The sequence below is a fragment of the Brevibacterium sp. VCM10 genome, from assembly GCF_000583215.1.
Lineage (GTDB): Bacteria > Actinomycetota > Actinomycetes > Actinomycetales > Brevibacteriaceae > Brevibacterium > Brevibacterium linens.
In genome coordinates this window covers 57,672-115,342 of record NZ_JAJB01000009.1, presented here as the reverse complement: position 1 = coordinate 115,342, position 57,671 = coordinate 57,672, and the positions used below count along the sequence as shown (strand labels likewise).

Sequence of the window (57,671 nt, the reverse complement as noted above, 5' to 3'; positions counted from 1 at the left end):
TGATTTTAGCCATAGTTAAGGACCACTCCGCATCTTCTTGGGGTTTATCGCCCTCCATCCTACCTTCTGGGCCATTTCGGTAGGCGGGCCAGTCCGATGACGGTGCTCACATCTGACGGTGGCACCCGGTAGTCTTCTGTGTCGGCACGGACAACAGAAAGAGGACGACAGTGGCCAAACTCTACTTCCGGTACGGGGCGATGAATTCCGGCAAGTCGACCGCTCTTCTGCAGGCGGCCTTCAACTACGAGGAACGCGGCCAGCGCGTGCTGCTGGCCAAGCCGCTGATCGACACCAAGGGCGCATCGCAGATCGTGTCCCGATTGGGCGTGACCCGTGAGGTCGACTTCGTCATCCCCGCCGACGGTGACGTCGAGCGGATCTACGCCGAACATGCCGACTATGTCGACCACGATGCCCTCATCGAGTCCATCGATGCCCCGAAGATCCCGGTCGCGTGTCTGCTCATCGACGAAGCGCAGTTCCTCAGCCCCGTCCAAGTGGATTCGCTCATGCGCATCGCGACCGCCTCCTCGGTGCCGGTGATGTGCTACGGAATCCGCACGGACTTCCAGACGAAGGCGTTCCCCGGTTCGGCCCGACTGCTCGAGATCGCGCACACCCTCGAAGAACTCAAGACGATCTGCCGCTGCGGTCGCAAGGCGATGTTCAACGGCCGCCTCGTCGACGGAGCGTTCATCTTCGATGGCGATCAGGTCGCCATCGACGGCAATTCCGTGACCTATGAGTCGCTGTGCCCGAGCTGTTATCTCGAGTACTCCGGCGGTAGGCTGTCAACGACAGACTCCTGACCGATCCCGACTCAGCTTTCCCGTCGAATCCAGCGCGTCGCCCCCGTCGTCACCAGTCGAAATCCTCTCGCACCTGAAGTTCACAAGGAGCCTCCATGCGCATCGCCGTCCGTGCCTTCAACGACAATCCCGGTTCTCCCGTCATCGTCTTCGGCAACGCTCTGGGCACCAGGATGCCCTTGTGGACGCCCGTGGCCGCACGTCTGGCCGACGATTTCCAGATCTACCTCACCGACCTGCCCGGACACACCGTGACCGCCGGTGATTCCCTCGCCGAGGCGGCCGCCCCGCTGACGGTCGAAGCGCTGGCCTCCGGTGTCGTCGAGTCCCTCGCCGAACTCGGGGTGGAGTCCTTCGCCTACTGCGGGGTCTCGATCTCCGGCGGCGTCGGACTGACCCTGGCGCTCAACCATCCCGATTCACTCACCGGTCTCGTCGCCTGTGCGACGGCCGAGAAGTTCGGCACCCCGGAAACCTGGGACGAACGCATCGCGGAGGTCCGCTCCGACGGCACACGCGGACTTGTCGATGACACCGCCGATCGGTGGTTCGCCGCCGGATTCCTTGGCGAGGACATCGCCACCGGGCACCTCATCCTCTCCGACCTCGCCCTGGTCGATGACGAGGCTTATATCGCTGCCGCCTCGGCGCTGAAGACCTATGACGTGAGCGGGAAGCTCGGCTCGATCACCACCCCGACACTGGTCATGGCCGGCGCCCAGGATCCCGGCTGCACCCCGGAGGCGATGTCGGCGATGGCCGAGCAGATCGAGGGTGCGCACTTCGTCACGATCCCGGACGCCGCACACCTGCCGATGGTCGAACACCCCGACATCGTCGTCGATCACATCCAGGAATTCTGCGGCGGACTGGGCGAGGACACCGGACTCGACTGAGCCTCGAACGCATCACCTGGGGGACCGTCCTCGCTGGTCCGGTATTCGGGATCGCTGTCTGAGCTCGCACGGAACTGGCAGACTGATGGCATGACTGAGCTGTTCGAACCGCTGACGCTGCGCGGCACAGAGATTCCCAATCGCATCTGGCTGGCCCCGATGTGCCAGTACTCCTGCGAAGCCGAAGACGGAATGCCCGGCCCCTGGCATCTCGTCCACCTCGGCGCCCGGGCGCAAGGCGGATTCGGGCTCATCCTCACCGAAGCCTCCGCCGTCGTCCCCGAAGGCCGCATCTCCCCGCAGGATGCCGGGATCTGGAACGACGACCAAGCCGAATCATGGTCGGCCGTCGTCGATTTCGTCCATTCGCAGGGTTCTGTCATCGGCATCCAGCTCGCCCACGCGGGCCGCAAAGCCAGCACCTATCGACCCTTCTCGGGAGAGCCGAAAGGCAGCGTCCCCGAATCCGCGGGCGGATGGCCCACCCTCGGTGCCAGTCCCATCGCCTATCCGCAGCTGGCCGAGCCCGCGGAGATGACGAAGGACGACATCGCCGAGGTGGTCGCCGCCTTCGCAGCTGCCGCCCGCCGTTCGATCGACGCCGGATTCGACCTCGTCGAACTCCACGCGGCCCACGGCTACCTGCTCCATTCCTTCCTGTCGCCGCTGTCGAACCAGCGCAGCGACGAATACGGCGGCGACCTTGCAGGCCGGTCCCGTCTGCTCCACGAGATCTATGCGGCCGTGCGCTCCGAGGTCGGCGAAAACGTGCCGGTGTTCGTGCGCATCTCGGCCAGCGAATGGACCGAGGGCGGTTTCGACGTCGCCGAAGCCGCCGAGGTCAGTCGTGCCCTGTCGGTCGCCGGAGTCGACCTCATCGACGTCTCCTCGGGCGGGAACTATCCGGTGCGGATCCCCATCGGCCCCGGCTACCAGGTGTCCCTGGCCGCGGCGATCCGCGCCGAAGGTGTGCCGACCGGCGCCGTCGGACTCATCACCGATCCGAAGCAGGCCGAGACCATTCTCAGCACGGGACAGGCCGATGCGATCTTCATGGCCCGAGCCGCTCTGCGCGAACCCTCGTGGCCGCAGCGTGCCGCCCACGTCCTCGGAGTCGAACCCGGACCCTACCCTCCGCAGTACACCCGCGGAGTCTGGTGACCAGTTCCTGAACAGTTCGCAGCATCAGCACAGAATGAGGAGTGTGGAAATGAATACGATCGACACCGAACACGTCGTCATCCGCTCTATCGCGGTATCCGACATGGCCAACAACGTCTACCTGCTCACCGCCAAGGAGACCGGCTCCCAGGTGCTCATCGACGCCGCCGACGACGCCGAGGCGATCACCGAGCTCATCGGCTCGAGCGCACAGGACACGGAAGCCGAACCCACGCTGCGGGCGATCATCACCACCCATCGGCATTGGGATCATATTCGGGCACTGCCGGCCACCTCGGCGAATCATCCGGAAGCGATGACCATCGCCGGAGCCGCGGATGCGGCCGCCATCACCGAGGCCGAAGGAGTGGAGATCGCGCATTCCGTCGACCACCTCGACGTCGGGGACTTCGGCGGCTTCGTCCTCCAGGCGATCGCACTGCGCGGGCACACTCCCGGTTCGATCGCACTGCTTCTGCGCGACGGGGGCCAGACGATCCTGTTCTCCGGTGACTCGCTGTTCCCCGGCGGGCCGGGCAAGACCTGGTCGGCCGAGGACTTCACCTCTCTCATGGACGACCTCGAGGCCCGGGTCTTCGATGAGCTTCCGGACGAGACTCTTGTGCTGCCCGGGCATGGGGACTCGACGACCCTGGGCGACGAGCGTCCGAAACTGGGGGAGTGGCGCGAACGCGGCTGGTGACCCCAGCTCGGTCCTCAGCTCGGCAGCGCCGCGAAGCCGATGAGCGCCCAGGCGATGGCTGACAGACCGACGGCGATGATGCCGATGTTCCAGCGCGTCTCGATGACACGCCGCCCGCCGGGGTTGGCCAGTTCTGCGTCGCTGAGCGACGAATAGCGTTCGAATACGGAATCGACGGCCGGGCTCGGATTCTCGACGAGCCTGCGCATACCGTGCTCATCCTTCTCCCACTTCTTGCCCTTGCCGGACAGCGACCATGAGGCGTACGTCTTCTCGTGGGTGCGCACGCTCAGCCCGAAATGGGTTTCGAAGCCGTCGACGAGGTTCCACGGGATCGTCACGGTCTGCAGCGGATTTACGAGCACGAGCTGCTGTCGGTGCAGCTCGACACGGGGATACCGGTAGAAGACGCAGACCATAGTGCCGACGGCCAGCGGGATGCCCGCAGCGGCGAGGCCGCGCAGAGTGAAGTCGCCGAGGACGATCGACGCCACGCCGAGGGCGCAGAGGCCGGCGACGACGACGAACAGGACGGTCGAACTCGTCGTCCGCACGATCGTCGGCTGAATGTTCCCTGAATGGGGGTCGATCTCACTGTTGGCCACCTGTACATCCTATCCATTGAGACTCGAAGTTTCGTGCATATTTCCCTGGTCTCGAAACGGTAACAATTGTCGAATATGCTCAGTATGCGGACTCGGTCACAGTGCTGATTAGATTAGCTTTGATGCATTCCATGTGAGAAACATGAAAGCGGTCACACTTCCGGCCTGGAAGTGGAATGACCGGAGTGCGCCCCGGACTTGGGGCGCAGGCAAGAGGGTTACTCGCCCTATGACAACAAGGAGAGAACGTGAACAAGCGCTTCCTCGCGGCCGGAGCATCCGTCGCCGCAGCAGCAATGGTGCTCACTGCCTGCACGCCCCCCGGCGGCAACGACGAAGAGGGCGGCTCGGACGACTCGATCATCAACGTCGGATGGAACGAGTCCTTCCGCTCGATGAACACCATGACCGCGAACGGCAATGCGGTGTCCAACGCCATCCTGACCTACATGATGAACGACAACTTCGGGTATTACGACGGAGACCTCGAAGTCCAGGACGGCGCACTCGGATCGGTTGAGCAGGTGTCCGAAGACCCGCTCAAGGTCAAGTACACCTTCAACGACGATGCCAAATGGTCGGACGGCACCCCTGTCGACGCTGCTGACCTCGCCTTGACGTGGGCCGGCACCTCGGCGAACTTCAACACCGTGGAGTCGAACAACGCCGATGACGGCAGCGTCAAGGAGAACGACGCCAAGACCGTCTACTTCGACTCGTCGACCGCCGGTTCGGCACTGATCAAAGACTTCCCCGAGATCTCCGACGACGGCAAGGAGATCACCTTCGAATACTCGAAGCCCTACGCCGACTGGCAGACCGAGTTCGGCATCGGTGCCGACGGCGTCGGTGTGCCCGCCCACATCGTCGCGAAGAAGGCGCTGGGCGTCGACGATGCAGCTGAAGGCAAGCAGGCCATCCTCGACGCGATCAAGGACAAGGACACCGAGGCGCTGTCGAAGATCTCGAACACCTGGAACACCGGATTCGACTTCACCTCGATGCCCGATGACGAGGACCTCCTCGTCCACTCGGGCCCGTACAAGATGACGGACTTCGTCGAAGGCCAGTACGTCACCCTCGAACTCGACGACAACTACTCCGGCCCGCTCAAGCCGAAGGTGAACACGGTGACCGTCCGTTACAACGGCGACCCGATGGCCATGGTCCAGGCGATCGAGAACGGCGAGGTCGACGTCACGCAGCCGCAGGCCACAGCGGACGTGCTCTCGGCTGCCGAAGGCCTTGACGGGGTGACCGTCGACGCCGCTGACGGTGCGACCTACGAACACGTCGACTTCACCTTCGACAACAAAGGATCCTTCGACCCGGCCTCCTACGGGGGCGATGAGGACACGGCGAAGAAGGTCCGTCAGGCCTTCCTCAAGACGGTGCCTCGTCAGGACATCGTCGACAAGATCATCAAGCCGCTCAATGAGAACGCTCAGGTCCGCGATTCCTTCACCCAGGCGCCGGGCTCGCCGATGTACGACGGGATCGTCGAAGGCAACGGTATGAAGGATCTCGAGAGCGTCGACATCGACGGGGCGAAGAAGCTGCTCGAAGACGCCGGAGTCGACAGCCCGAGCGTCCGCGTGATGTACGACAACACGAACTCCCGTCGTCAGCAGGAGTTCCAGCTGATCAAGGAATCGGCCGAGAAGGCCGGCTTCAAGATGAAGGACGTCGGAGACGTCAACTGGGGCACCCGCCTCGGCGACGGCACCTACGACGTCTCGCTGTTCGGGTGGCAGTCGGAGGGCACCGGAGTCACGGAGTCCGATGCGAACTACCGCACCGGTGCTCAGAACAACTACGGTGGCTACTCGAACGAGAAGACCGACAAGATCCTCGACAAGCTGCTGGTGTCGTCTGAGGACGAGCAGGAGGATCTGTCGACCCAGCTCGAGAAGCAGCTGACCGAGGATGCCTTCGGTGCGCCGATCTTCCAGTTCCCCGAACTGACGATCTACCGCGACAGCATCAGCAATGTGAAGTCGACCTCGGTGTCGCCGACGATGTTCTGGAACTACTGGGAGTGGGAAGTCAACTGATCCGCACCTCGTTGCGGTCGGTTCTTCTCCACCCCAGCTGCTGTGGGGATCACTGTGTGATCCCCACAGCAGCGTTTTCGGAAGATTGAAACGGAAGCCCCCACTATGATCAGATTCATCCTCAGACGACTCCTGTCGACCGCACTCGTGCTGCTCGTCGTCACCTTCGTCCTCTACCTCCTCCTCAACGTCGCCCTGGACTTCTTCTGGGATCTGCGGTCGAGCACCTCACCGAACATCGAAGCGCTCTATGAGTCCCGTCGTCGGCTCCTCGACCTCGACACCCCTGCGGTCGTGCGGTACTTCAAATGGCTCGCGGGTGCGGGTGGCTGCCTCGTCGGGCAATGCGATCTCGGCATCGCGTGGAAGTCCGGTCAGGAAGTCACCGATCAGCTGCAGGGCGCGATCGTCAACACGGTCAAGCTCATCACCGCTGCGACCCTGGTCGCCATCATCCTCGGCGTCGCCGTCGGCATGATCTCGGCGATCCGTCAGTATTCGGGTTTCGACTACTTCATCACCTTCGTCTCGTTCCTCCTCTACTCGCTGCCCGTGTTCTGGGTCGCGGTTCTGCTCAAGCAGTACGGAGCGATCGACATCAACAACTTCATCAACGATCCGACGCTGAGCTCGTGGTGGCCGATCATCATCGCCTGTCTGGGCATGGGGCTGTTCTGGATGGGGGCATTCGGCGGCAGCGGGAGACGTCGCGTCATCACCTTCGCCACCGCCGCCGTCGTCACCTTCGCCACGGTCTACTACATCCTCGCCAGCGGATGGCTGCAGGAGCCGAGCATCGGCATCGTCGGCATCATCGTCATCGGCTTCGGTGCGGCCGTGGTCATGACCTTCCTGTCGACCGGTCTGCGCAATCGGCGGGTCCTCTATGCGACCCTGACCACCGCGGCCATCGGCGCACTGCTCTACATGCCGCTGCAGTACCTCTTCTACTACGTGGAGATGAACTGGCTGTGGATGTTCGGCCTGTTCGTCGTCGCGATCGGCGTCGCCCTCGCAGTCGGACTCGCGTTCCGCGGACCAGATCCCTGGGACACCGTGCGCACGACCAGTTTCACCGCCGCCATCATCGCTGTCCTCATCTTCGCCGACAGGGTGCTGCAAGGATGGCGGGAGTACTCCGATCATCCCGCTATCAACAATCGACCGATCGCGACGATCGGCGCGGCCACACCCAATGTCGACGGCGACTTCTGGATCAGCAACCTCGACAACTTCACCCACTTGCTGCTGCCGTCGATCGCGCTGATCCTCATCTCGTTCGCCTCCTACACCCGCTACACCCGCGGATCCATGCTCGAAGTGATGGGTCAGGACTACATCCGCACGGCGCGCGCAAAGGGTCTCAACGAGCGCACGGTGATCATGCGACATGCCCTGCGCAATGCGCTGCTGCCGCTGGCGTCCATCGTTCCCGTCGACATCATCACGATGATCGGCGGCGCCGTCATCACGGAGACGATCTTCGGCTGGAACGGTATGGGCAAGCTCTTCATCGATTCGATGCGGCAGTCCGAACTCGATCCGATCATGGCGTACATCGTCATCACGGGTCTGCTCGCCATCATCGCCAACCTGGTCGCGGACTTCCTCTATGCCGTCCTCGACCCGAGAATCCGAGTGAACGCATGAGTACCAACAACGACAAGCAACAGGCAGACGTCCTCGATGAGGTCGGCGACAACGCCATCGAAGCCAAGGAGACCGAAGGTCTGTCCCAGGGGCGGATAGTTCTGCGCAAGTTCTTCCGGCACAAGGGCGCCATCATCGGGCTTGTGGTCTTCGCCGCGGTCGCAGTCTTCTCCTACAGCGCCCTCGGCGTCGGCCCCATCCCCGGATGGTGGGTCCACAGCCACACCGCATCGGGGACCGTCGTCAACCCCGGGGGCGCACCGACCTGGACGACGTCGAACATCTTCAGCCCCGGATCGCATCCGTTCGGACAGGACGAGATCGGCCGCGACAACTTCGCGCGGGTGATGAAGGGCACGCAGATCTCCATCATGGTGATGCTCATCATCGGAGCCGTCTCACTGGTGATCGGGACGCTCGTCGGCGCGCTGGCCGGCTACTACCGCGGATGGGTCGACTCCATCCTCATGCGCGTCACCGACGGTGTGATCATTCTGCCGACGATCGTCGTCGGCGCCATCCTCGGCAAGCTCGTCTCGGGCACCGGCGGTGCGATGCTCGGTGTCGTCCTCGGCGGTGTGCTGTGGACCGGGCTGGCACGTCTCGTCCGCGGTGACTTCATGTCGCTGCGCGAACGCGAGTTCGTCGATTCGGCACGTGTGGCCGGAGCAAGCGACTTCCGGATCATGTTCAAGCACATGCTGCCGAACGCGATGGGTGTCATCATCGTCAATACGACTCTGCTGATGAGCCAGGCCATCGTCCTCGAAGCGGCGCTGAGCTTCCTCGGCTTCGGAATTCAGCCGCCGGACATCTCGCTGGGCCGACTCATCAGCGATTACCAGACCGCCTTCGCCACTCGTCCGTGGCTGTTCTGGTGGCCGGGCCTGTTCATCATCGTCATCGCTCTGTGTGTGAACTTCATCGGTGACGGTCTGCGCGATGCGTTCGACCCGCGGATGAAGACCATCCCGAGCTGGAGGAAGATGAAGAAGGCCGAGCGCATGGCGCAGAAAGGGGCGAAGTGATGGCTGAGAAGACAGCAGATGCCCGATCGCAGTCGGAGAACGGGTCCCCGATCCTCGAGGTCGACGACCTCGGAGTGAATTTCTGGGTCGGCGACGAATGGTGGATGGCCGCCGAGCACCTCACCTATACCGTGAATGCGGGCGAGGTCCTTGCGATCGTCGGGGAATCCGGATCGGGCAAGTCGCAGTCGAGCATGTCGCTGCTCGGTCTGCTGCCGAGCAACGGCCGCGCCACCGGTTCGGCCAAGTTGGGCGGCACCCAGCTCATCGGTATGCCACCGGAGCACATGCAGAAGGTCAGGGGCAACGAGATCTCCGTGATCTTCCAGGAGCCGATGACCGCGCTCAACCCGGTCTACACCGCTGGCTTCCAGATCATGGAGACGCTGCGCGTCCACCTCGAGATCGGGCCCAACGAGGCGAAGGAACGGGCACTCGAGCTCATGCGCCTCGTCGAGATCCCGGACCCCGAGGACCGGTTCCACTCGTTCCCGCACCAGCTCTCAGGAGGTCAGCGCCAGCGCATCATGATCGCGCAGGCTCTGGCCTGTCAGCCCAAGCTGCTCATCGCCGACGAGCCGACCACCGCGCTCGACGTGACGGTGCAGGCCGAGATCCTCAAGCTCATGCGGGACCTGAAGTCGAAGCTCGACGCCGGAATCATCCTGATCACGCATGACATGGGAGTGGTGGCCGATATGGCCGACCGGATCATCGTCATGCGAGCGGGAAAGGTCGTCGAAACCGGGACGGCGGAGGAGATCTTCTACGACCCGCAGCACGCTTACACCAAGCAGCTCCTCGACGCGGTGCCGCACCTCGGTGCCGGAGAAGACGGTGCGGTGTTCGGCTCGAGTCTCGACGATGTCGGGGCCACCGCCTTCGGACGCCGCGGTGCTGACGAGACCGATCCCCACCACGACGGTTCCCGCGATTCGCTGGATGCCACGCATGCGGGTTCGGCGACCGTGGCAGAAGGGGGTGCGAACCGCACGAACGATCTGGACTCCGAATCCCGGGAGCTCGCCGAGGCGGGTCGGGACGATCACCGCATCGAAATGGACTCGACAGAGACCTACTACCATCCCGGTTCGCAGGCGGACTTCTCGAAGCCGTCGGCGCTGCAGCTGCGCGACGCCGCGATCGAGTATCCGGCATCGGGGCGGAAGAAGGCCTTCCGCGCCGCGCACCACATCAATCTGATGATCGCCCCGGGAGAGGTCGTGGGACTGGTGGGGGAGTCGGGGTCGGGCAAGACCACGATCGGGCGAGCTGCTCTCGGGCTGCTGCCCACGGTCGAAGGCGACTTGGTCGTCAACGGCACGAGCATCAAGGGGCTGAGCAACAGGCAGATGCGTCCCCTGCGCAAAGAGGTCGGGATCGTCTTCCAGGATCCCGGCTCCTCGCTCAACCCGCGTCTGCCCGTCGGCGAGTCGATCGGCGAACCTCTGTATCTCCACGAGGGGATGAAAGGTCCGGAGCTGAGCAAACGGGTCGAGGGGCTGCTGACCGCAGTCGAACTGCCGACCTCGATGCGCAACCGCTATCCGCATGAGCTCTCCGGCGGTCAGCGTCAGCGCATCGGCATTGCCCGCGCCCTGACACTGCGTCCGAAGCTGCTCATCGCCGATGAGCCCACCTCGGCGCTCGACGTGTCCGTGCAGGCGAAGGTCCTCGACCTGTTCGAAGGTCTGCAGAAGGAATACGGCTTCGCGTGTCTGTTCATCAGCCACGACCTGGCCGTGGTCGAACGCATCGCCGAGCGCATCGCGGTGATGCGCCACGGCTACCTCGTCGAGATCGGCAAGTCCTCACAGGTCGTGTCCAATCCGGTCCACCCGTATACACAGCGTCTGCTGTCTGCGGTCCCGGTGCCGGACCCGAAGGAGCAGCGCAAGCGCCGCGAGGCCCGCGATGCGGTCCTGGCGGCCACGATGAACGCCTGAGTCCGACCGAACTGACGGCCACCTGCACGCGAGAGCGTGCAGGTGGCCGTATAATTGTCTGTTGGGTCCGGGCTGGACCGATCTCTCTATCTCAAAAAGGTTCTTGATGACTGAAGCCATCACACGACGGGACAACCGCCGAAACGTAGCAATCGTCGCACACGTCGACCACGGCAAGACCACGCTGGTCGATGCCATGCTCCGGCAGACCGGTGTGTTCAGCGAACACGGCGACTTCGCCGAACGCGTCATGGATTCAGGCGACCTCGAACGCGAGAAGGGCATCACCATTCTCGCGAAGAACACCTCCGTCCTCTACAACGGCCCCTCGGCCGGCGATGACCCCATCGTCATCAACGTCATCGACACTCCGGGCCACGCCGACTTCGGCGGAGAGGTCGAACGCGGACTGTCCATGGTCGACGGCGTCGTCCTCCTCGTCGACGCATCGGAAGGTCCGCTGCCGCAGACCCGCTTCGTCCTGCGCAAGACGCTGGCCGCGAAGCTGCCCGTCATCCTCGTGATCAACAAGACCGACCGGGCCGACGCCCGCATCGACGGAGTCGTCGAGGAAGCCCAGGACCTGCTCCTGGGACTGGCCTCCGACCTCGCCGACGAAGTGCCCGACCTCGATGTCGACTCCGTTCTCGACGTGCCCGTCGTCTTCGCCGCCGCGAAGGCAGGTGCCGCCTCCCTCGAACAGCCCGCCGATGGAGCGGTCCCGGACAACCCCGACCTCGAGCCGCTGTTCAAGACGATCCTCGAGACGATCCCGGCACCGGAGATCAACTCGGACGGCATCCTCCAGGCGCATGTCACGAACCTCGACGCCTCACCGTTCCTCGGCCGTCTGGCGCTGCTGCGCATCTTCGGCGGCACCCTGAAGAAGGGGCAGCAGGTCGCCTGGGCCCGCGGTGACGAGATCAGCTCGGTGAAGATCACCGAACTGCTCGAAACTCAGGGCCTCGACCGCGTGCCCGCCACCGAGGCTTCGGCAGGTGACATCGTCGCCGTCGCCGGCATTCCCGACATCATGATCGGTGACACGCTCACCGACATCGACAACCCGAAGCCGATGCCGGCGATCGTCATCGACGATCCGGCGATCTCGATGACCGTGGGCATCAACACCTCCCCGCTGGCCGGCCGTGAGAAGAACACGAAGGTCACCGCCCGCATGGTCAAGGACCGCCTCGACCAGGAGCTCGTCGGCAACGTCTCGCTCAAGGTGGTTCCGACCGAACGCCCTGACGCCTGGGAGGTCCAGGGGCGCGGTGAGCTGGCTCTGGCCATCCTCGTCGAGCAGATGCGCCGTGAAGGATTCGAGCTCACGGTCGGCAAACCTCAGGTCGTGACGAAGCAGGTCGACGGCAAGGTCCACGAACCCTTCGAAGAGCTCACGGTCGACGTGCCGGAGGACTACCTCGGCGCCGTGACCCAGCTGCTGGCTGCCCGCAAGGGCGTCATGTCGACGATGACGAACCACGGCACCGGCTGGGTGCGGATGGAGTTCAAGGTTCCCGCCCGCGGCCTCATCGGCTTCCGCACTCGGTTCCTCACCGAGACCCGCGGCACCGGAATCGCGAACACGATCTCGGCCGGATACGGACCGTGGGCCGGCAACATCGAGTTCCGCATCAACGGCTCTCTCGTGGCCGACCGTGCCGGATCCGTGACCCCGTATGCGATGATCAACCTGCAGGACCGCGGCACCTTCTTCGTCGAACCGACCTCCGAGGTCTATGAGGGCCAGATCGTGGGCGAGAACTCCCGCGCCGACGACATGGACGTCAACATCACGAAGGAGAAGAAGCTGACGAACATGCGTTCGGCATCGGCGGACAGCTTCGAGAACCTCACCCCGCCGCGCAAGCTGACCCTCGAGGAGAGCCTCGAATTCGCCCGTGAGGACGAATGCGTCGAGGTCACCCCGGGTGCCATCCGCATCCGCAAGGTCGAACTCGATCAGAAGGAACGCGCCAAGCTCTACGCGAAGCTGCGTCGCCAGAACGCCTGAGCCGGAATCCTTGATCCGGCAACACCGAATGACCTCGAGCACCCAGGAACCAATGACTGTTACGCCACGCGTCCTCCTCGTGCACGCTCATCCCGACGATGAGACGATCACGACGGGCGGCACGATCGCCGCGTTGGTCTCCGAAGGTGCCGAGGTCATGGTGCTCACCGCCACTCGCGGCGAGGGCGGCGAGGTCATCCCGGCAGAGCTGAAGCAGCTCGAGGGTGACCGTGCCGGTCTCGCCCGGGTCCGCGAGCAGGAGATCGCCGAGGCGATGCGCGCCCTCGGGGTGCGCATGCACACCTTCCTCGGCGGGACCACGCGCACCTTCGAAGATTCGGGCATGGAATGGGGACCGGACGGGCACGCCCGACCAGCGGCATCGATGACCGACAACGCACTGTGCGCAGCTGATATCACGACCGTGGCCCGACACATCGCCGCCGTCATCGATGCCTTCGAACCGCATGCGGTCATCACCTACGCCGCCAACGGGGGCTACGGCCACCCCGATCATGTGCGCGTGCACGAGGCCACGAGTCTGGCCGTCGACCTCGCCGAGTGGCGGGCCGGTCGGCTCCTATGCGTCGATACCCCCACCGAGGTGGCCCGCCGTTCGTTCGACCCCGACCAGGACGGGTTCGCCGCCACAGGTTTCGTCGCCGCCGAGACGATCCCCGCCAAACCTCCGGTCGGGCAGATCGTCGTCGACCAGGACGTCGCCTCGGTGCTGCCGTCCAAACGGGCGGCACTCGCGGCCCATCGCACCCAGGTGAGCGTGTCCGGCGGCTTCTTCGCCCTGTCGAACGGTGTCGGCCAGAAGATCGGCGATCGCGAATACTTCTCGATCGGTGCAGGGACTCCGATCCCGTCCGAGATGCTGACCGCCGGACCGGCCCCGCACGTGCTCACCGGACTCGACATCGCCGCGGTCGACGCCCAGGAGAGCGCGGCAGCGGCCGCGCCTGCCCGACGTCGTCGCGAGCCGCGGAAGCCCGGAATCGTCGCCTACCTCCACGCTGCCGTCCTCGGACTGCTCATCGCCTTCCTCGGCACCATGCAGCACCTCAACGTCACTGTCGTCGATGTCGGTGCGACCCCGATCATCGTGCCGTGGGGACTCGCGCTGGCGCTGGCCCTGGCCGCGGCGGGCCTGTGGCACCTGAAGACGATGTACCGCAGCAGCGCCCCGATGCTTCTGGCTGCCGTCATCATCGCCGTGCTGTCCTTCGTCTTCGGCCAGCCGAAATGGCTGCCCGGCGCCGATATGATCGTCACCGGTCTGCTGCGTTCCGTTGTGTGGCTGCTCGGACCGATGGTCCTGGCCGCTGTCTTCTCCTTCATCAACGTGCGCCGGCGCGATCGCACTCGCTAGACTCGTCCGAACCGCAGCGAATCAGTCGATATCGACACCCTCGGGAGAATGATGCCGACCAACACCTTGTCCGATGGACCTTCGAACCCCGGCGGGCCCGACCCGTCCCGCAGGGATGCCCGGACGAAGAAGATCTGGCCCTTCATTCTCCTGGCCGTTCTCGTGCTTGCCGCCATCTATGTGGTGATCGGCTTCTTCAGCGGACGTGTGCTGGCACCGGGGACGACCGTGGCCGGAGTCGACATCGGGGGAAAGTCCGCGACGGAAGCCGAGAACACCCTGCGCAATGATCTGGGCGATGACGCAGAGAAGAGCATCGTCTTCAAGGCGGGCGAGCCGACCGCGGAGCTCGACCCGGAGGAGGCCGGAATCACCGTCGACACAGAAGCCACCGTCGATCGCGTCACCGGCTTCAGCCTCGATCCCACCGTCATCTGGCACCGGCTCTTCGGTGATGACGACGTCGACCCCGTCATCAAGGTCGATGAGGAGAAGTTCGACAAGGCAGCGGCGAAGGTCGCCGAATCACTGGCCGTCGAACCGACAGACGCCGAACTCGAGTTCGACAAGACCACACCGAAGGTCACGGACGGCACGAAGGGCCAGACCGTCGACTCCGCCGCCGTGCGCACCGCCGTCGAAGAACACTGGCTGCGCACCGAGGATGCTCTGCCGGTCAGCCCGACGCGCGTCGATCCCGAGATCACCACGGCCGAAGCCGAAGACATGGCCGACGGATTCGCGAAAGACGCCGTGAGCAAGGACCTCACGATCACGGCGAAGCCTGGGAAGGATGCGGACTCCGAGGTCAAGGGGGGTGACCTCACCGTATCCCCGAAGACCATTGCGAAGACTCTGACATTCGAAGCCGCGGACTCGAAGCTCGAACCCGTCTTCGATCAGGAGGCTCTGCAGAAGTCCGTGCTGGCCGCGAACAAGGACATCGGGCGACCGGCCGAAGATGCGAGTTTCGAGATCAAGGACGGCAGACCCGAGGTCGTGCCCTCTCGTGACGGAATCGGCATCAAGGCCAAGGAGCTCACCGGCGCAGTCACCGACGCCATCAACGGCGAAGAGGACAAGCCGAGCGTCACCCTGGCCTCCGTCGAGCCCGAGTTCACGACGAAAGATGCGAAGAAGGCAGATGTCTCCGACACCGTGTCTCACTTCTCCACCGGGTACAGTTCCGAGCCCAACCGCGATACCAACCTGCGGGTAGCCTCGAAGAAGGTCTCCGGCACCGTGCTCCAACCCGGCGAGCAGTTCTCCCTCAACGAAGCACTGGGCCAGCGCACAGCGGCCAACGGCTACAAACCTGCCGGCGTGATCTCGAATGGGCAGATGAAGGAGGACTACGGCGGCGGCGTCTCACAGGTGTCGACGACACTGTTCAACGCCGCGTTCTTCGCCGGATTCGACCTCGACGAGCATCAGGCGCATTCGCGCTATATCTCCCGATACCCGGAAGGCCGGGAGTCGACCCTCGACTGGTCCTCGATCGATATGAAGTTCACGAACAACTCGAAGACTCCGGTCGTTCTCGACATGTATCTCAAGGACGGAGAGGTGCATGCGAAGGTCTTCGGCGTCAAGAAATACGATGTGTCCGCCGACGCCTCGGACCGGTTCAACCACACCTCACCGGGGTCGATCACCGAAAGCGGACCGTCGTGCACTCCGCAGTCGCCCAAGGGCGGCTGGTCGATCCGGATCACCCGGACCATGAAGGACATCAGTTCGGGGCAGACCACACAGGACGGATTCACCACGGTCTACCGGCCGGTGAAGAAGGTCGAATGCAAGGGGTGAGCCCTCGCTTCAGAATTCCGGCCGGCTGACCGGTCAGCGGGCTGCGGCGTACCAGGACCGATGTCGGACAGTCGCGCCGAGAGAGGCGAAGAGGTTCAACGACGCCTCATTGCTCGACTCGATGTCGACGAGGTAGGACCGAACCCCGCGCTGAGACAGCAGCGCCGCCGCAGCAGCGGCCACTGAACGCCCGGCACCGCGTCGTCGCAGATCGGGACGGGTGATGAGGTTGGTGATGACTCCCCATTTGCTGCGCTCGACCACTCTGCAGGCCGCAACCATGGTCCGGGAGCCATCGGGATGCTCGGCATAGGCGGTGACGAACTCACACGGCTGATCGGCTTCGATGAGTGTCGTGAACGCCTCAGCCGAACCCGGTGCTTCACCGGGGCTGCGCTGCGACGTCCACGCGGCGAAGTGTTCGGAGGTCGGCGCATCGTTCACGTCGATGAGCAGACCGGCAGCGGCCGCCTCGGCGGGGGAAGACACGCCGCCGGCGGCCTCGCTCGTGGCGCCGGTGAGCAGCAGGGTCGCCTCTGAAGGGGTGTAGCCGCGGGCCGAGAGCAGGGGAGCGAGCCCTTCGCACTCGGGAGCCAGCGCGGCGGAATCGTCGGCCGAATAGATCTGAATACGACTGGGCTCGCCTCGGGTCCGATACCACTCCTCGACGGCGTCGAGCCCCTGTTCCCACGCGAGACCGGTGTCGGAGATGGGCAGGCACGAATTGGCTCGGCGGGTCGCGGACTCCGAATGGCGCAGCAGCCAGCCCTTCTGCAGCAGGCTGACCTCGGCGGCCGCCTCGGGGCCTTCGTTGCGCAGGTTCTCCACGTGCAGCCAGGACACATCGCGGGGCAGCCAGGCCGCCGCGGAGATGCGCCGCAGATCCACGGCGGAGACGATCTCGTGGGTGCGTCCGGCTTTGGTGGGAGCCGGGGGCACCTCGTGGACGAGGAGGATCTGGGCACGGGCGATGCGCAGGGGGCCGCGCTTGGTATCGATCTCGAGTCCCGACTCGTCGACGGCTGTGACGACGCCGAGGGCATCGGACGTCGAATGGGTGTGACCGGGGTCGAGCGAATACCGCACGACCACTCGTCTGCCGGGCTGCAGATCGTCCACGTCTGGCCTTCCTCCGCGAAATTGATGCCCTCCCACCCTATGACACGCTCGCCCCGGTCGGGCGCAGGCGGCAGCGGCGATGTCAGATGCAATGCGAATCACCTGAGACCGGTGAGCACAGGAATCCCCCGGAGGCGTATTGTGGGAGGCATATGCGCACCATCTGTGAGTCTTTCGAGGAGTCAGCCCAGTGACGTACATCATTGCCCAGCCCTGTGTCGACCTCAAGGACAAGGCCTGCATCGACGAATGTCCCGTCGACTGCATCTACGAGGGCGAACGCAGCCTGTACATCCACCCCGACGAATGCGTCGACTGCGGTGCCTGCGAACCCGTGTGCCCCGTCGAAGCCATCTTCTACGAAGACGATGTGCCCGATGAATGGGAAGAGTACTACAAGGCCAATGTCGAATTCTTCGACGACCTCGGTTCGCCCGGCGGCGCCGCGAAGCTCGGCAACACCGGCAAGGACCACCCGATCATCTCCGCTCTGCCGCCGCAGAACCACGACGACTGACCGATGACGAACACCTTCGGACTCAACCTCCCGGACTATCCCTGGGACCGACTCACGGAATACCGCAACCGGGCCGCCGAGCACCCCGACGGAGTGTGCGACCTGTCCATCGGCACGCCCGTCGACCCCACCCCCGAAGTGATCCGTCGTGCCCTGTCGGAGGCCGGAGATGCGCACGGCTACCCGACGACCGCCGGAACGGGGCAGCTGCGTGAAGCCATCGCCTGGTGGTATGAGAACTGGCATTCGGTCGACCTCGACCCCGCTGCCGAAATCCTGCCGACCGTCGGCTCGAAGGAGCTCGTCGCCTGGTTGCCCACTCTGTTGGGACTGCGCGAACGCGGGCTCGCCGTCGCCTGTCCCTCCGCCGCGTACCCGACCTATGAGATGGGGGCGACCATCGCGGGTGTCGAATGCCGCCGCATCGACGCCGCTCAGGTCGTCGACGGAGTCTCGTTGGACGGTATCGGTCTGCTGTGGATCAACACCCCGAGCAATCCGACGGGTGAGGTCCTCGACGTCGGCACCCTCGCCGAGGTGGTTCGCCGTGCTCGCGCCGCCGGAGTCGTCGTGGCGTCGGACGAATGCTACGGACTGCTCAACTGGGAATCCGATGAGCCGGCACCGAGTGTGCTTGCAGCCGCGGGGGAGTCGAACGCCGGCGTGCTGAGTGTGTACTCGATGTCGAAGCAGTCGAATCTCGCCGGCTATCGAGCGGCGTTCGTCGCCGGTGATGCCGAGCTCATCTCGGATCTCACCCGCTCGCGCAAACACGCAGGCATGATCGTGCCCTTCCCGATCCAGGAGGCCATGGTCGCCGGACTGCGCGACACGGAACACGTGCTGGCGCAGAGGGAGACCTACCGGGCGCGGCGCGAGGAGCTGCGAACTGGGCTCGAGGAGTTCGGATTCCGCATCGATCATTCGACCGCGGGTCTCTACCTGTGGTCGACAGCAGACAAGAACTGCTGGCAGTCCCTGGCTGACCTCGCCGAACTCGGCATCGTCGCAGGTCCCGGTGAGTTCTACGGATCGGCGGCTGCCGACCATGTGCGAATTGCGCTGACCGCCACCGACGAACGGATCCGGGCCGCGGCCGAGCGTCTTCGGGCCGCCGCGAAATGATGGCGGGGGTGGGGTACGGCGCTTGTGAACCACTGGGTTCCGAGCGTCCGCTAAGGCACCGCTAAGACTTCATGCAAGCCAAAAAACTGTTATTTTCCCTGGTCAGACGTATTACCGACCAGTATATGAAGCGTGCAGTGATTTTCTGATTCCCGCAGTTGTCGGTAGTCTTTGAAAGAACTGTGCAAAACACCTCAGGAAGTTCTTGGGGTCGGTCAACGGTGAGGAGATCGAATGACTTCGGAGGCGAACCTCAGGATCGCTGATACGGAGCTGACACTGCCCGAGGTGTCAGCAACAGCGGGCAACAACGGATACCGTATCGGTTCTCTGCTCAAAGAGACTGGCGCGGTCACATACGATCCAGGGTTTGCCAACACTGCAACCACCTCGTCGTCCATCACCTACATCGATGGTGACAACGGTGAGCTGCAGTACCGCGGGTACCCGATCGAACAGCTCGCGGAACAGTCGAACTTCGTCGAAGTCTGCTACCTCCTCATCTATGGTGAGCTGCCGACTCAGGAACAGTACGACGCCTTCGACGCTCGTCTGCGCGGACACACCATCGTCCACGAGGACCTGCGACGCTTCTTCCGTGCGTTCCCGTACGACGCTCATCCGATGCCTATGGTTGCAGCTGCCGTCGCGGCTTTGTCGACGTTCTACCAAGATGACCTCGATGTCTTTGACGAAGATCAGATCGACACGTCGTCATTCCGTCTGCTCGCGAAGATGCCGACCATCGCAGCTCTTGCGCATCGGAAGAACATGGGGCTGCCGGTCATCCACCCGGACAACTCGCTGAGCCTGGTGGAGAACTTCCTGCGCGTGAACTTCGGCGTTCCCGCTGAGGAATACGAACCGGATCCGCTGGCGGTCAAGGCCATGGATCAGCTGTTCATCCTCCATGCCGATCACGAGCAGAACTGCTCGACTTCGACGGTTCGTCTCGTCGGCTCCTCGCAGGCCAACGTGTTCCAGTCGATCTCTGCCGGAGTCAACGCCTTGGCCGGACCGCTGCACGGCGGCGCGAACTCCGCTGTGCTCGAGATGCTCGAGCAGATCGCGGCCTCCGATGACGGACCGAAGAAGTTCATGGAGCGCGTGAAGAACAAGGAAGACGGCGTTCGTCTCATGGGCTTCGGTCACCGCGTGTACAAGAACTACGATCCGCGCGCGAAGATCATCAAGAAGACGGCCGACGAGGTTCTCGCCCGCTCCGGCGGCGACCCGCTGCTCGAGCTCGCTCAGCAGCTCGAGGAGATCGCGCTGGCCGACGACTACTTCGTCGAGCGCAAGCTCTACCCGAACGTCGACTTCTACACGGGTCTCATCTACAAGGCCCTCGGCTTCCCGACGAATATGTTCACGGTGCTCTTCTCGGTCGGTCGTCTGCCCGGCTGGATCGCTCAGTGGCGCGAGATGATCAAGGACCCCGAGACGAAGATCGGCCGTCCTCGCCAGATCTACACAGGCGAATACAACCGGAACTACACGGACATCAGCGAACGCTGAGTCCTTCAGCTCAGCCGGCCACACGTCAGCGACGTGACAACGGACGGTCGAGCCCCACCTCGGCGCATGTGTCGTCGAGCCCACGCAACGGCGTCGGAGCAGAATCTTCTGTCCGACGCCGTTGCGCATTCTCGGCTCGGTCTCGTGCAGGCGCTCTTTGCCCATTAGGAACGGGGCGTTATGGCACTCGCACGGTGTTTCGCCGGCAGCAGGGTGACTCGTCGCGGAGCATGTGGGATGCCTGGCGTCGGCGAGGAGTGAATGCGCTGAGGGCGCGTCCACATGATGTGAACGCGCCCTCAGCCGCAGTGCCGCGGCGCGGTGTCGCTGCGAACGACCAGCCTGCCGATCAGTGCAGGTCGGGGTTGAGCTCGATGCCCTTGGAGTCGCGGGCGATCGCCTCGACGGTGCCGGTGACGGAGTTGCGGCGGAAGAGGATGTTGTTCTTCCCGCTGAGCTCGGCGGCCTTGACCACGGCATCGCCTTCGCCGGGGACAGTCACGCGGGTGCCGGCAGTGATGTAGAGGCCGGCTTCGACGATGCAGTCATCTCCGATGGAGATGCCGACACCGGCATTCGCACCCAGCAGGCTGCCCGAGCCGATGGAGATGCGGTGAGTGCCGCCGCCGGAGAGCGTGCCCATGATCGAAGCTCCGCCGCCGATGTCCGATCCGTCGCCGACGACGACGCCCTGCGAGATGCGGCCCTCGACCATGGCCGAACCGAGGGTGCCGGCGTTGAAGTTCACGAAGCCTTCGTGCATGACAGTGGTGCCGGGAGCCAGGTGAGCGCCGAGACGGACACGGTCGGCATCGGCGATGCGCACACCGGAGGGGATGACGAAGTCCGTCATCCGCGGGAACTTGTCGAGCCCGTAGACGGCGACGGGACCGCGGGCGAGCAGTCTGGCGCGAGTGGCCTCGAAGTCCTCGGGCGAGCAGGCGCCGAAGGAGGTCCACACGACATTGGCGATATGACCGAAGATACCGTCGAGGTTGACGTCGTTGGGGGTCACGACGCGGTGGGACAGCGCGTGCAGACGCAGGTAGGCATCGGCCGCCGAGGCGGGACCGGCGTCGAGATCGATCGTGGTCGTGACGACCTCGGAACGGGTGCCGCGGGCCTCATCAGTGCCCACCAGCGCGTCAAGTCCGTCATCGGCGGCGCGGGCGGTGGCGGCCGCCTCGGCCGTGTGATGGGTATCACCGCTGCTCAAGGCGGGGTACCAGACGGAGAGGACGGTATCGGAATGGATCGTGGCGAGTCCACGTGCGGAAACAATGCGTTCTGTCATGCCTCAAGCCTAGACGGTGGCGCCGTACTAGGCTAAGAGACATGACTGTCGATCCATCTGCTGAGACTGATGCCATATTCGCGCCCGCCGGAGACCTCGGTGAATATCTGTTCGTCGCACTGGGCGACCCGGCCGAACTCACCGGTCGTCTGTGCGCCGTCGAATCCGTGTCCGGGAACGAAACCGTCCTCGCCGATGCCGTCGTCGACGTGCTGGAGAGGATCAGCGCAGGGCCGGGCCCGGACCTGGAGATCCTCCGCGACGGAGACACCATCGTCGCGCGCACGAACCTCGGCCTGGCCGAACGCATCGTCGTCGCCGGCCACCTCGACACCGTTCCCGTCGAAGACAATCTTCCACCTGTGCGCACCCATATGACCGGAGAGAACTACCCCGCTGATGAGGTCATCTGGGGTCGGGGCGCCTGCGACATGAAGGCCGGAGTGGCGATGCAGCTGGCCACGGCGGCCGCGCTGACTGCACCGAATCGCGACGTCAGCTGGGTCTTCTACGACCACGAAGAGGTCGATGCCTCACTCAATGGGCTCGGCCGAGTCTCCCGCAATCACCCCGATTGGCTCACCGGTGACTTCGCGATCCTCGGCGAACCCTCCAACGCCTCAGTCGAAGGCGGCTGCAACGGAACCATCCGCGTCGACGTCACCACCACTGGAGTCCGCGCCCACTCGGCACGTGCATTCATGGGCGTCAACGCCATCCACTCCGCCGCCGAGGTGCTCACCAGGCTCGCCGAATTCGAGACCGACACCGTCACGGTCGAAGGCCTCGACTACCGCGAATCCCTGTCCGCCGTGAACATCCGCGGGGGAGTCGCCGGCAACGTCGTGCCCGACCAATGCGTCGTGTCCGTGAACTACCGCTTCGCTCCGAGCAAATCCGCCGCCGAGGCGGAGTCCTTCCTGCGCGAGTTCTTCACCGGATTCGACGTCGTCGTCACCGATGCCGCAGAAGGTGCGCGCCCCGGACTCGACAGGGCCATCGCCCAGGACTTCATCGATACGCTCGGACTGTCCCCGGCCCCGAAGCTCGGCTGGACCGATGTGTCCCGATTCAGCGCACTGGGAATTCCGGCAGTGAATTTCGGTCCCGGCAACCCGCTGTATGCTCACAAGTCGGATGAGCATGTGAGAGTCGCCGAGGTGGACCAGGCCACCGCAACTCTGCGCAGCTACCTTCAGGGCCGGTGAATGAGATGACCAGATCGACAGACGATTCGACCGGCGACCCGGCAGGCGATTCGACGGACGACCCTACCGGCGACCCTGGCTACTACAGCAAGGGCCCGCTGCGTCTCAGCGGTGACCAGGTGCCGAAGACGACGACGGACCAGCGTCTCCTCGAATCGAAGTCCGGCACCGACTGGGTGCATGAGGACCCGTGGCGGGTCATGCGCATCCAAGCCGAGTTCGTCGAAGGATTCGGCTCGCTGGCCGAGATCGGCCCGGCCGTGTCGATCTTCGGGTCCGCCCGTCTGAAAGCCGGCACCCGGGCGTATGCGGACACCCGAGAGATCGCCCGCCGCCTTGCGGAGAACGGCAACGCGATCATCACCGGCGGGGGGCCCGGAATCATGGAGGCCGGCAACCGCGGAGCCTGTGAGGGCGGGGGAGTGTCCATCGGGCTGGGCATCGAGCTGCCCTTCGAGACCGGACTCAACGAGCACGTCGAACTCGGCGTGAACTTCCGCTACTTCTTCGTCCGCAAGACCATGTTCCTCAAATACTCGCGCGGATTCGTCGTCATGCCCGGCGGCCTGGGCACACTCGACGAGCTGTTCGAGGCCTTCACCATGGTCCAGACCGGCAAGATCACGTCATTCCCGATCGTGCTCGTCGGCACTGACTACTGGAGCGGGCTCGTCGATTGGATGCAGAACACCCTTCTGGCCGCGGGGACGATCAGCGAAGCGGACCTGAACATGTTCACGCTCACCGACGACATCGACGAAGTCGTTGCCGCGATCGGACCGGGACACGGCACGGACTACGCGGTGTTTTCACCTGCGAACGGCCGACCGTGAGGGGCGACGCCGCCGGCCAGCCGGAGTCCGAACGGTTCGAACTGGCCCGCGCCCGGCCCGGCACCCCGGCGATCATGGCCGTGATCAACCGCACCACCGATTCCTTCTACGAATCTGCCGCCACCCTCGACGAGGCGATCGCCGCGGTGGGGACCGCCGCCTCCGCCGGTGCCCAGATCGTCGATATCGGAGGGGTGCGCGCCGGCCGCGGTCGGGAGATCTCCGTGGCCGAGGAGATCGACCGCGTGTGCCCGACCATCGACGCCGTGGCTCGGTCCCATCCGCACGTGCTCATCAGCGTCGACACCTGGCGCCATGAGGTGGCCGAGGCGGCCTGCAAGGCCGGCGCGGGACTGCTCAATGACACCTGGGCAGGGGTCGACCCGAAGCTCGCCGAGGTGGCCGCCCGGAATGATGTCGGCATCGTCTGCTCCCACACAGGCGGATTGGATCCGCGCACCGACGCCCACCGCAACCGCTATGGTCTGCAGGCCGGTGACGTCGTCGACTCCACCGTCTCCGGCGTCATCGAGCTCGCCGAGGCGGCCCGTGCAGCAGGGGTCCGCGAGGACAGGATCATCATCGACCCCACCCCGGACTTCGGGAAGAACACCTACCATTCGCTGCGGCTGCTGCGCGAACTCGAACGGTTCACCGCCACGGGCTACCCGGTTCTGCTGGCGATCTCACGGAAGGATTTCGTGGGAGAGGCCATCGGCGAGGTCGGTCCACAGGATCGACTGTACGGGACGATCGCCGCCACCGCGCTGGCCATCGAGAAGGGAGCGGCACTGATCCGCACCCACGACGTGAGAGCCACTGCCGACGCGATCGAGGTGACCGCGGCGATCACCGGTCAAGGCGCACCGAAACACACCGTGCGCGGCCTGCGCTGAACATTCCGCGCAGGCGCCTATGCGAAAATGAGGGTATGCCTCTGTGGATTGTCATCGGTGTCGCGGCCGCGGTCTTCGTCCTCGTTTTCGTCGTCGCGGCGACCTTCAACGCTTTCTCTTCCGAAACCGTCGACGAGGCCGAAGAGCGCTGGACCGGACTGCCTGCGGAGTTCACCGTCGAGGACCTGGAGTCGGTGCGATTTCGGCCCGCACTGCGCGGCTACCGCATGGAAGACGTCGACGAGGCCATGGCGATGCTGCGCGCACGCCTGAGCGAACTCGAATCCGCAGCTGCTTCTGACGGACCGGAAACGGCTGCCGGACCACGATGAGTCGCCCTGCAGACCTGCCCGGAATCACCCTCGCCCCCGAAGTCTTCGACTCCTCCCGCTTCAGCCGCTTCAGCGCTCTGTTCATGAGCCTGCCCGTGTGGCTGCAGGCGGTTTCCGTGTACTTCGTCTCCCGCGTCGTGAGCATGTCGATCTTCGCCGCGGTCCTCAAACGTCAGGACCCGGCGAACTGGTCATCGTCGCCGGTGACGACGACGCTCAATGACTTCCTCAACTTCTGGGACGGCGGCTGGTACGGTCGCGTCGCCGACGAAGGGTATCCTCGCGTGCTGCCGGTCGACGAAACCGGAGCTGTCGCGGAGAACCAATGGGCGTTCTATCCGCTGCATCCCTCGATCGTGGCCACTGTCTCCGACCTCACCGGGCTGAGCTACGAGGTCATCTCGCCGATCGTGTCCACGATCGCCGCGGGTCTGGCCTCGATCGTCATCCTCCACCTCTTCCGCAAATACGTCGATGCCGGTCAGGCGCTGATGGGACTGGCTCTTGTCATGTTCTTCCCGCCGGCCGCGATCTTCTCCACCGGATATGCCGAATCTCTGACTCTTCTGCTGCAGGTGATGGCGCTCTTCCTCGTCGTGGAGAGACGCTATCTCACCGCGATCCCGGTCGTGACCTTCATGGATCTGTCGCGGCCGATCGGCGTCGCGTTCTCGTTCTTCATGCTCTTCCACCTCATCGACCGCTTGCTTCGCCGCCGCAGCGATCCGTATCCGACCGGCGAGGTGGTCCGGTCCTGGACGCTGGGCGTGGCCTCGTGCGCGGCGGCACTCATCCACCCGATCCACGCGTGGTGGGCGACCGGATCGCTGACGGCCTATACCGACACCGAGGCGGCCTGGCACACCGGCGAGACCACGTTCGTCGTCCAGTGGGTGGCAAGGTCGATCAGCCTCATCGGTCCGCTCGGGCCGGTGCTGCTCGTCATCGTCATCGGCGGAATGCTCGCCCTGATCTTCTCACCGGCGGGAGCGCATATGGGGCGGACGCTGCAGCTGTTCTGCCTCGGCTACGGGCTGTATCTGCTCATCTTCTTCAATCCCCAGACCTCCACCCTGCGTCTGCTGCTGCCGCTGTTTCCGATGGCGCTGACGCTGGCGCTGGTGCGCTCACGAGGGTATCGGGCCGCGATGCTGGTGGCCTATATCCTGCTTCAGATCGTGTGGGTCGCTTATCTGTGGCACTTCACTCCGCCCGCCGACCTGCCTCCGTGATCTCCAGCTGACCTGCCTCCGTGACCGTCAGCCGATCCGCGCCGCGACTGCCCACAGGGTCGAAGAGTTGCGAAGAGTTACCGGGAACGCGCGGATCATGGAATAATCGTACGTACATCATTCGGTCCACCTGGTGTGAACCGTCTTTGCATGACAACGGAAGGAAGAGCCCATATGGCAGCCCAGAAACCCCGCACCGGCGACGGACCTCTGGAAGTGACCGAAGAAGGCCGAAGCATGGTGATGCGGCTTCCAGTCGAAGGCGGCGGTCGCCTGGTGATCGAACTCAGCAGAGACGAAGCCACCGGACTCCACGACACTCTCGCCCAGACACTGGGGCTCTGAGCCGACGGCCGCAGCACACGGCCGAGCGGACACTCACGAACAGCAGAGACTTACCTGTAAGTCTCTGCTGTGCTCGTTTCACCGGGCCTTCTGCAGAAGCAGCAGCCCTTCGCCGATGGGCAGCAGCACCCGTTCGAGGTTCTCCTGTTCTGCGATGCGGTTGAGCATGCTGCGCGCAGCCTGGGTGCGAGGACTGCGATCGACGGGATCTGCGACAGCGCCTTTGAGGAGGGTCTTGTGGATGACCAACAGGCCCTGAGCGTCGAGCAGACGCAGGGAGGGCTCGATCATCCTCTCCAAACTGCCCGGCTCCACGTCGATGAAGACCATGTCATAGGCCGACGGGGCGAGTCGTTTGAGCACCTCTTCGGCACGGCCGCTCATCAGACGCAGCCGACCAGGTCTGATCCCGGCCATGTCGACGAGATCCCGCGCGGCGCTCTGGGTCGTGGAATTCGTGTCGATCGACGTCAGTATCCCGGCGTTGGGCATGCCGCGCAGCAGCGACAGGGTCGAGGTTCCGACGCCGGTGCCGACTTCGACAGCCGCGACCGGCGTGAGGAGGCGGGCCAGGAGAGTCAGGGTCTTCGCCGTGGTCTGGGAGACCGGGCCGATCCCGAACTCATGTGAATGGGTGCGAGCGGCGTCGAGCAGCGGATCGGGACCGTTGAACTGTTCCGAGAAGGTGAGATCACCTGCATTTTCGCGTGCCAACCGGCCCCTCCCTTCTGGTGCTGAGTCTTCCCAAGTCTAACCGCATCCGGGTTCGATTCCGTGGGTGCGCCACAGCTGATCGAGTTCGTCGACGTCGAGGAACGCCGAGCGTTCGACGCGCTCATGCGTATGGGCGGTGCCTTCGTCGTCCCAGTGGGTGCGGGCCCGAGCGAAGATCTCGGGCGGCAGGAGACCGGTCGCATCGACGACTCGCCACCACGTGACGTTCGACCCGAATTCCCGCATCACCCGACCGACGTAGCGGGGTGAGCAGTCGGCGACTGCGCCGACCGTGCCGTAGGCGACGACACGAGCGGCGGGGACGAGCTCGACGATGCGCAGCACCCGTTCGACGGCTATCTCGTCCACTGCACCTCCCGGCGGGATCGGATTGTCGAACCTGTGCTGACCATGAGTCGATGCTACCGCCGTCCACGGTAGACTTGAGACCATGTTCGGTATCAACGGCACCGAAATGGTGATTCTGGTCGTTGTGGCCTTGGTCGTCATCGGACCCAAACGCCTGCCCGAATACGCTCAGAAGCTGCGGGACCTCGTGCGACAGATGCGTCGCATGGCCGAAGGCGCGAAGGACAGCGTCCGACGCGATTTCGGCGACGACTTCAAGGACGTGGACTGGCAGAAGCTCGACCCGCGTCAGTACGATCCGCGCCGGATCGTGCGTGAGGCCCTCGTCGAAGAGGACGCGGCCATCCGCGAGTCCAAGCGTCAGGAACGTTCCACTCAGGAAACGTCGCCCGCTGAGTCCGCAGGCGCTGTGACGTCGACTCAGACCGACACCGAGGCGACCCCTGCCCGGGAGAAGTCACCCATCGAACGGTTCCAGGCCCAGGTCACCCTGCGCGACCGTGCCGACGCGGCGCCGTTCGACCCCGAAGCCACCTGAACCCGGGGCCATCGAACAGCACCGCAGCGACGCCGACTCACACCGGGCTCAGGCCCAGAGATCTGCCGGACAGGCCCCGAGTGCGTCGCTTGAGCGACTCAGCGAGAGAGTCGAAAGCCTGCGCCGCAGGCGAATCGGGGCTGCCGAGCACGACCGGGGTGCCCGCGTCCGATCCTTCCCGCAGACGAGTGTCCAAGGGAATCTGAGCGAGCAGCGGAACCTCGTGTTCGAGGGTGGCGGTGAGGTTCTCGGCCACGCTGGCACCTCCGCCGGAGCCGAACACCTCCATTCGGGTGCCGTCGGGCATCTCCATCCACGACATGTTCTCGATGACTCCCGCCAGCGTCTGCTTCGTCTGCGTGGCGATGGATCCGGCGCGTTCGGCGACCTGTGCGGCCGCTGACTGCGGTGTGGTGACGACGAGGAGTTCGGATGCGGGCAGCAGCTGTGCCACGGAGATGGCAATGTCACCTGTGCCGGGAGGCAGATCGAGCAGCAGCACGTCGAGGTCGCCCCAGAACACATCCGTGAGGAACTGCTGCAGGGCGCGATGGAGCATCGGACCGCGCCAGACGACAGCCTGGCTCGCAGGGACGAACATGCCGATGCTCATCACCTTCACGTCATGGGCGACCTGCGGCAGGATCATCTCATCGACTCGGGTCGGCTTACCGGAGAGACCGAGCATGCCGGGGATGGAGAAGCCGTAGATGTCGGCATCGACGACGCCGAGGCGCAGACCCTTCTCCGCCAGGGACACGGCGAGGTTCGCCGTCACCGAGGATTTGCCGACTCCGCCCTTTCCGGACGCAACGGCATAGACCTTGGTCAGAGACTCAGGACGGTTGAACGGAATATCGCGGGTGCCGGAGCCCTGCAGCTTCTCCTTCATCGCCTTGCGCTGTTCGGGGCTCATCGTCCCCAGCACGACAGCCACCTCGGTGACTCCGTCGACCCGGGCCACCGCGGCCTCCGTGTCCTTGGTGATCGTGTCCTTCAGCGGGCACCCGGCGATCGTGAGGAGAACCGTGACGGTGACCTTGCCGCCGTCGATGCCGATCGATTCGACCATGTCGAGTTCGACGATGCTGCGGCGGATCTCCGGGTCGATGACCCCGGTCAGCGCCTGTCTCACAGCGTCCACAGAGGGACCAGTCATACCCACGTCCTTTCGTTCCCGGGTCCGTGCTCCCGGGCCTTCAACACTACCTATCGGCGGTCGTCTCGTCATCCGCCGCGAGGGCCGCCTCGCCGCTGTTCGGAGGGTCGGGAATCGACGTCGCCGTCCTGCTTCTCCTCTTCCAGCTCCTTGAGCAGATCTTTGAGCTCCGAGCGGATGAAGTCGCGGGTGGCGACCTCACGCATGGCGATGCGCAGCGCCGCGACCTCCCGTGCCAGGTACTCGGTGTCGGCGAGGTTGCGTTCGGCACGCTGCCGATCGTGTTCGAACTCGACGCGGTCCCGGTCGGTGCTGCGGTTCTCCGCGAGCAGGATCAGCGGGGCTGCGTAGGAGGCCTGCAGGGAGAGGATGAGGGTCAGCAGAGTGAAGTTCAGCGACCTCGGGTCGAACTGCCACGACTCGGGCAGCAGGGTGTTCCACAGCAGCCACACGGCACAGAAGACCGTCATCCCGACGAGGAACGCCGGAGTGCCCATGAACCGGGCAAAGGCTTCGGCCCCGCGGCCGAAGGTCTCGGGGGAGACGGTGAAGCTCGGCAGTCGGCGTTTGCTCGACCTCGGGATCTCGAAATCATCGACGGCCATCTCTACCCCCTGCTGCGATCGTCACGACCGGTGGTTCGCCAGTCCTCGGGCAGAAGCTCGTCGAGGACGTCATCGACGGTGACCACACCGACGAGGCGATCGTTGTCATCGGTGATCGGCACCGACACCAGATTGTACGCGGCCAACAGCTTCGCCACCTCACCGAGGGGAGTCTCCGGCGACAGAGGTTCGACCTCGGTGTCGAGCATGATGCCGACCGCCTCGTGCGGCGGATGGCGCAGCATCTCCTGGATGTGGACGAGACCCAGATACTTGCCCGTCGGAGTCTCCACGGGCTGACGGCAGACGAAGACCGCTGCGGCCAGGGCCGCCGGCAGGTCTTCCCGACGCACATGGGCGAGCGCCTCGGCGACCGTGGCCTCCGGGGTCAGGATCACCGGTTCGGTCGTCATCAGACCGCCCGCAGTGTCGTCATCGTAGGCCAGAAGCGTCCGCACATCTTCGGCCTCATCGGGCTCCATCAGCGTCAGGAACCGTTCGGCCTGATCATCACTGAGCTCGCCGAGGAGGTCAGCCGCGTCATCGGGCGCCATCTCCTCGAGCACGGTCACGGCTCGTTCGGTCTCGAGTCCCGCGAGGATCTCGATCTGGGTCTCGGCCGGCAGCTCCTCGACGACATCGGCGAGGCGTTCGTCATCGAGGGCACGGGCGACCTGCAGGCGGCGGGACGAGTTCATCTCGAAGAGCACATCGGCGAGGTCGGCGGGCTTCGTGTCCTGATAGGCGGCGATGAGCTGGGTGGCTTCCTGGTCGACCTCGGAATCCACCGGATGGTCGGCGTCCGTCCAGTCGATCTGCTTGGTCTCACCACGGCGGCGGAACGCGGCGAATGCGCTGCGTTCGGGCACGCGCCGCACGAACAGGCGGGTGACCTCCCAGTCCTTGTTCACCTGCTGTTCGATACCGACATCTTCGATGAGCACCGGTGAGTTGTCCTCCCGCAGGCGCAGGCGCCGGTCAAGCAGGTCATTCATTACCAAGGTCTCGGACTCGCGCTGCTCGAAGCGCCGCATATTCACCAGACCGGTGGTGATGACCTGCCCGGAGTCGATTGCGGTGACCCGGCCCATCGGCACGAAGACACGACGCCGTCCCGGCACCTCGACGACGAGGCCGATGACTCGAGGGGACTGACGCATCGTCGCACGGTAGACGAGAACGGCGTCGCGGACACGGCCGACCTGATCTCCGAGAGGGTCGAACACGGGGGCGGAGACGAGTCGGGCGACGAAGACTCTTTTCGGTGGACCACTCATGGTCTCAGACTACGTGGTGCGTAGAGATTTCAGTGGTCGCTTCCAGGAATTGAATCCAGATCACATCCGCTGCAGGTGGACGCAGCGGGCGTCGGGTTCCATCCGGACTCTTCTCCTATTCATCAAGCTGTCCTAACTGCTTCATCTCGTTGTCGCCCCGTCTCCCTAGGGTCAACTCTCGGCAGAACCCGCCACAGTCGAATACAGGAGAAATCCATGCAGACACGACGAATCCGCCCGCGCACCGCCGCCGCCGGTTTGGGGGCCTGCGCCGCGCTCTCGCTCTTCGCCCCGCTTCTCTCACCGACGGAGGCGGTGGCAGCGGACGCTCCGGCCGAACTCTACGAGGGCCACGTCCAGGTCGACCGCGGCAAGGCCGCCGACCCGCAGAAGTTCACCGGTCAGGTCTTCGACGACGTCAATGAGAACTCGAAGCTCGACGGTGATGAGGAGGGCGTCTCCGGCGTCGCGGTGAGCAACGGAGCCGACGTCGTCCTCACGGACGGAGACGGACGCTACGCGCTGCCCGTGCGAGAGAACATGACCGTCTCGATCACTCAGCCCGCCGGATGGCAGGTGCCCGTCGATGAGGACATGATCGCACAGTTCAGCTACAACCATCTGCCGGAAGGCTCCGGAGACCTCGAGTTCGGAGGCATCGAACCGACCGGTGAGACACCGAAGGCCGTGAACTTCCCGATGATCGAGTCGCAGGCTTCGGCGCAGGACGACCAGAACTGCCCGATCGCCGCCGATACCCAGGCGTATGACACGACCGAGATGGGCTATGCCCGCGACGGTGCCGTCGGCGACCTCGCCGACCGCAGCGACTACGGGGCCTGCGGTGTGCTTCTGCTCGGCGACAACGTCGGTGACGACCTCAGCCTCAATGACGAACTGCGAGACATCTACTCGCAGATGAATGGCCCCGTGCGAGTGGCACCGGGCAACCACGATCAGGACTACGACGCGGTCGATGACTCGCACGCCCTCGACACCTTCCGCGACCAGTTCGGGCCCTCGTACTTCTCCTACGAGGTCGGCAAGACCCACTTCGTCGTCCTCGACAGCATCGAGTACGAGGGCAAGGCGAACCGGAAGAAGTACAAGGAGAAGATCAGTCAGGAGCAGCTGACCTGGCTGGAGAACGATCTGCAGAACGTTCCGCGGAACGCTCAGGTCGTCATCGCCACCCATGCGCCCATCCTCACGCACAAAGACGTCGTCGTCGACAATGCGAAGGACTTCTACGACGTCATCGCCGACTACCCGAACGCCGTGACCGTGGGCGGACACACGCACACTCAGGAGAACCTCGTGGCAGGTCAGACGCGGAAGGAATGGGCCGCGGCCGGGATCGAGAAGCTGCCGAATACACAGATCGTGGCCGGCGCCGTCTCCGGAGACTGGTACTCCGGCGGGCTCAATGCCGACGGACTGCCGTACGCATTCACCCAGGACGCGTCGGAGCCGGGCGTGCTCACCCTCGAATACGACGGTAGCTCGCGCAGCGAACGCTACACCGTGCGAGGCGAGTCCGAAGATCACCAGCTGCTGCTCGGAGTGAATTCGCCTGAGTGGCGCGATTGGGCGCAGAAGGCGCAGGAGTGGCAGGACGCGGACAGGGAAGGCGATGCCCCGGAGGCGGTGTCCGAACGCGTCGTCACCCGCGATGACCTCACGCAGGGCGAGACCTGGCTGACCTCGAGCTTCCTCGCCGGCACCGCAGACGCCCGCGTGGAGGTCAGCTTCGACGGCAAGGCGCCGAAGCGGTCCGAGCACACTCAGCCGGGCAAGGGCGAAGCCTTGGCCAAGGGCTGGGAATACACCGATCCGTACACGGCCTCGCAGAACCTGCGGACGTCTGGCAATGTGGGCCGGTCGAGCTCGCATCTGTGGCGGACCGCGATCCCGTCGGATCTCGATCTGGGCACGCACACCGCCGAGGTGACCGGAACCGATCGCTACGGTCGTGACTTCACGCAGACGGTCCGGTTCACCGTGGTCGAGGACGAGGCTGCGGCGAAGGCCGAATCGCAGAAGCTGCTGCGTCAGGACGGCTTCGACGCCCAGCAGAAGAAGGAAGTCCGGGATCCGTCGGGTCTCGACTCCGACGAGGCTCAGTCGGCTCGCAACGACTGAGCGCTGAAGAAGGAGCTGAAGCTCAGCGCGGCAGACGGATGACGATGTCCGCGAGCTGCGGAGAACTGAGAAGAGCGGGGCCCGCCGAACGGCGGGCCCCGTCTCCGTGATCAGAGTGCGGTGAACTCCGAGCTGAAATCCGGTGCGATCTCGCTCAGCGTCGGCGGCTGTCCCCAAGCGCCGTCGACGGGGGTCGCCGAAGCATGGGCGTCGAGGATCGCCAAGCTCAGCGCATCGGCCGCCGCAGCGGAGATCATCACGAGCTCTCGGGTAGCGGCGTCACGGTTGGTGGGCAGATCCTGGGCTCCGGTGGCGATGCCGAAGACCGTATCGCCGTCGAAGAGAGTGTGCGAAGGCTGCACGGCTCGCGAGATGCCGGCATGTGCTCCCGAGGCCATCCGTGTGGTCTGGGCCGGATCGAGTCGCGCGTCGGTGGCGATGATCGCGATCGTCGTGTTCTTCGCCGAGGATCTCGAACCCGGTGACGGTGCGGCGGGAAGCCCGTGGACCGTGGGCAGATCGAGACCGACTGAGCGCAGCAGCGGGTCCAACCACAGACCGCCCGACGGTGTGCCGATCGTCCCCAGCGAATTCGCCGCGACAAGAGCCGCGACAGTGGTCCCGCTGGGCAGACGGACGGCGAAGGAACCGAGTCCACCCCGCAGGGTCTGAAACCCGGACCGAGCTCCTGTACCTGCTCCGATGCTGCCTCGGACTTCGCCCGTTCGGCCGGAGAGCGCCGCGCGTGTCGCCTGTGTGCCCTCGTCCGGCTGCGGCGGGGCAAGGGAACCGTCCCCGCGGCCGAGATCGTAGATCGCGGCCGCGGGAACGAGCGGAATGACCGTATCGGCCAGTCCGGGAGCGGGGAACCCGAGTCCCGCCTCGGCGAGAGTGTCGACGACACCGGATACGGCGCCCAAGCCGAACGCGGAGCCGCCGGTGAGTACGATGGCATCGGCACCGTAGGAGTGTGTTCCCGGCGCGATGACATCGGTCTCACGGGTGGCGGGACCGCCGCCGCGGACATCGACGCCGATGGTCGACCCGGGTGGGGGCAGCACAGTGGTGATCCCGGTCAGGCGGGTGTCGGTGAGCTCACCGGCATGACCGAGGCGCAGGCCGGGGATCTCGAGGATTCCGCGCCCGCGGACCGGGCCGGAGCATGCGTCCCAACCCGGCCTGCTGGCGGCACCCGGGGTCATCAGCGGTCCCGGTCCCGTCCCTGCACCCAGGCTTCGACCTCGGTTCGGGTGCGGGGGAAGTCGGCGGAGAGATTCTCCACTCCGTCGGCGGTGACGAGCACGTCGTCCTCGATGCGGACACCATTGCCGCGGAACTCCTCGGGCAGCAGCAGGTCATCGGACTTGAAGTACAGTCCGGGTTCGATGGTGAAAATCATTCCCGGCTCGATGGTGGCGTCCAGGTACATCTCCGCTCTCGCCTGCGCGCAGTCATGGACGTCGAGGCCGAGGTGGTGGCTGGTGCCGTGGACCATCCACCGGCGGTGCTGCTGTCCTTCCGGCGACAGCGAAACGGCGGCGGAGACCGGCAGCACGCCGAACTCTTCGAGACGCGTCGCGATGACCTCCATGGCCGCCTCGTGGACCTCTCGGAACTTCACGGGACGGTCGGTGTGTTCGGCGGCCACGGCGAAAGCGGCGTCGGAGGCTTCGAGTACGGCATCGTAGATCTTCGCCTGCACCTGACTGAATGTCCCTGAGACGGGCAGGGTGCGTGTGATGTCCGCTGTGTAGAGCGAATCCGCTTCGGCTCCGGCGTCGACGAGGATGAGGTCACCGTCCCGAACCTGGCCGTTGTTGCGGATCCAGTGCAGTGTGCAGGCATTGTTGCCCGAGGCGGCGATCGTGTCATAGCCGACCCCATTGCCGTCGGAGCGGGCAGCGGTTTCGAACGCGGTTTCGACGATTCGTTCTCCCCGGCGGTGTTCGAGTGCGGTCGGCAGCGATGCCACCACATTGTCGAATCCGGCTCGGGTGATGGCGACGGCTTCGCGCAGCTGGGCGATCTCGTGGTCGTCCTTGATCAGGCGCAGCTCGGAGAGCATCTGGGCCAGTTCCGCATCTCCGGCCTCGGACGTCTCGAGATCGGCCTGGACCTGGGTGCGAGCGAGCTCGATGACTCCGTCGATGCGAGTGTCGGCCTGACGGACGAGGCGGACGGAGATGGCACCGAGGTCTTTCGTGATGGCGTCATCGACGGTGGCGGAGTTCGCCGTGGCGATGCCGGTCATGAGGGACATGGCCTCGAGGTCGGCGCGGGGTCCGACCCAATATTCGCCGTAGCGGGAATCGGAGAAGAACTCTTCGGTGTCGGCGCCGGCTCGAGGACGGAAGTACAATGTCACGTCGTGGCCGTCGCCCTCGGGCTCGAAGACGAGAACGGCGTCGGGCTCGGAATCGGCCTCCAGGCCGGTGAGATGGATGAACGCGGAATGGGCACGGAAACGGTAGTCGGTGTCGTTCGAGCGGACCTTGAGTCCGCCGGCGGGAACGACGAGCCGCTCACCGGGGAAGGCTGCCGAGACGGCGTCGCGGCGTGCCGGGGTGAAACCGGCGGCGGCGAGAGCCTCGGCATCGAGAGGTGTGCGATCCCAACCGGAGGCGACGAAGTCGCGGAAGGCGGTGGAATTCGGTCGATGCGAGCGATTGTTCACGCGGTCTGCGAGGTCCTGTGTCGAGTCTGGGAGTTCTGAATTGTGCTCTGTCATACCGCCAGTCTAGACGGGTGGAGTGACATGGAGTGCACATGTGGAAGTCGGAACGACAGATGCAGATACACTGTGACCATGGTCATCGATCTCCATGTGCACACCGCATTCTCGGACGGGACCCAGACTCCTTCCGAACTCATCTCAGAAGCCTCGATGGAGGGCATCGACGTCGTCGGACTCACCGACCACGACACCACCGCCGGTTGGACCCTTGCCGAAGATGCTGCCCGCGTCTACGGGCTCGGACTGGTGCGGGGAATGGAGATCTCCTGCCGCTACGAGGGCATCAGCGTGCACCTTCTGTCGTACCTGCACGACCCGTACGATACGGGTCTGGCCGAAGTCGTGCAGGAGACGAGGCGGGCCCGCCTCGACCGCACACACCTCATCATCGAACGATTGGCCGAAGACTATCCGATCGATATGGATGCGGTGCTCTCGGTCTCCGGCGAAGACGCCACGATCGGACGTCCGCATATCGCCGATGCGCTGGTGGCAGCCGGTGTCGTCGAAACTCGCACCGAAGCGTTCTCGTCGATTCTGTCCAGCCAGGGAAAATACCATGTGTCTCTGCCGACGATCGACCCGATCACTGCGATCGGACTCATTCGCGAAGCCGGGGGAGTCTCGGTCTTCGCTCACCCGCGCGCGGCCATGCGCGGCCGGGTGGTCCCTGATTCGGCGATCACCGATTTCATCGCCGCAGGCCTCGACGGACTCGAGGTCGACCACCGGGACAATCCTCCGCAGGAGCGCGAAGCGATGCGGCGGCTGGCGCACGAGCATGACCTCATCATCACCGGCTCGAGCGACTACCACGGCACGGGCAAACCCAATCGTCTCGGCGAGCACGTCACCTCCGACCATATGCTCGCAAAGCTGCTCGAACGCGCCGCGTCACGGCCCGGTGGAGTCGACTTCATCCAGGGCTGAGCCCATACGACAGACCGGCCACGAGCGCGAGAAGTCCGACAGACTGGAAGACGAGCAGGACCGGCACCGCATCGACATCGACGAGGGGCCCGACCACTCGGTCGGGCCCCTCGTCGGGGTTGTGCGGGGACTCGGTCTCGCCCGCGGACGGATCAGTCCTGGTTGGAGTCGGCGGACGCCGGGCCGCCCTGACCCGACTGTCCGCCCTGCGCACGGTTGACCGGCTTGCCGCCGCGGGTGCGGCGACGATTGCGCTGGCGACGCGGTTTGCGGCCGTCCTCACCGGCTGCCGACGAGGCGTCACGACGTTCGGATGAGCCGCCTCGGCGAGAGCCGGAACGGCTGCGGCCGGATCCGCGACGTTCGGATCGACGGCTCTTTCGTTCTCCGGTGGACTTCTCGTCCTCTGCATCGGAGTGCTGGCGCGGCAGGCGGCCCTTGGTGCCCTTCGGGATGCCGAGGTCGGAGAAGAAGTGCGGGGACGTTGAGTAGGTTTCGACTGGTTCGTCGAAATCGAGTCCGAGGGCCTTGTTGATCAGTCGCCAGCGGGGCATGTCATCCCAGTCGACCAGGGTCATGGCGACACCGGAGTTGCCGGCTCGACCGGTACGTCCGATGCGATGGACGTAGGTCTTCTCATCCTCAGGGCACTGGTAGTTCACGACATGGGTGACATCGTCGATGTCGATACCGCGGGCGGCGACATCCGTGGCCACGAGCACGTCGACCTTTCCTTCGCGGAAGGACTTCAGGGCCTTCTCACGCTGTGACTGGCCGAGGTCCCCATGGAGGGCCTTGACCGCGAAGCCGCGATCCTCGAGCTCGGCGGCGAGCTTGTCGGCGGTGCGTTTGGTGCGGGTGAAGATGATCGTGCGACCGCGGCCCTCGGCCTGGAGCATGCGGGCGACGAGCTCGGACTTGTCCATCGAATGGGCACGATAGACGAACTGAGTCGTGTTCTTGCCCGTCAACGACAGATCCTCATGATCCTGAGCGCGGATATGGGTGGGCTGATTCATATAGCGGCGGGCCAGGGTGATGACCGCGCCAGGCATGGTGGCGGAGAACAGCATCGTCTGACGGTGCGCGGGCACCGCGTTGATGATCTTCTCGACATCGGGCAGGAAGCCGAGGTCGAGCATCTCGTCGGCCTCATCGAGGACGACGGTGCGGACGCGGTGGAGTTTGAGGATCTTGCGACCGTAGAGGTCCAGGAGGCGACCGGGGGTGCCGACGACGACGTCGACGCCGGACTTGAGACGGTTGATCTGCGGGTCGAAGTCCATGCCGCCGTAGATGGTCATGATATCGATGTCGCGCTGCACCGAAGCGGTGACGAGATCGGCCGCGACCTGCTTGGCCAGCTCACGGGTGGGGACGACGACGAGAGCCTGCGGCAGCCGAGTGCCCTTGGCATCGTTCAGGCTGTCCGGAGTCGATTCGGGGTCGGTGGTCACCGAGGCGTCTTCGGTCTTGCCGACGACGCGCTGGAGCAGGGGGATTCCGAATCCCAAGGTCTTTCCGGTGCCTGTCTTCGCCTGCCCGATGATGTCGGCTCCCGACAGCGCCACGGGCAGAGTCAGCGCCTGAATGGGGAAGGGGTGGGTGATTCCTGCCGAGGCCAGCGAGGCCACGATCGGTCCGGCGACTCCCAGCTCCGCGAAATCCGCTTCTGTCTCCGCCATATTCCAAACTCCTTTTAGCGCGTCTGCGCTTGTCATGGTGCGAACCGGTAGTCTTGCACTATGCCCGATTCTGTCCCATTGGCCGGTAATGATGCTGCAACGCTCGCACTTGTCGCGTTCGGCGAGCTGACCGGTTTCGAACGTATGGCCACAAACGCGACGACCGCAGCGGATCTGGACGACAAGGTCATCCTGGCGCGGCTGGCCTCTCAGTCATTCGCGAACTTCGAACAGCTCTCACAGCACATCGATCAGATGGGCCAGGATGTGATCGAGCTCTGTCAGCATTTCGAACCGACCTTCAGCACTCTGGCTGAAAGGACTCGTCCTCGCGACTGGTACGAAAGCCTCATGAAGGGATTCGTCTTCGACGGAATCATGAATGATTTCTACCGCACGGCGGTGAACGAACTCGCGGAGCCCGGATACAGCCTGGCTATTGCAATTCTCGATGATACACGTGCCAGCGAATATGCGCGCAATCGTCTGACCTCCGAAGTGGCCGTCGACACACAGTTGGCCTCACGGCTGGCCCTGTGGGGTCGCAAGCTCGTCGCTGAGACCCTGGGGCGGGCCCGCAGTCTGCTCACCGACCCGTTCCTCGGCCTCGACGAAGATCTCGTCGTCGAACTGATCCCGGCGGTGACATCGAACCATTCGAAGCGGATGTCGGCACTCGGCCTCGTCGCCTGACTCCGCATTCCGACGCCGGATTCCACGGCGGGCCCGCGATCATTCGGCTCGCGGACGACTCAGCGAGGGACCTGCGAACCGCGGCGGACGCAGCACAGCCCCGGTCACGATGACCGGGGCTGTGCCGCTGTTGAGATGCAGCTCAGGCGCTGAAGCCCACACGACGCGAGGTCTCGGCACCGATTTCGAGGTAGCCGAGCGAAGCGGAGGGAACGAAGACCTGACGGCCCTTCGTGTCGGTGAAGGTCAACAGCCCCTCGGACTGGATCTTCTCTTCGATGCGGGCGGCGAGAGCCTTCGCATCCTCGTCTGTTTCGACGATGATCTCACGCTGGGTCTGCTTGACGCCGATCTTGATTTCCATGGTGCTCCTTGTGCCGATGCTCGGTGACCGATGACGGATGGGACTGTGTTCAGCTTAACGTCCGCAGGCAGGGGTTTCTTCCGCGCGGATTCCGCTGAGGGCTGAGGGACGGGTGCGAGCTCAGCGTTCGGCGAACGAGCGCAGGCCGCCCCAGCTCATCTGGGTGAGCAGTTCGACGGCCGTGTCGACGTCGATGCCGCGCTGGGAGTCGATCTGTTTGACGACGACCTCAGCGGTGCCGATGAGAGCCCGACACAGAAGCTGCGCCTCATCGTCGCTGAGGCGAGCGAAGTTCTTCAGTGCGGAGACGACGCGTGTCGCCGAACTCTCGCGCAGTGCGCGCAGCTTCTGCTCGGCCTTCGGCTCGTAGACATCCGAATTGAAGATGATGACGAACTCTTCGCGATGTGAGACCACGAAGTCGAAATAGGCACGGTACGTCGCGTGGATCTGCTCATGCGGATCGGTCGTCGACCCCAGAGCCTCGGCCAGGCGGGAGTCGAGGTGCGCCGCCGAGGAATCGATGAGGGCCAGATAGAGGTCCTGCTTGGAATCGAAGTGCTGATAGAGCACGGGCTTGGACACACCGGCAGCCTCGGCGATCATGTCCATCGAGGTCGTCCGATATCCACGGGTGGCGAAAACGGAACGCGCGACACCCACCAATTGGTCGCGGCGCTGGTCACGGGGCAATCTCTGTTGTGGACTCGACATTCTTCAATGCTACGCGAAGTCCGGCCGTGCTCCGGGCATCCGCGCTGGCTTCGACGACGCGCCGGCTGCGGATTCGGAAGTCTCATGTCAGCGTGCCGTGATGGAATACGAGTATGGATGAGATGACGCAGCGATTGGGCAGCACTCTGCTCTCCGGCGACTGCCTGACGATCATCGGGCGACCGGGAACCGGGAAGACGGCTCTGCTGGAGTCGGTCTACGCACAGCTGGTGTCGACGATCGATCCGGCGTCCGTCCTCGTGCTCACTCCCGATCGTGACCACGCCGATGTGCTGCGCAATCGTCTCCAGCTGCCGGCTGATGCGGTGCTGTCCTCGGCTCCGGCCCGCAGTCTGGCCTCATTCGCGTATGGAATCGCCCGTGCCGCACACACGACGCGGACAGGCGAGGATCTCGAGTTCATCTCCGGAGCCGATCAGGACGTGTTCCTCGCCGACCTCCTCGCCGGCCACGAAATCGGTCGTGCCCGCGGCCCGGCGTGGCCGTCGGAGATCACGGCCGAGGTGCGGTCGACCTCCGCTTTTCGCACCGAGGTCCGCGACGCGCTCAACCGAGTGATGGAATTCGACTTCGGAATGCGCATGCCGGAGGCGTCGCCCGAGTCCTCCGAGCACGTCTTCGACTTCGGTCGCGGTGCCCTCGACCGTGTCCTGGCAGACAATCCCGATCCGCGGTGGCAGGCGGTGGCCGAGATCCTCGACGAATACCTGGGCATCATGTCGATGCCGGGCTACGGGGGCATCGACTCCGCGACCGTGCTGGCGCTGGCCGCCTTCGAGATCTTCCGTGAACCCGCCGAGGTGACCGCGGGCCGATCGTGGACCTTTGCTCCCGATCGGGTGCCCACGGTCGTCCTGGCCGACGGTGTTCAGGACTTTCCCGCCGCCAGTTGGGGGATCCTCGAGCAGCTGCGGGCGCGGGGGAGTGCGATCGCCCTGTTCGGTTCTCCCGAGACAGTGACCGGGCGATTCCACGGCGCCGACGCGTCGATCATCGATCGGGCCTCGGCCGACGCGGCTTTCGAGACGGTCGTGCTCGACCGCCAGTGGGATGTCGATCCTGCGTTGGCGAAGGTCATCGACGGCTTCGGGGCCAGGATCACCACTCGCTGGTCGGCCGGTCACATGCCCCGCCCGCGTCCGGAGACGGACGAGGCTTCAACCGCGGCTGCGGCCGAGGCACCCGTGGAGACGCACGTGTTCGAAGGCAGCGCCTCCGGACATCGGTATCTGGCCCGGCGGATCACGAACTTCGTCGAACAGGGCCACTCGTGGTCTGATGTCGCCCTCATCTGCCGCAACTCCTCGAGCGCCCGCGTGATCGCCAACGAGCTGCGAGCCGCAGGCGTCTCGATCGCGACCCTGATGCAGCCGCTCAACGTCGACCCGGCGACCGCACCGCTGCTGGACCTGCTGTCGTCGACTCCGGATTTCGACGACGACGAGTCGATCGCCGAACTCGCGCTGACACTGGCCGGCAGCATCTACGTCCGCCTCGATCCCGTGCAGATCCGCCGCTTCCGTCGAGCCGTCCGCAGGCGGTTCCCCGCTCCCAGCAGCACGGCATCGCTGGCGCAGGCACTGCGCAGCCCCATCGATGAATCGTCCCCCCAGGGACTCGCCACGATCTCACGCATGCTCCACGCCGCGGCGGAGGTCGGCACAAGCGACCCCCACCAGGCGCTGTGGAGCATCTGGGATGCGGCCGGGGTCGCGGACAGATGGCAGGCCGAAGCGCTGCGCGACCCGGAGTCGGCGGCCGACGGCTATCTCGACTCGGTGCTGCGACTGTTCGCCTTGGCCGAGAAGATCGCCGACCGCGGAGGATTCACTGCGCGCTCCTTCGCCGGCATCGTCGCCGAACAGGACATCGCCCAGGACTCCCTGGCCGATACCGCCGGGTTCGCCGATCACGTCCTGGTGGGAACCCCGTCGTCGCTGGCCCATGTGCGTGTGCCTCTGGTGATCATCGCCGAAGTCAATGAAGGCGTCTGGCCGAATCCGAAGCTGCGCGGTGGAATCCTCGGTCTCACCGATCTCATGGCGGTGCTCGACTCGGGTGAGACGGTCACCGGCGATCCCGGCTATCACGCGCATGCGAAACGGACGAACCTGCGCGAAGAGGGTGAGCTCTTCTTCACCGCGCTCAGCCGGGCGCAGGAACGAGCGATCGTGACCGCAGTCACCGATGCTGAGACCGAACCGTCCCCGTTCTTCGACGTGCTCGCCGCCGGCTCGGCCGAGGGCACCGAAGCGGGTGACGGCTATGCGATCACCCACGAGGATGAGCTTCCTCCGCTGACGCTGCCGGAGATGGCCGCCCATGCCCGCGCCCAGCTGCTGCAGGCGGCCGCAGCAGCCGCCGGCGAGGCCTCGGGTCCGGCGTCGGCGGATTCGCTCCTCGGAGCAGGTGAAGACCGGAAAGGCTCTGTGGCCCCGGACTCCGAGACACAGTCTTGGGCCGCCCTGATGCGGGCACTGTCGAATGCCGGGCAGTCGGTCGAGCCGCCGACGCAGTGGCGCGAAGCAGAGGACATCACGACGATCGAGCCGCTGTTCACCGACTCCGATACGGTCCGCGTCTCACCGTCCCAGGTCGAAGCATTCACCGACTGCTCGCTGCGGTGGTTCCTCACTCGCAACGGCGGAGACCGCCCGATGTCGACAGCGCAGAGCCTGGGAACCATCATCCACGCCGCAGCCGAGAACTATCCGGAAGGACCGACCTCCGCGATCCGAAGCTTCGTCGAAGAGGAGTTCTCGTCTCTGGAATTCGACGCGGAATGGGAACGCGAACGGGAATTCGATGTGGCGATGAGCATGGCCGACCGCCTCGGCGAGTACATCAAGACGACCCCGGGTCGCCTGGTCGGCGTCGAAGCACAGGTCTATGCAGCAGGCGTCGACGCAGACGGTCGCGAATGGAAGGTCACCGGTCGACTCGACCGGGTCGAGGAAGTCGAGGGCGGACTGCGCATCGTCGACTTCAAGACCGGACGGAACGTCGTCCCGGGCAAGGAGATGGACCGGCACGCTCAGTTGGGTGTGTATCAGGAAGCGATCAACTCCGGCACCATCCGCATCGGCGAGGATCGGGAAATCGATGCACACGCCTTCGGCGCCGAACTCGTGTTCCTGCGCAAGTCTGCCCGCACCGTTCGGGAGCAGCCTGCACTGGCCGTCGATGAGAATCCTGAATGGGCACGTGACCTCATCGCCGACGTGTCGGGCAGGATGCGTGCCGCGAGCTTCCCCGCCCGGGTGGAGCCGCAGAAATGCCAGTCCTGTCCCGTCCGCTCGTCGTGTCCTGCGATCGGTCCGAAGATGTTGGAGGAGAACTGATGCGCTTCACTGCCGAGGAGCTTGCCGAACTCACCGCAGCCGATCCTGCCCAGGCCTTCCCTCCCAGTCCGGAGCAGAAGGTGATCATCGAAGCCGACCCCGCACAGTCGATGAAGGTCACCGCCGGGGCGGGCTCGGGAAAGACCACGGTCATCTCGCAGCGCGTGGTGTGGCTGGTCGCCAACGAGTTCGTCTCTGCCGAACAGATCCTCGGCCTGACCTTCACCCGCAAAGCCGTCGGAGAACTCGGCGGGCGCATTCGCGTGCTCCTCTCCCGTCTGCGGCACAATCTCGGGCACGGACAGGACCTGTCCCTGCCCGGCCTCGACAACCCCACCGTGTCGACGTACAACTCCTATGCCGCAGCGATCGTCAGCGAACACGGAGTGAGCATCGGCATCGAACCCGAGACTGTCCTCCTCGATGACGCCGCGGCACACACCATCGCCGGGAACCTCATCGATGCGACTCCACCGGAGGAGATCCCCGGGAACTTCTCCCGCGAGACGATGATCGCCGACGTCATCGCGTTGGCCGGACAGATGAATGATCATGGGCGAGACGTCGATGAGGTCACCGACTATCTCGAGCAGTGCCTGGACGCTCTGGTGTCGAGCAAAGGCAAGCCCGTCGACCCCAACGGACGACGGGCGAAACTCGAAGCGAAGATCCGAACGGCTCGACTGGCCGACGCGTATATGCGTGCGAAGCGACGCAACCTGGCCATGGACTTCTCGGACCAGGTGCGTTTCGCTCAGCGCATCATCGACGAGGTGCCGGCGGCAGCGGAGGCGGAGAGAGCCCGGTGGAAGATCGTCCTCCTCGACGAATTCCAAGACACGTCGGTGGCCCAGCTGACTCTCTTGCGCGACCTCTTCGCCTCCAGCGCCGTCACCGCGGTCGGCGATCCCCGCCAAGCCATCTACGGTTGGCGCGGCGCCAGCGCCGACAACATGGTCCGTTTCTCCTCGGACTTCCGCGATGTCGAGTCCCTGTCCCTGAGCACAAGTTGGCGCAACGACCGGTCGATCCTGCAGGTGGCCAACCGCATCGCCGCCGGTCTCGCCGACAGCGACGAGGCCCCGCTGTCGGCCCGCGATGGTGCCGGCGAGGGCGAAGTCAGCGTCGAGATCAGCTCGGGCGCCCACGATCCCGACTTCCTCACCACCGGGCTGCGCTCCCTGACGGAATGGTTCCGCACCGTCCCCGCCGGTTCGTCGAAAGCCGTGCTGTGTCGCAAACGCGCCCATTTCGCACCGGTGGCGGCGGCGCTGGAAGCCGCCGGATTCGCCGTTCATGTCCACGGATCCTCCGGGCTGCTCTCCGATCCCTTCGTCGCCGATCTGCGCGCGGTGCTCACGGCCGCAGTCGATCCGATGGCCGGAGACGAGATCATGAGGCTCATCAGCGGCCGGATGCTCGGCCTCGGTGCAGGCGACATTGCGGGGCTGCAGACCTTCACTCGTCGCCAGACCGAGAGACGAGCGTCGGAGCGAGCCGAGCCGGACACCGAGGAGGTCATCGCCGAAGCCATCGACCAGGCGACCATCGTCGAGGGCGTCGATGAACTCATCGACGTGCAGCGAGTCCTCGATCAGGGGGCCCGGACGGGTGCGGACCAGGGACTCGTCGCCGACTATCAGCGGTCCGGCCTGAGCTCGGAGGGGCTGCATCGTCTGGTCCGGTTGGCTCGCGCGCTGCGCGCCACCCGGTCCGGAACGGGCACGGTCAGCTCGATCATCCGCACTGCGATGTCCGAAACCGGAATCGACTCCGACATCTGGGGACTCAGCGACTCGCTGCGCAATCTGCACCGAGCCTCCGTCGACGCGTTCCTGTCCGCTGCCAGCCAGTACTCGGCCACCGATGACAAACCCTCGATCACAGGCTTCCTGTCCTGGCTCAGCCTCATGGAAGCCCATGATGCGCTGAGCGTGGCCGAACCGACGACGGCTGCCGACGCGATCAACATCATGACCGTCCACGCCTCGAAGGGGCTGGAGTTCGATGCCGTCGCCGTTCCCTCCCTGGTGGTCAAGGATTTTCCGACCGAACCGCGGGACAAAGAGGGGTGGATGGACCGCACGGCGCTGCCGTACCCGCTGCGCGGCGATCGCACCCACCTCGTCGATTTCGATCTTCGGGAAGCCGAATTCGAGACGAAGAAGGCGTTGGACGAGTGGATCGGAGACTCCATCCGCCCGCGGATCGCCGACGCGCATGTGGGGGAGGAGCGGCGACTGGCCTATGTGGCGTTCACGCGCGCGAAGAGGCATCTGTGGCTCGGGGCGGAGCTGATGGGTTCGCGCGCCGTGCCCGATGACCCGTCGCCCTTCCTCACCGAAGCGATCGAAGCCTCGGGGCTGGAGGTGGAGATTCCGGAACCTGCCGACGAATCGGCAGAGGACCGCATCGAGACCACTCCCTGGCCGGTACCGCGCACGAGGCAGGTCGCCGCCGCACAGCGAGCCGCAGACTGGGTGGAAGCAAGCACCGAAGTCAGCTTGGAGTCCTTGGCCGAGGCGCCAGGAATGATCGGACGCTACGCGGCTCAGGCCCTGCGCATCGGTGACCGCCCCGAAGCCGTATCCGCGGCGGCGATGCCCGACCGCCTGTCGGCCACGGCTCTGGTCGCATGGCGACGGGACCCGCAGGGCTTCCGTACGCAGACCCTGCGCCCGATCCCGGCACCGCCGAGCCGGGCGGCCGAGATCGGGACGACCTTCCACTCCTGGGTGGAACAGCACTTCGGGCAGTCGAGTATCGACATCGGCGAGGACGAAGCGGTGCGACCGATCGACGCCGCGACGATCGAACGGCTGCAAGCGACGTTCTCAGCCTCCGAGTTCGCGACTCGTCGAGCCGATCATGTGGAGATGTCCTTCGAACTCGTCCTCGGCAGATTCCGGGTGCCGGGGAAGATCGATGCTGTCTTCATCACCGGAGACCACGCCGAAGTCGTGGACTGGAAGACCTCGAAGAAACCCGAGGCGTCAGTGCTCGAGGTGATGAAATGGCAGCTCGCGCTCTACCGGTTCGCGATTCTGCGCGTCCATCCGGAGATCACCGAGGTGACGGGAACCTTCTACTTCGTCGGCAGTGATGAGGTCGTGCGGTTCACCGATCTGCCTGATGAGGACGACGTCGTCGAATGGCTCGAAGCCAACGACGTCGACTGAGCTCAGCGGCTGCTGCCGGTGTCGTCGCCGACATCCGGGTCGCCGACATCCGGGTCATCGGAGTCCCGGGTCGGTTCGGTCCTCACCTGCGAGCCCGGTTCGGAATCGAACTCCGAATCGTCTTCGGACGATGTCACCGTCGTTTGAGCTCGTGGAATGAACACATCGGAGGTCTCGGTCTCCGTGATCGCGGCTTCGACGTCAGGGGCATCGGCGCCCGCTGCAGCAGTCGCTGATGCCGAACCCCGAGTTGCTGCGCCGTCTGCTTCGTCGACGGCCCCGGAAGCGGAGTCCGTGGCAGGTCCGTGAGCAGAGGCGGGGCCATCGGATGCGCTGCCGAACAGGACTTCATCGAACGACGTGAGGAGCGCTGCGGCGTCGTCGACGGCCGTCTCATCCCCGGAGTCGACTGCTTCGAGCAGCCAGTCGAGCACCGCGAATTCGGCCAACAGCTCGGCACGGGAGATGACGTGCTCGTCGGCGCGGGGCCGGGAATTGCGGTATTCCTCGTAGAAGGTCGGCAGGGCGGCAGGATCGATCAATGCCGATGCCGCGGCCAGATCGATGGCCGGGTCGGCGACGCGCAGACGGCCGATCTCGGCAAGAGCGAGCACCCGTTCCTGATCGGTGTAGACACTTGTCTCATCGAGAGAGCCATGGATGGGGGTGGCGAGGAAATGCCACAGTGCGACCTTTTCGAACTCCTCCTCCCAATGCTGGAGCAGAGACGACGGCACACGACCGGTGCTCGCCGCCTGATCGAGTCGTTCGAGGATGAGGAACTGCGACCGAGAGGGATCCTCCACAGGGAATCCCGCATCGGAGACGGGCTCGGGCGCGGCCGAATGCAGAGTCGCCAGAGCCTGCGCGAACGAACTGGCCCGTGCCGTATCGGCGATGGGAACATCTCCGAGAGGTGCGCCCGGGAGCGGATCGGCCAGTGTCACCGTCGTCGGCGTTGCGGTGTCGAAGTAATCGGAGTCCACCTCGGTGATGGCCCGCAGGCGCGGCCAGGTGAAGTCTGCATGCGGATACAAGGTCTCATAGATGCGTCCGGCCTCTGCGGCCGAACCGATGTCCGCGGAGCGATCGAGCCGGGTCTGGGCCGATGCGACCAGCTGCTGATCGCCATCGCCGAGGAGGACTCTGACTCCGGCGTCGAGCGGCGGCAGGGGAGTCCATGTCGTCGGGACGAAGCCGTCGAGCATCGTCGCCGCGATCGCAGTCAACTTGAGCGCCTTGGTATCCACCTTCCCCAATCTACCGCCTGGGTTCGGCTGAGACACGGGACTCGCCGTCGAGCGTGTCTGCCGAGGCGACTTTCGTCGACCTGTCGGGCACCCACGCTCGCGGACGCTGAGTCAGGACGCTGGGATATCGTGGAGGGCATGAAACCATTGCCTCCGGTGCAGCCGATCAGCCTCGCCCGTCACGGAATCGATCGCGACCATCTGACTCGGGGCCAAAACGGCGATCTCAGCGAGGTCTGGGCCTCGGGAGCTCAGGCCGTCTTCGAACACCGCGGGTCGCTGCTCGTCGCCGGCGGGGGACTCTTCCTGACGGATCGGGAACTGGTGCCGGAAGGACAGACGGAGGTCTACCTCGGCCGTGACCCGCACGGCACTCGGTATATCGGAGTGTCCTTGGACGATGACGGTCGCAGCCATATCGACGCCCGACTGGACGCCTCGCGCGCCCGGGACGCCACCGACCTGCTGACGGCACCGGGGGAGGGCCTCGACAGCTCCGAACCCATCTGGCTGCCGCTGCGTCACCTGGCCGACGCCCTCGACGATGTCCAGGTCTCTCTGGCCTGCGAGATCGTCGGTTTGGGGAACTGGCATCGCGCGCACCGGTTCTCCCCACGCACCGGCACTCCGACCAGCCCAGTCATGGGCGGATGGGTCCGCCGCGACCCGGAGACCGGAAGCGAACACTTTCCCCGCACCGATCCTGCTGTCATCGTCGTCATCGTCAACACCGATGAAGACGGTGTCGAACGTGTTCTGTTGGGCAACAACGCCGCCTGGGAATCCGACCGGTATTCGCTCCTGGCCGGATTCGTCGAACCGGGTGAGACCCTCGAACACGCCGTGATCCGGGAGATCTGGGAAGAAGCCCACCTCGAAGTCACCGACCCCCGATATCTGGGTTCCCAGCCGTGGCCCTTTCCGTGCTCACTGATGCTCGGCTTCTCGGCAGCTGCTCCCAGCCGCGACTTCGCCGCCGACGAGGCGGAGATCGCCTCTCTGCGCTGGTTCACTCGAGCGGAGCTGCAGAATGCCATTGCGAACGGTCAGGTGCGTGCCCCGTCGACGATCTCCATCGCCGGGCAGCTCCTGCACAGCTGGTTGGACAACGAATGAACGCTTCGGCCACGGCCCTGCTCGAGGCCCTGGACTCCGAACAGCGCGCCGTCGCCACCCACTTCGACTCACCGGTGGTCGTCCTCGCCGGCGCCGGAACGGGCAAGACCCGCGCCATGACGCACCGGATCGCCTATGGAATCGCGTCCGAGGTGTTTCCGGCCAACCACGTTCTGGCTCTGACCTTCACCGCGAAGGCGGCGGGGGAGATGCGCTCACGACTGCGCGGACTCGGCGTCCCCGCGGTTCAGGCCCGCACCTTCCACTCCGCGGCGCTGCGTCAGCTGCGCTTCTTCTGGGACCGGTTCGCCGAAGGAGACTTTCCGCGGATCATCGAGAACAAGGCAGGCATCATCGGCTCGGTCATGCAGAGCCTCGGCATGGAGACCAGTCGGGAACTGACCAGAGACGTCGCTGCGGAGATCGAGTTCGCGGCGTCGACCCTCTTGGGCGTAGACGACTATGCGACGAAGGCGGCGGCTCGCGAACTGCCCGGTCGGCTGAGCGTCGAGGACATGGTGCGGATATTCGAGGCCTACGGGGAGGCGAAGACACGAGGACGGCTGCTCGACTTCGACGATGTGCTCCTCGTGCTCTCGGGTGTCCTGGCCGAGTACCCGGCGATCGCAGCCGAGATCCGTGACCAGTACAGACACTTCGTCGTCGACGAGTTCCAGGACGTCTCGCCGCTCCAATTCGACGTGCTCTCCCGATGGCTCGGGCCCCGCGACAATCTCTGTGTGGTCGGTGATCCCGCCCAGACCATCTATACGTTCGCGGGAGCCGACGCGAGCCTGCTCGGAACGCTGAGCACGTCGATGCCCGACGCCAGAACGATCCGACTGGTGCGCAACTACCGGTCATCCCAAGCCATCGTGTCCACGGCGAACAATCTGCTGCGGCACACCTCCCGGACCGCGCTGACTCTGCGGACCGACAACCCCATGGGGCGGCAGCCGCGCATGGTGGAGTATCCCACCGACGAAGCCGAGGCGACCGGCGTCGTCCAAGCCATCTCCGCCGAGATCGAGGCCGGACGTCGCCCTCGCAACATCGCCGTCCTCTTCCGTACGAACGGGCAGAGCCCCGCCTATGAGCAGGCACTGGCCGCAGCCGGAATCCCCTATGTGCTGCGCGGTGGAGAACGCTTCTTCGCGCGCAAGGAGGTCAAAGAGGCCGTACTCATGCTCAAAGCCGCTCGCGTGACCTCGAGTGGGCAGCGCCTGCCCGAAGCCGTGATGGAGGTCCTCGGTTCGCTCGGCTTCACTCGGGAGCCGCCTGCGGCCGGAGCCGGCAGACAGCGATGGGAGTCGCTCAAAGCCCTCGTCGACCTCGCCGAGGAGCACCAACACGGGCAGGAGCTCCCCGTGCCGATGGAGGTCTTCCTCAACGATCTGTCGGACCGCGCCGAGCACCAGTTCGCCCCGGACATCGAAGGAGTCACTCTGGCGTCCTTCCACGCGGCGAAGGGCCTCGAGTGGGACAGCGTGCACCTCGTCGGCCTCAGCGAAGGCCTGCTGCCGATCAGCTACGCTCAGACACCCAGAGCCATCGCCGAGGAACGCCGCCTGTTCTATGTGGCACTGACTCGCGCCGGCACAGACCTGCGAATGAGTTGGTCACTGGCCAGATTCGATTCCACACAGAAACCGCGGAGGTCCTCCCGCTTCCTCGCCGAACTCGGTCAGGCCGGACCGACGATGGGAGACGGTCGTGCGGCGTCGAATTCGGCGGCTCTCAACCGCTGTCGCGGATGCAACAGGGCGTTGGTCTCGCAGATCGATCGCGCTGTCGGGCGATGCTCCGACTGTCCTGCTGACATCGACCTCGAGCTGTTGGACCGTCTGCGCCGGTGGAGGGTGCGAATCGGTTTGGAGCAGGGACTGCCGCCGTACCTCGTGCTCACGGACACCTCACTGTCCGTCATCGCAGAGGTCCGTCCGTCCAGCCTCGACGAACTCGCTCGGGTTCCCGGGATCGGGGCGACGAAACTCGAACTCTATGGTGCCCAGCTACTGGGCCTGATCGGCGACTGACCCGAAATCGGGGACCGGTGTGCGGCACTGGCAGCGGTCATGGAAGAGCAGTCCGGTGTCGGTGACCTCTCCCGGACCCAAGGTGACCACGCGACGGATCGGTGCCGATTCGGGCCGCAGCAGAGCATGACGAAGCATCTGGACGACATGCGCCGAGCCGAGGATTCGGGCCGCGGGATCGCTCAGGCTCTCCCGTTCCGGCAGGGCTCGCAGGCGCGGATGCTGAGCGAGCCAACCGGCGTCTCTGTCCTTCCTGTGCAGGCAGGAGCAGACGGAACACGGCGTCGACCCGGGACGGATGAGACCCGTGATCTCCACAGTCTGCTCTCCGAGGACGACTTGGCAGTGATCGACTTCCCGATCACTGAGCCACATAGCGGAATGCAGATCGGGAACCAGATGGGAACTCGTGACCACCAGCGGGGCCGTCATGAGGTCGAGCTCCTCGACACGGTGGGCAGTGGCAACGGCGAAGCCGAGGGCGGCCAGCTGGCCTTCGACATGGGAACGCAGTGGTCCGGTGACCAGAACCGGCCGGGATCCGAGGATCTGTGACACGCGATCCGGCGACAGATCGAAGGTGCGGGCCGCGGCGAAGACCGGTGATCCCTTCGGAACCGAACCGGCGTCCGCGTCGTCGGGGACGAGCACCTTGGCCTCGCCGAGGAGGGTGATGAGAGAGCTTGCCCGGCTGAGGTCGACCCCGAGCTCTTGAGCGCGCGCATAGAACTGAGCCGAGCCGATGCCGAGGCGGAGATCTTCGATGAGGCTGGCGTCGCCGGGCAGCAGGCCATCGACGAGCACTGGATCCTCGGCACCGAACTGGATGCATGAGGACGACCGCCAGGTGATGGGAACACTCGGAAAGATCCTGAACATCTCGGCCCCTTCGCTTCGGCATCGTGGAGACTTCCACGGTAGTGAACGGGGGACAGAATAGCCATGGCAGGTCACGAGCTGTGGATAACCGTGTGGAAAAACGGCTGAGGACAGGCCGGGAAATGTGTCCCGGCATGCCCTCAGCCGCATAGTGCCCCAGGCGCTCGCGAGGACTCGTGCGGCTTCCCCTTCCGCACGCATCCTCGGGTTTTCCGGGGTCAAGCATAGAACTTATTCCGCAAACGCCCCCGCGTCAATGCATCGTCATGCACAGACACGTCAACAGCTTGTGGATAACCTGTGGGAATCGCCGCGCGGTCTGTGGAGGAAAGGCGCCTTGAATGTCGATGGGCTGTTGAAAACCGTGCTGCCGGATCTGATCAGGTCCCGCCCTGCGGGGACGGTGATCGCCGAGGCGGCTGTGGACGGGGGATTCGACCGCAAAGTTCCGACAGACTCAGGAAACTCACAAACTAGAGGCCCGGAAGGCCGTCCGTGTTGAGAGCCATTCCGATGGCGGTGTCACCGTGTCAGCGCCGTTTCCTATGATGGTCCGGTGAGCAGAGCACAGCGGTGGACCGAAGAAGAGGTGCTGCGGGCGATTGCCCGAGGCGAGATCGAAGTGCGCCGGTCGGCGCGGCGGAAGAAGACCGTTGCCGTCTCGAAGGAGATCGAGACCTACGTGCTGCGCACTCCCGTGCGCTACAGCGTCGAGCACAACATCCGGTCGCTGACGGACCTGTTCAATCGGCTCTCCGCTCGGGACCATTCGTCGGATGCCGACCTCGTCGACCTGGCTGATGAGATGAGTCGACGCTATTTCGGCGGCCGGTTGAGGCCGGCGTCGATCCGCTGGGTGAGAAATCAGAACGTGAGCCGATGGGCGTCCACGACGACGTCGACGGGGGATATCCGCGTTTCGCATCGACTGCAGGCCGTGCCCCGCTGGGTGTTGGAGACCGTGGTGGTCCATGAGCTCGTCCACCTGCAGATCGGCCCGCATTCGAAGGAATTCCATGAGCTGGCAGATCGTCATCCCAGACAGTCGGATGCGAGACTCTACCTCGAGGGCTTCAGCGACGGGGAGCGATTCAGCCGCGAGAGATGAGCGCCGTCGCGGCGGAGCGGAAGAGGCCGGGCAGCCGGTTCGGCAGATCGGGCATGAGGCCGTCGGGCAGCCGGTCGAACGGAAACCAAGCGACATCGAAGGACTCGTCCGAGACATGCGGCGAATCGTCTCTCGACGCCTGGGCCGCATAGACGACGTCGAAATGTCGGGTACAGGCCCCGAACGCGGCCGACAGATCGTGGACATGCAGATCGATCGGAGCGGCCGTGACTCGATCGAGCGGGTACAGACCGCTCTCCTCTTCCGCTTCTCTGCGCGCAGCACCACGGAGTGAGACATCGTCGGACTCGAGATGGCCGCCGAACTGCCCCCACAGCCCGGCCTTCCGGTGGTGGTTGAGCAGGACCGCTTCGGCGGCCGGGTCGATCACGAGACAGCTGGCGGTGACGTGGTGCTCACCGCCGGAACGGTGCAGGGACGCGGAGCCCTGCCGGTCGAAGAGCTCTGCGAAGGCCGCGGAGAACGAATTCCGAGGTCCGCTCTCGACCTCCTGCCGGGCGGTGCCGAGGTCGATCATTCAGCGGCCGTCGGGATCATCATCGTCGGGCGACTCGGAACCATCGGAATCCGAGTCCTCGGACCCCTCGGCCGCCTGTGCGTCGCTGCCGCCGGCTCCGTCGAGACCTTCGGCGAGGATCCGGGACAGGGCCTCATCGATGCTCGACTCGTTGGTCCATTCGGCATGCCGACGCTCGGAGTATCCGAGGGGATCATCGAGATCCTGTGTGGTCGGCAGCAGGTCCGGATGAGAGAACACGCGGTCGCGGGCCTCGGCGCCGCCCTGCGTCTCGAGGTACGCGAAGAGCGCGGCAGCATCGCGGAGGCGACGGGGGTTGAACTCGAGGCCCACAAGGGTTGAGAAGGTCTTCTCGGCCGGCCCCGCGGTCGCCCGGCGACGGCGCAGAGCCTCGCGGATCTGGTCGCGACCGGGCAGATGCCTGCAGGCCTCATAGACGACGACATCGACCCACCCGGCAATGACGGCGAGGAGATTCTCCAGCGACGTCAGGGCCTTCTTCTGGTCATCGGTCGTCGGCGGGTTGAACAGTCCCTGGCGGATATTGTCGCTGAGGTCGGAGATGTTCGACGGGTCGATGTTCGACGCCATGTCCTCGATCTGCGAAGTGTCGACCTTCAGACCCTGGGCATAACGGGTCAGGGCAGTCTCGACCTGGGCACTCAGCCACGGGGCACGCTCGAACAGCGCGAGGTGGGCGAGCTCCTGAGCCGCAAGGTAGATGCGGACCTCGGAGGCATCGACGTCGATCTCGGACGCGAACGACTCGACGTTCTTCTCGATGACCACGGCGGTGTCGTGGGGGAGCAGTGGCAGTCCCACCTCGGTGCCGGTCAGCACGCTCTCGGACAGCGCTCCGACGGCCTGACCGATCTGCATGGCGAACATCGAATCGCTCATCGATCCGAACATCGACGAAGCACCCGCAAGGATGCTCTTCATCTCGGCCGGAACCTGGGACTCGAGCGTATCGGTCAGGGCCGAGGACATGTTCTCCTTGATGGGCAGCACGAATCTCTGCCAGCCGGGCATCGTCTCCTTGACCCAATCGGCCCGACGCAGGGGACGGGCCGAGCGATTGGCGACGGAGAAGTCGGTGGCCTCGGCGAGCCAGAGCTCGGCCAGACGGAACGCATCGGTCGTCGCCCGCTCGGCTTCTTCGGATACGGAGGGATCGGGGGTCGGCACGGCCTTCTCGGCGATCGAGACGGCCTGGGCCTGCGGATCGGCACCCTGCCCGAAGAGTCCCTGCATCTGACTCATGATCGTGGACATCATCGCCGGATCGATCGAGAAGCCCTGCGGCATGCCCGAGCTGTTCTTGTCGTCCCCCTGACCGGATCCGGGACCATTGGCGCCGAAGAGCATTCCGAAGATCTGCTCGAACGGATTCTGCTCGTTGTTGTTGTCATCGCTCATTGTTCTACAGCCCCCAAGAATCGGTTTGACATCAACGTTAACGGTTCCGAATGTGCGAAGCTTCCCAATTCCGGGAGGTTTCGCAGGATGTTCGCACCGGGCGAAAGGAGTCTGTGAAACTCACGCTGAGGTTTCAACTAGACTGGTGGGGCGGTGCAGCGAAAGGACTACATGACAGAGAACGCCCCTCGGGCCGTGCCGGCGTCACCGGCACCGACACGCGGCACCAGACGACGACGGAACCCACGTCTGGCCACGACTTCGGGCGTCCTGACCTACGTCTTCATCGCGCTGGCCGTGCTCCTGCCGGTTCCGTACATGCTTCAGCTGCCGGGACCGGTTTTCAACACCCTCGGCGACTACCAGGGCGATCCGATGATCAGCGTCTCGGGAGCCGAGACCTACCCGACGGCAGGTCGCATCGACATGCTCACGGTCGCCGTCAGCGGCGGTCCCGGTCGTGACGTCTTTGCCTCTCAGGCGCTCGGCGCACTCATCAACGGCGACCAGACCGTGGTCCCCACCGAGGCGTATTACCCGTTGGACACCACGCGTGAGGACGTGACCGAATCGAATGCGGTCGAGATGTCCTCGAGCCAGGACGTCGCCGTCGCAGCCGCCATGGAGCAGCTGGGCAAGTCGTATTCCGTGCACCTGTCGGTCGATGAGGTCGTCGCCGATGCTCCGGCGCAGGGCAAGCTGCGCAAGGGGGACCGACTCATGTCGGTCAACGGAAAGAAGCTGGACTCCGACCCCGAAGCTGCGCAGATCATGAGCACAACCGTGCAGGAGTCCGGCTCTGTCGAGCTCGGCATCGAACGCGACGGGGAGTCGAAGACGATCAGTCTCACTCCCGGGACAGTCGACGGCCGCAAGGCGATCGGCATCACGATGAAGCAGGACTTCGAGTTCCCCGTCGACGTGGAATTCAATGTCGACGGAGTCGGAGGCCCCTCCGCCGGAACGATGTTCGCTCTGGCCATCATCGATGAGCTCACCCCCGGTGCGATGACCGGCGGCAAGCATGTGGCCGGCACCGGGGAGATCACCCCCGACGGTACGGTCGGGCCGATCGGCGGTGCCAGGCAGAAGGTGTCCGCGGCCACCGCGAAGGGGGCGACGCTGTTCCTCTCGCCGGCCGACAACTGTGCGGAGGTCATGGCCGCCGCAGACCAATCCAAGATCGCGGTGGCGCGCATCGACACGCTCGATGACGCGCAGACCACCGTGGAGCAGTACGCCGCCGGCAACACTTCGGATCTGCCGAAGTGCCCCGCCGACGGTGCCGACAACAATGAGAAAGGGCAGTAGTGAGCTCCTCGTCCTCACCCACCTCCGCACGCATGCCGGCGAATCGGCCAAGACGTTCGCCGCTGCTGCTCACCCTTGTGTCTGTGGCGATCCTGCTGATCGCCTTCATCGCCTTCACCCAGGTCTACACCGAGGTGCTGTGGTTCCGCCAGATCGACGCTGCGGAGGTCTTCCGCACCATGTGGCTGACCCGCGGCCTGACGTTCCTCGGCGGATTCATCCTCATGGCCGTTCCGGTCTGGCTGAGCCTGCACTTGGCCTACCGCCATCGTCCCGTCTACGCGCCGACGACTCCGCGGCAGGAGAACCTCGACCGTTATCGTGAGGCCATCGAACCGCTGCGTCGGGTTGCGACGATCGCGATTCCCGCGGTCATCGGCGTCCTTGCGGGCATCACCGCCTCGGCGAACTGGAACACGGTCCTCGAGTGGATCAACTCGACGTCATTCGGTTCGACGGATGTGCAGTTCGGTCTCGACAAGTCGTTCTTCGTCTTCGTCCTGCCGGGATTGCGACTCATCGGCAATCAGCTGGGCATGGCGCTGCTCATGGCCCTCATCGCGGCCCTCGTCGCCCACTATCTCTTCGGCGGAATCCGTCCCGGGGAGCAGAAGGGCGTCATCCTGACGAAAGCCGCTCAGTGGCAGCTGGGCATCACGGTGGCCGTCCTCATCATCGTTCAGGCCGGTCGGCTGTGGCTGTCCCGCTACGACAGGATGACCGCTGCCGGCGGAATCGTCCCCGGCGTCACCTACGTCGACGACCATGCCGCCCTGCCGGCGATGGCGATCGTCGCCATCGCGGCCGTGCTGGTGGCACTGCTGTTCGTCTACACCGCGTGGAAGGGAAACTGGCGGATCTCGATCATCGCCACGCTCACTCTCATCGTGCTCGGCGGCGTCTCGATCATCGCGTACCCGGCGCTGCTCCAGCAGTTCCAGGTCAACCCCTCACAGCAGAGCAAGGAGTCGGAGTACATCCAGCACAACATCGATGCCACTCGTGAAGCGTTCGACTTCGATGACATCGATGTGACACCGTACTCGCCGAGCACCAGCGGCAAGAAGGGGGACC

The 57,671-nt window shown here is 64.9% G+C and carries 49 protein-coding genes (2 of these 49 cut by a window edge); 31 read left to right on the top strand and 18 right to left on the bottom strand.

Annotated features, from left to right (window positions below):
• A protein-coding gene (locus AD89_RS0102310) for an NADP-dependent isocitrate dehydrogenase (protein ID WP_025776994.1) crosses the window boundary here: on the bottom strand, positions 1–13 show its beginning. 2,216 nt of this gene lie to the left of the window's left edge; 13 of the gene's 2,229 nt are visible here — the first part of the coding sequence; the start codon lies at positions 11–13; its stop codon lies beyond the left edge, outside the window.
• A gap of 157 nt (positions 14–170) precedes the next feature.
• Here AD89_RS0102310 and AD89_RS0102305 point away from each other — a divergent pair, with 157 nt between their 5' ends.
• From AD89_RS0102305 to AD89_RS0102290, 4 genes are all read left to right on the top strand, one after another.
• Positions 171–812: a thymidine kinase gene (locus tag AD89_RS0102305; protein WP_025776993.1), complete on the top strand. Its 642-nt coding sequence runs from the start codon at positions 171–173 to the stop codon at positions 810–812.
• 95 nt (positions 813–907) lie between these two features.
• Positions 908–1,708, top strand: a complete 801-nt coding sequence (locus tag AD89_RS0102300; RefSeq protein WP_025776992.1) for an alpha/beta fold hydrolase — start codon at positions 908–910, stop codon at positions 1,706–1,708.
• 90 nt (positions 1,709–1,798) lie between these two features.
• A complete protein-coding gene (locus AD89_RS0102295) occupies positions 1,799–2,869 on the top strand; it encodes an NADH:flavin oxidoreductase/NADH oxidase (protein WP_025776991.1) in 1,071 nt (356 codons plus the stop codon).
• A gap of 49 nt (positions 2,870–2,918) precedes the next feature.
• Positions 2,919–3,572, top strand: a complete 654-nt coding sequence (locus AD89_RS0102290) for an MBL fold metallo-hydrolase (RefSeq protein WP_025776990.1) — start codon at positions 2,919–2,921, stop codon at positions 3,570–3,572.
• 14 nt (positions 3,573–3,586) lie between these two features.
• On the opposite strand, the gene AD89_RS0102285 is transcribed toward AD89_RS0102290, so the two are convergent.
• Positions 3,587–4,177 carry a hypothetical protein gene (locus AD89_RS0102285; protein WP_025776989.1) on the bottom strand — a complete coding sequence of 197 codons (591 nt, stop codon included), beginning with the start codon at positions 4,175–4,177 and terminating at the stop codon, positions 3,587–3,589.
• A gap of 248 nt (positions 4,178–4,425) precedes the next feature.
• On the opposite strand from AD89_RS0102285, the gene AD89_RS0102280 reads away from it, so the two are divergent.
• The 7 genes from AD89_RS0102280 to AD89_RS0102250 all read left to right on the top strand — a co-directional run bounded on the left by AD89_RS0102280 (position 4,426) and on the right by AD89_RS0102250 (position 16,056).
• The gene (locus AD89_RS0102280) at positions 4,426–6,231 is read left to right on the top strand and encodes an ABC transporter family substrate-binding protein (RefSeq protein WP_025776988.1); all 1,806 of its coding nucleotides are present in this window, start codon (positions 4,426–4,428) and stop codon (positions 6,229–6,231) included.
• Positions 6,232–6,336: 105 nt separating this feature from the next.
• Complete coding sequence (locus AD89_RS0102275; RefSeq protein WP_025776987.1) at positions 6,337–7,881, top strand: ABC transporter permease; 1,545 nt, start codon at positions 6,337–6,339, stop codon at positions 7,879–7,881.
• On the top strand, positions 7,878–8,909 hold the full coding sequence (locus AD89_RS0102270; protein ID WP_025776986.1) for an ABC transporter permease: 1,032 nt from the start codon (positions 7,878–7,880) through the stop codon (positions 8,907–8,909). The genes AD89_RS0102275 and AD89_RS0102270 overlap by 4 nt, the downstream gene beginning before the upstream one ends.
• Positions 8,909–10,855 (top strand): ABC transporter ATP-binding protein, encoded by a 1,947-nt coding sequence (locus AD89_RS0102265; protein ID WP_035319678.1) that lies wholly within the window; start codon positions 8,909–8,911, stop codon positions 10,853–10,855. Before AD89_RS0102270 ends, AD89_RS0102265 begins: the two co-directional genes overlap by 1 nt.
• Before the next feature lie 106 nt (positions 10,856–10,961).
• Complete coding sequence (typA, locus tag AD89_RS0102260) at positions 10,962–12,872, top strand: translational GTPase TypA (protein ID WP_025776984.1); 1,911 nt, start codon at positions 10,962–10,964, stop codon at positions 12,870–12,872.
• Between the two features lie 52 nt (positions 12,873–12,924).
• Complete coding sequence (locus AD89_RS0102255; protein WP_025776983.1) at positions 12,925–14,247, top strand: PIG-L family deacetylase; 1,323 nt, start codon at positions 12,925–12,927, stop codon at positions 14,245–14,247.
• A 48-nt stretch (positions 14,248–14,295) separates the two neighbouring features.
• Positions 14,296–16,056, top strand: a complete 1,761-nt coding sequence (locus AD89_RS0102250; protein WP_231488363.1) for a VanW family protein — start codon at positions 14,296–14,298, stop codon at positions 16,054–16,056.
• Between the two features lie 33 nt (positions 16,057–16,089).
• On the opposite strand, the gene AD89_RS0102245 is transcribed toward AD89_RS0102250, so the two are convergent.
• The gene (locus AD89_RS0102245) at positions 16,090–17,175 is read right to left on the bottom strand and encodes a GNAT family N-acetyltransferase (protein ID WP_025776981.1); all 1,086 of its coding nucleotides are present in this window, start codon (positions 17,173–17,175) and stop codon (positions 16,090–16,092) included.
• Between the two features lie 190 nt (positions 17,176–17,365).
• On the opposite strand from AD89_RS0102245, the gene fdxA reads away from it, so the two are divergent.
• The 3 genes from fdxA (at position 17,366) to AD89_RS0102230 (ending at position 20,335) form a co-directional block, all read left to right on the top strand.
• The gene (gene fdxA / locus AD89_RS0102240) at positions 17,366–17,692 is read left to right on the top strand and encodes a ferredoxin (RefSeq protein WP_025776980.1); all 327 of its coding nucleotides are present in this window, start codon (positions 17,366–17,368) and stop codon (positions 17,690–17,692) included.
• Positions 17,693–17,695: 3 nt separating this feature from the next.
• Entirely contained in the window at positions 17,696–18,817 is a 1,122-nt protein-coding gene (gene dapC / locus AD89_RS0102235; protein WP_025776979.1) for a succinyldiaminopimelate transaminase, read from the top strand.
• A 234-nt stretch (positions 18,818–19,051) separates the two neighbouring features.
• Positions 19,052–20,335 (top strand): citrate synthase, encoded by a 1,284-nt coding sequence (locus tag AD89_RS0102230; RefSeq protein ID WP_025776978.1) that lies wholly within the window; start codon positions 19,052–19,054, stop codon positions 20,333–20,335.
• A 349-nt stretch (positions 20,336–20,684) separates the two neighbouring features.
• Here the strand turns inward: AD89_RS0102230 and dapD are convergent, their stop codons facing one another.
• Complete coding sequence (gene dapD / locus AD89_RS0102225) at positions 20,685–21,629, bottom strand: 2,3,4,5-tetrahydropyridine-2,6-dicarboxylate N-succinyltransferase (protein WP_025776977.1); 945 nt, start codon at positions 21,627–21,629, stop codon at positions 20,685–20,687.
• A gap of 41 nt (positions 21,630–21,670) precedes the next feature.
• Here dapD and dapE point away from each other — a divergent pair, with 41 nt between their 5' ends.
• From dapE to AD89_RS19550, 6 genes are all read left to right on the top strand, one after another.
• Entirely contained in the window at positions 21,671–22,837 is a 1,167-nt protein-coding gene (gene dapE / locus AD89_RS0102220) for a succinyl-diaminopimelate desuccinylase (protein ID WP_025776976.1), read from the top strand.
• A gap of 5 nt (positions 22,838–22,842) precedes the next feature.
• The gene (locus tag AD89_RS17955; protein WP_025776975.1) at positions 22,843–23,670 is read left to right on the top strand and encodes a TIGR00730 family Rossman fold protein; all 828 of its coding nucleotides are present in this window, start codon (positions 22,843–22,845) and stop codon (positions 23,668–23,670) included.
• Entirely contained in the window at positions 23,667–24,566 is a 900-nt protein-coding gene (folP, locus tag AD89_RS0102210; protein WP_025776974.1) for a dihydropteroate synthase, read from the top strand. Before AD89_RS17955 ends, folP begins: the two co-directional genes overlap by 4 nt.
• A gap of 35 nt (positions 24,567–24,601) precedes the next feature.
• On the top strand, positions 24,602–24,898 hold the full coding sequence (locus tag AD89_RS0102205) for a DivIVA domain-containing protein (protein WP_025776973.1): 297 nt from the start codon (positions 24,602–24,604) through the stop codon (positions 24,896–24,898).
• Complete coding sequence (locus tag AD89_RS0102200; RefSeq protein ID WP_025776972.1) at positions 24,895–26,130, top strand: membrane protein; 1,236 nt, start codon at positions 24,895–24,897, stop codon at positions 26,128–26,130. The genes AD89_RS0102205 and AD89_RS0102200 overlap by 4 nt, the downstream gene beginning before the upstream one ends.
• Before the next feature lie 174 nt (positions 26,131–26,304).
• Positions 26,305–26,475, top strand: a complete 171-nt coding sequence (locus AD89_RS19550) for a DUF3117 domain-containing protein (protein ID WP_064485784.1) — start codon at positions 26,305–26,307, stop codon at positions 26,473–26,475.
• Positions 26,476–26,553: 78 nt separating this feature from the next.
• Here the strand turns inward: AD89_RS19550 and AD89_RS0102190 are convergent, their stop codons facing one another.
• Together AD89_RS0102190 and AD89_RS0102185 are read right to left on the bottom strand one after the other, a co-directional pair.
• Positions 26,554–27,189, bottom strand: coding sequence for an O-methyltransferase (locus AD89_RS0102190; protein ID WP_025776971.1), 636 nt, complete (start codon positions 27,187–27,189; stop codon positions 26,554–26,556).
• Between the two features lie 36 nt (positions 27,190–27,225).
• A complete protein-coding gene (locus tag AD89_RS0102185) occupies positions 27,226–27,558 on the bottom strand; it encodes an MGMT family protein (RefSeq protein ID WP_025776970.1) in 333 nt (110 codons plus the stop codon).
• Between the two features lie 82 nt (positions 27,559–27,640).
• Here AD89_RS0102185 and AD89_RS0102180 point away from each other — a divergent pair, with 82 nt between their 5' ends.
• A complete protein-coding gene (locus AD89_RS0102180; RefSeq protein WP_025776969.1) occupies positions 27,641–28,096 on the top strand; it encodes a twin-arginine translocase TatA/TatE family subunit in 456 nt (151 codons plus the stop codon).
• Between the two features lie 37 nt (positions 28,097–28,133).
• Here the strand turns inward: AD89_RS0102180 and AD89_RS0102175 are convergent, their stop codons facing one another.
• The 3 genes from AD89_RS0102175 to AD89_RS0102165 form a co-directional block, all read right to left on the bottom strand.
• Positions 28,134–29,255: an Mrp/NBP35 family ATP-binding protein gene (locus AD89_RS0102175; protein WP_025776968.1), complete on the bottom strand. Its 1,122-nt coding sequence runs from the start codon at positions 29,253–29,255 to the stop codon at positions 28,134–28,136.
• Positions 29,256–29,323: 68 nt separating this feature from the next.
• Entirely contained in the window at positions 29,324–29,860 is a 537-nt protein-coding gene (locus AD89_RS0102170) for a DUF1003 domain-containing protein (protein ID WP_025776967.1), read from the bottom strand.
• Between the two features lie 2 nt (positions 29,861–29,862).
• Positions 29,863–31,137, bottom strand: coding sequence for a magnesium transporter MgtE N-terminal domain-containing protein (locus AD89_RS0102165; RefSeq protein WP_025776966.1), 1,275 nt, complete (start codon positions 31,135–31,137; stop codon positions 29,863–29,865).
• A gap of 216 nt (positions 31,138–31,353) precedes the next feature.
• Here AD89_RS0102165 and AD89_RS0102155 point away from each other — a divergent pair, with 216 nt between their 5' ends.
• The gene (locus tag AD89_RS0102155; RefSeq protein WP_025776965.1) at positions 31,354–33,279 is read left to right on the top strand and encodes a calcineurin-like phosphoesterase C-terminal domain-containing protein; all 1,926 of its coding nucleotides are present in this window, start codon (positions 31,354–31,356) and stop codon (positions 33,277–33,279) included.
• A gap of 110 nt (positions 33,280–33,389) precedes the next feature.
• Here AD89_RS0102155 and AD89_RS0102150 read toward each other — a convergent pair whose 3' ends face one another.
• On the bottom strand, positions 33,390–34,481 hold the full coding sequence (locus AD89_RS0102150) for a P1 family peptidase (protein ID WP_025776964.1): 1,092 nt from the start codon (positions 34,479–34,481) through the stop codon (positions 33,390–33,392).
• Positions 34,481–36,007 (bottom strand): aminopeptidase P family protein, encoded by a 1,527-nt coding sequence (locus AD89_RS0102145; RefSeq protein ID WP_025776963.1) that lies wholly within the window; start codon positions 36,005–36,007, stop codon positions 34,481–34,483. Before AD89_RS0102145 ends, AD89_RS0102150 begins: the two co-directional genes overlap by 1 nt.
• Positions 36,008–36,085: 78 nt before the next feature.
• Here AD89_RS0102145 and AD89_RS0102140 point away from each other — a divergent pair, with 78 nt between their 5' ends.
• Positions 36,086–36,943, top strand: a complete 858-nt coding sequence (locus tag AD89_RS0102140; RefSeq protein ID WP_025776962.1) for a PHP domain-containing protein — start codon at positions 36,086–36,088, stop codon at positions 36,941–36,943.
• 152 nt (positions 36,944–37,095) lie between these two features.
• Here the strand turns inward: AD89_RS0102140 and AD89_RS0102130 are convergent, their stop codons facing one another.
• Complete coding sequence (locus AD89_RS0102130) at positions 37,096–38,628, bottom strand: DEAD/DEAH box helicase (protein ID WP_025776961.1); 1,533 nt, start codon at positions 38,626–38,628, stop codon at positions 37,096–37,098.
• A gap of 60 nt (positions 38,629–38,688) precedes the next feature.
• Between AD89_RS0102130 and AD89_RS0102125 the strand changes: the two genes are divergently transcribed.
• Positions 38,689–39,321 carry a ferritin-like fold-containing protein gene (locus AD89_RS0102125; RefSeq protein ID WP_025776960.1) on the top strand — a complete coding sequence of 211 codons (633 nt, stop codon included), beginning with the start codon at positions 38,689–38,691 and terminating at the stop codon, positions 39,319–39,321.
• Positions 39,322–39,463: 142 nt separating this feature from the next.
• On the opposite strand, the gene AD89_RS0102120 is transcribed toward AD89_RS0102125, so the two are convergent.
• Entirely contained in the window at positions 39,464–39,685 is a 222-nt protein-coding gene (locus tag AD89_RS0102120; RefSeq protein WP_025776959.1) for a DUF3107 domain-containing protein, read from the bottom strand.
• A 120-nt stretch (positions 39,686–39,805) separates the two neighbouring features.
• A complete protein-coding gene (locus AD89_RS0102115) occupies positions 39,806–40,399 on the bottom strand; it encodes a TetR/AcrR family transcriptional regulator (RefSeq protein WP_035319664.1) in 594 nt (197 codons plus the stop codon).
• Positions 40,400–40,512: 113 nt separating this feature from the next.
• On the opposite strand from AD89_RS0102115, the gene AD89_RS0102110 reads away from it, so the two are divergent.
• Entirely contained in the window at positions 40,513–43,761 is a 3,249-nt protein-coding gene (locus tag AD89_RS0102110) for a PD-(D/E)XK nuclease family protein (RefSeq protein ID WP_025776957.1), read from the top strand.
• Entirely contained in the window at positions 43,761–46,940 is a 3,180-nt protein-coding gene (locus AD89_RS0102105) for an ATP-dependent helicase (protein WP_025776956.1), read from the top strand. The genes AD89_RS0102110 and AD89_RS0102105 overlap by 1 nt, the downstream gene beginning before the upstream one ends.
• Positions 46,941–46,942: 2 nt before the next feature.
• Here AD89_RS0102105 and AD89_RS17950 read toward each other — a convergent pair whose 3' ends face one another.
• Positions 46,943–48,190 (bottom strand): hypothetical protein, encoded by a 1,248-nt coding sequence (locus AD89_RS17950; RefSeq protein ID WP_025776955.1) that lies wholly within the window; start codon positions 48,188–48,190, stop codon positions 46,943–46,945.
• 138 nt (positions 48,191–48,328) lie between these two features.
• Here AD89_RS17950 and nudC point away from each other — a divergent pair, with 138 nt between their 5' ends.
• Both nudC and AD89_RS0102090 read left to right on the top strand, forming a co-directional pair.
• A complete protein-coding gene (nudC, locus tag AD89_RS0102095; RefSeq protein ID WP_025776954.1) occupies positions 48,329–49,306 on the top strand; it encodes an NAD(+) diphosphatase in 978 nt (325 codons plus the stop codon).
• The gene (locus tag AD89_RS0102090) at positions 49,303–51,342 is read left to right on the top strand and encodes an ATP-dependent DNA helicase UvrD2 (protein WP_025776953.1); all 2,040 of its coding nucleotides are present in this window, start codon (positions 49,303–49,305) and stop codon (positions 51,340–51,342) included. The genes nudC and AD89_RS0102090 overlap by 4 nt, the downstream gene beginning before the upstream one ends.
• Here the strand turns inward: AD89_RS0102090 and AD89_RS0102085 are convergent.
• On the bottom strand, positions 51,319–52,221 hold the full coding sequence (locus AD89_RS0102085; RefSeq protein WP_025776952.1) for a hypothetical protein: 903 nt from the start codon (positions 52,219–52,221) through the stop codon (positions 51,319–51,321). The genes AD89_RS0102090 and AD89_RS0102085 overlap by 24 nt on opposite strands.
• 556 nt (positions 52,222–52,777) lie before the next feature.
• On the opposite strand from AD89_RS0102085, the gene AD89_RS0102080 reads away from it, so the two are divergent.
• On the top strand, positions 52,778–53,329 hold the full coding sequence (locus tag AD89_RS0102080; RefSeq protein ID WP_101553908.1) for a M48 metallopeptidase family protein: 552 nt from the start codon (positions 52,778–52,780) through the stop codon (positions 53,327–53,329).
• Here AD89_RS0102080 and AD89_RS0102075 read toward each other — a convergent pair.
• Together AD89_RS0102075 and AD89_RS0102070 are read right to left on the bottom strand one after the other, a co-directional pair.
• Entirely contained in the window at positions 53,313–53,867 is a 555-nt protein-coding gene (locus AD89_RS0102075; RefSeq protein WP_025776950.1) for an NUDIX hydrolase, read from the bottom strand. The two genes, AD89_RS0102080 and AD89_RS0102075, sit on opposite strands and share 17 nt — an antisense overlap.
• Complete coding sequence (locus AD89_RS0102070; protein WP_025776949.1) at positions 53,868–55,286, bottom strand: zinc-dependent metalloprotease; 1,419 nt, start codon at positions 55,284–55,286, stop codon at positions 53,868–53,870.
• Positions 55,287–55,457: 171 nt separating this feature from the next.
• Between AD89_RS0102070 and AD89_RS0102065 the strand changes: the two genes are divergently transcribed.
• Together AD89_RS0102065 and AD89_RS0102060 are read left to right on the top strand one after the other, a co-directional pair.
• Entirely contained in the window at positions 55,458–56,597 is a 1,140-nt protein-coding gene (locus AD89_RS0102065; protein WP_025776948.1) for a YlbL family protein, read from the top strand.
• A gap of 32 nt (positions 56,598–56,629) precedes the next feature.
• A protein-coding gene (locus AD89_RS0102060) for a UPF0182 family membrane protein (protein WP_035319666.1) crosses the window boundary here: on the top strand, positions 56,630–57,671 show its beginning. Its footprint extends 1,946 nt past the window's final position; 1,042 of the gene's 2,988 nt are visible here — the first part of the coding sequence; it begins with the start codon at positions 56,630–56,632; the stop codon falls past the right edge of the window.

Coding starts and splice junctions, on each gene's coding strand:
- AD89_RS0102300 (WP_025776992.1), top strand. CDS start 908: ATGCGCATCGCCGTCCGTGCCTTCAACGACAATCCCGGTTCTCCCGTC.
- AD89_RS0102295 (WP_025776991.1), top strand. CDS start 1,799: ATGACTGAGCTGTTCGAACCGCTGACGCTGCGCGGCACAGAGATTCCC.
- AD89_RS0102290 (WP_025776990.1), top strand. CDS start 2,919: ATGAATACGATCGACACCGAACACGTCGTCATCCGCTCTATCGCGGTA.
- AD89_RS0102275 (WP_025776987.1), top strand. CDS start 6,337: ATGATCAGATTCATCCTCAGACGACTCCTGTCGACCGCACTCGTGCTG.
- AD89_RS0102270 (WP_025776986.1), top strand. CDS start 7,878: ATGAGTACCAACAACGACAAGCAACAGGCAGACGTCCTCGATGAGGTC.
- AD89_RS0102265 (WP_035319678.1), top strand. CDS start 8,909: ATGGCTGAGAAGACAGCAGATGCCCGATCGCAGTCGGAGAACGGGTCC.
- typA (WP_025776984.1), top strand. CDS start 10,962: ATGACTGAAGCCATCACACGACGGGACAACCGCCGAAACGTAGCAATC.
- AD89_RS0102255 (WP_025776983.1), top strand. CDS start 12,925: ATGACTGTTACGCCACGCGTCCTCCTCGTGCACGCTCATCCCGACGAT.
- AD89_RS0102250 (WP_231488363.1), top strand. CDS start 14,296: ATGATGCCGACCAACACCTTGTCCGATGGACCTTCGAACCCCGGCGGG.
- dapC (WP_025776979.1), top strand. CDS start 17,696: ATGACGAACACCTTCGGACTCAACCTCCCGGACTATCCCTGGGACCGA.
- AD89_RS0102230 (WP_025776978.1), top strand. CDS start 19,052: ATGACTTCGGAGGCGAACCTCAGGATCGCTGATACGGAGCTGACACTG.
- dapD (WP_025776977.1), bottom strand. CDS start 21,629: ATGACAGAACGCATTGTTTCCGCACGTGGACTCGCCACGATCCATTCC.
- dapE (WP_025776976.1), top strand. CDS start 21,671: ATGACTGTCGATCCATCTGCTGAGACTGATGCCATATTCGCGCCCGCC.
- AD89_RS17955 (WP_025776975.1), top strand. CDS start 22,843: ATGACCAGATCGACAGACGATTCGACCGGCGACCCGGCAGGCGATTCG.
- AD89_RS0102205 (WP_025776973.1), top strand. CDS start 24,602: ATGCCTCTGTGGATTGTCATCGGTGTCGCGGCCGCGGTCTTCGTCCTC.
- AD89_RS0102200 (WP_025776972.1), top strand. CDS start 24,895: ATGAGTCGCCCTGCAGACCTGCCCGGAATCACCCTCGCCCCCGAAGTC.
- AD89_RS19550 (WP_064485784.1), top strand. CDS start 26,305: ATGGCAGCCCAGAAACCCCGCACCGGCGACGGACCTCTGGAAGTGACC.
- AD89_RS0102180 (WP_025776969.1), top strand. CDS start 27,641: ATGTTCGGTATCAACGGCACCGAAATGGTGATTCTGGTCGTTGTGGCC.
- AD89_RS0102175 (WP_025776968.1), bottom strand. CDS start 29,255: ATGACTGGTCCCTCTGTGGACGCTGTGAGACAGGCGCTGACCGGGGTC.
- AD89_RS0102170 (WP_025776967.1), bottom strand. CDS start 29,860: ATGGCCGTCGATGATTTCGAGATCCCGAGGTCGAGCAAACGCCGACTG.
- AD89_RS0102165 (WP_025776966.1), bottom strand. CDS start 31,137: ATGAGTGGTCCACCGAAAAGAGTCTTCGTCGCCCGACTCGTCTCCGCC.
- AD89_RS0102155 (WP_025776965.1), top strand. CDS start 31,354: ATGCAGACACGACGAATCCGCCCGCGCACCGCCGCCGCCGGTTTGGGG.
- AD89_RS0102150 (WP_025776964.1), bottom strand. CDS start 34,481: ATGACCCCGGGTGCCGCCAGCAGGCCGGGTTGGGACGCATGCTCCGGC.
- AD89_RS0102145 (WP_025776963.1), bottom strand. CDS start 36,007: ATGACAGAGCACAATTCAGAACTCCCAGACTCGACACAGGACCTCGCA.
- AD89_RS0102140 (WP_025776962.1), top strand. CDS start 36,086: ATGGTCATCGATCTCCATGTGCACACCGCATTCTCGGACGGGACCCAG.
- AD89_RS0102130 (WP_025776961.1), bottom strand. CDS start 38,628: ATGGCGGAGACAGAAGCGGATTTCGCGGAGCTGGGAGTCGCCGGACCG.
- AD89_RS0102125 (WP_025776960.1), top strand. CDS start 38,689: ATGCCCGATTCTGTCCCATTGGCCGGTAATGATGCTGCAACGCTCGCA.
- AD89_RS0102120 (WP_025776959.1), bottom strand. CDS start 39,685: ATGGAAATCAAGATCGGCGTCAAGCAGACCCAGCGTGAGATCATCGTC.
- AD89_RS0102115 (WP_035319664.1), bottom strand. CDS start 40,399: ATGTCGAGTCCACAACAGAGATTGCCCCGTGACCAGCGCCGCGACCAA.
- AD89_RS0102110 (WP_025776957.1), top strand. CDS start 40,513: ATGGATGAGATGACGCAGCGATTGGGCAGCACTCTGCTCTCCGGCGAC.
- AD89_RS0102105 (WP_025776956.1), top strand. CDS start 43,761: ATGCGCTTCACTGCCGAGGAGCTTGCCGAACTCACCGCAGCCGATCCT.
- nudC (WP_025776954.1), top strand. CDS start 48,329: ATGAAACCATTGCCTCCGGTGCAGCCGATCAGCCTCGCCCGTCACGGA.
- AD89_RS0102090 (WP_025776953.1), top strand. CDS start 49,303: ATGAACGCTTCGGCCACGGCCCTGCTCGAGGCCCTGGACTCCGAACAG.
- AD89_RS0102085 (WP_025776952.1), bottom strand. CDS start 52,221: ATGTTCAGGATCTTTCCGAGTGTTCCCATCACCTGGCGGTCGTCCTCA.
- AD89_RS0102075 (WP_025776950.1), bottom strand. CDS start 53,867: ATGATCGACCTCGGCACCGCCCGGCAGGAGGTCGAGAGCGGACCTCGG.
- AD89_RS0102070 (WP_025776949.1), bottom strand. CDS start 55,286: ATGAGCGATGACAACAACAACGAGCAGAATCCGTTCGAGCAGATCTTC.
- AD89_RS0102065 (WP_025776948.1), top strand. CDS start 55,458: ATGACAGAGAACGCCCCTCGGGCCGTGCCGGCGTCACCGGCACCGACA.